The organism is Burkholderia sp. BCC1208 (assembly GCF_902833095.1).
GTDB lineage: Bacteria > Pseudomonadota > Gammaproteobacteria > Burkholderiales > Burkholderiaceae > Burkholderia.
The window spans coordinates 1-55260 of the sequence record NZ_CADFDY010000016.1; the positions used below are offsets into that span (position 1 = coordinate 1).

At 68.5% G+C, this 55260-nt stretch carries 54 protein-coding genes and 2 pseudogenes (1 of these 56 only partly in view); 34 read left to right on the plus strand and 22 right to left on the minus strand.

What is annotated here, in order from left to right:
- Positions 1 to 1548: 1548 nt before the first annotated feature.
- Positions 1549 to 2106 carry a DapH/DapD/GlmU-related protein gene (locus tag HWX09_RS31930; protein ID WP_027785591.1) on the minus strand — a complete coding sequence of 186 codons (558 nt, stop codon included), beginning with the start codon at positions 2104 to 2106 and terminating at the stop codon, positions 1549 to 1551.
- 332 nt (positions 2107 to 2438) lie between these two features.
- Between HWX09_RS31930 and HWX09_RS31935 the strand changes: the two genes are divergently transcribed.
- Complete coding sequence (locus HWX09_RS31935) at positions 2439 to 3053, plus strand: glutathione S-transferase (protein WP_027785592.1); 615 nt, start codon at positions 2439 to 2441, stop codon at positions 3051 to 3053.
- A 32-nt stretch (positions 3054 to 3085) separates the two neighbouring features.
- Here the strand turns inward: HWX09_RS31935 and HWX09_RS31940 are convergent, their stop codons facing one another.
- Positions 3086 to 4054 carry an ion channel gene (locus HWX09_RS31940; RefSeq protein WP_027785593.1) on the minus strand — a complete coding sequence of 323 codons (969 nt, stop codon included), beginning with the start codon at positions 4052 to 4054 and terminating at the stop codon, positions 3086 to 3088.
- Between the two features lie 165 nt (positions 4055 to 4219).
- The gene (locus HWX09_RS31945) at positions 4220 to 5239 is read right to left on the minus strand and encodes a sulfate ABC transporter substrate-binding protein (protein WP_027785594.1); all 1020 of its coding nucleotides are present in this window, start codon (positions 5237 to 5239) and stop codon (positions 4220 to 4222) included.
- A 451-nt stretch (positions 5240 to 5690) separates the two neighbouring features.
- Between HWX09_RS31945 and dapA the strand changes: the two genes are divergently transcribed.
- Positions 5691 to 6584, plus strand: a complete 894-nt coding sequence (gene dapA, locus HWX09_RS31955) for a 4-hydroxy-tetrahydrodipicolinate synthase (protein ID WP_027785595.1) — start codon at positions 5691 to 5693, stop codon at positions 6582 to 6584.
- 57 nt (positions 6585 to 6641) lie between these two features.
- On the opposite strand, the pseudogene HWX09_RS31960 reads toward dapA, so the two are convergent.
- The 3 genes and pseudogenes from HWX09_RS31960 to HWX09_RS31970 all read right to left on the minus strand — a co-directional run bounded on the left by HWX09_RS31960 (position 6642) and on the right by HWX09_RS31970 (position 8399).
- Positions 6642 to 7023: pseudogene (locus tag HWX09_RS31960) on the minus strand (type II toxin-antitoxin system VapC family toxin).
- Positions 7023 to 7250 carry a hypothetical protein gene (locus tag HWX09_RS31965; RefSeq protein WP_027785597.1) on the minus strand — a complete coding sequence of 76 codons (228 nt, stop codon included), beginning with the start codon at positions 7248 to 7250 and terminating at the stop codon, positions 7023 to 7025. Before HWX09_RS31965 ends, HWX09_RS31960 begins: the two are co-directional and overlap by 1 nt.
- Positions 7251 to 7346: 96 nt before the next feature.
- A complete protein-coding gene (locus HWX09_RS31970; protein WP_027785598.1) occupies positions 7347 to 8399 on the minus strand; it encodes a LysR substrate-binding domain-containing protein in 1053 nt (350 codons plus the stop codon).
- A 106-nt stretch (positions 8400 to 8505) separates the two neighbouring features.
- Between HWX09_RS31970 and HWX09_RS31975 the strand changes: the two genes are divergently transcribed.
- Complete coding sequence (locus tag HWX09_RS31975; protein WP_027785599.1) at positions 8506 to 9777, plus strand: MFS transporter; 1272 nt, start codon at positions 8506 to 8508, stop codon at positions 9775 to 9777.
- A gap of 82 nt (positions 9778 to 9859) precedes the next feature.
- Here the strand turns inward: HWX09_RS31975 and HWX09_RS31980 are convergent, their stop codons facing one another.
- Entirely contained in the window at positions 9860 to 10498 is a 639-nt protein-coding gene (locus tag HWX09_RS31980) for a glutathione S-transferase (RefSeq protein ID WP_027785600.1), read from the minus strand.
- A gap of 112 nt (positions 10499 to 10610) precedes the next feature.
- On the opposite strand from HWX09_RS31980, the gene HWX09_RS31985 reads away from it, so the two are divergent.
- Positions 10611 to 11531 (plus strand): LysR substrate-binding domain-containing protein, encoded by a 921-nt coding sequence (locus tag HWX09_RS31985; RefSeq protein WP_027785601.1) that lies wholly within the window; start codon positions 10611 to 10613, stop codon positions 11529 to 11531.
- A 15-nt stretch (positions 11532 to 11546) separates the two neighbouring features.
- Here HWX09_RS31985 and HWX09_RS31990 read toward each other — a convergent pair whose 3' ends face one another.
- Genes HWX09_RS31990 through HWX09_RS32000 form a run of 3 tightly spaced genes read right to left on the minus strand, consistent with a single transcriptional unit; the run spans position 11547 to position 15544 of the window.
- A complete protein-coding gene (locus HWX09_RS31990; RefSeq protein ID WP_027785602.1) occupies positions 11547 to 13772 on the minus strand; it encodes a xanthine dehydrogenase family protein molybdopterin-binding subunit in 2226 nt (741 codons plus the stop codon).
- On the minus strand, positions 13769 to 14770 hold the full coding sequence (locus HWX09_RS31995; protein ID WP_027785603.1) for a xanthine dehydrogenase family protein subunit M: 1002 nt from the start codon (positions 14768 to 14770) through the stop codon (positions 13769 to 13771). The genes HWX09_RS31990 and HWX09_RS31995 overlap by 4 nt, the downstream gene beginning before the upstream one ends.
- Positions 14771 to 14788: 18 nt before the next feature.
- A complete protein-coding gene (locus HWX09_RS32000) occupies positions 14789 to 15544 on the minus strand; it encodes a 2Fe-2S iron-sulfur cluster-binding protein (protein WP_027785604.1) in 756 nt (251 codons plus the stop codon).
- Positions 15545 to 16097: 553 nt separating this feature from the next.
- Between HWX09_RS32000 and HWX09_RS32005 the strand changes: the two genes are divergently transcribed.
- Positions 16098 to 16388 carry a hypothetical protein gene (locus tag HWX09_RS32005; RefSeq protein WP_027785605.1) on the plus strand — a complete coding sequence of 97 codons (291 nt, stop codon included), beginning with the start codon at positions 16098 to 16100 and terminating at the stop codon, positions 16386 to 16388.
- A 231-nt stretch (positions 16389 to 16619) separates the two neighbouring features.
- On the opposite strand, the gene HWX09_RS32010 is transcribed toward HWX09_RS32005, so the two are convergent.
- A complete protein-coding gene (locus HWX09_RS32010) occupies positions 16620 to 17243 on the minus strand; it encodes an alpha/beta hydrolase (protein ID WP_027785606.1) in 624 nt (207 codons plus the stop codon).
- Positions 17244 to 17557: 314 nt separating this feature from the next.
- Between HWX09_RS32010 and HWX09_RS32015 the strand changes: the two genes are divergently transcribed.
- From HWX09_RS32015 to HWX09_RS32030, 4 genes are read left to right on the plus strand one after another with little or no spacing between them, the layout of a single operon-like run.
- Positions 17558 to 18499, plus strand: coding sequence for a glyoxylate/hydroxypyruvate reductase A (locus HWX09_RS32015; protein WP_027785607.1), 942 nt, complete (start codon positions 17558 to 17560; stop codon positions 18497 to 18499).
- A 32-nt stretch (positions 18500 to 18531) separates the two neighbouring features.
- A complete protein-coding gene (locus HWX09_RS32020) occupies positions 18532 to 19464 on the plus strand; it encodes a hydroxymethylglutaryl-CoA lyase (protein WP_027785608.1) in 933 nt (310 codons plus the stop codon).
- A gap of 25 nt (positions 19465 to 19489) precedes the next feature.
- Entirely contained in the window at positions 19490 to 19996 is a 507-nt protein-coding gene (locus tag HWX09_RS32025) for a YbaK/EbsC family protein (RefSeq protein ID WP_027785609.1), read from the plus strand.
- Positions 19993 to 20199, plus strand: coding sequence for a DUF1289 domain-containing protein (locus HWX09_RS32030; RefSeq protein WP_006488644.1), 207 nt, complete (start codon positions 19993 to 19995; stop codon positions 20197 to 20199). The genes HWX09_RS32025 and HWX09_RS32030 overlap by 4 nt, the downstream gene beginning before the upstream one ends.
- Positions 20200 to 20453: 254 nt before the next feature.
- On the opposite strand, the gene HWX09_RS32035 is transcribed toward HWX09_RS32030, so the two are convergent.
- The gene (locus tag HWX09_RS32035; protein WP_027785610.1) at positions 20454 to 21356 is read right to left on the minus strand and encodes a DMT family transporter; all 903 of its coding nucleotides are present in this window, start codon (positions 21354 to 21356) and stop codon (positions 20454 to 20456) included.
- Between the two features lie 112 nt (positions 21357 to 21468).
- On the opposite strand from HWX09_RS32035, the gene HWX09_RS32040 reads away from it, so the two are divergent.
- Positions 21469 to 21960 (plus strand): Lrp/AsnC family transcriptional regulator, encoded by a 492-nt coding sequence (locus HWX09_RS32040; protein ID WP_027785611.1) that lies wholly within the window; start codon positions 21469 to 21471, stop codon positions 21958 to 21960.
- A gap of 81 nt (positions 21961 to 22041) precedes the next feature.
- Here the strand turns inward: HWX09_RS32040 and HWX09_RS32045 are convergent, their stop codons facing one another.
- Complete coding sequence (locus tag HWX09_RS32045) at positions 22042 to 22938, minus strand: alpha/beta hydrolase (RefSeq protein ID WP_027785612.1); 897 nt, start codon at positions 22936 to 22938, stop codon at positions 22042 to 22044.
- Between the two features lie 239 nt (positions 22939 to 23177).
- On the opposite strand from HWX09_RS32045, the gene HWX09_RS32050 reads away from it, so the two are divergent.
- Complete coding sequence (locus HWX09_RS32050) at positions 23178 to 24137, plus strand: nitronate monooxygenase family protein (RefSeq protein WP_027785613.1); 960 nt, start codon at positions 23178 to 23180, stop codon at positions 24135 to 24137.
- Positions 24138 to 24252: 115 nt separating this feature from the next.
- Here the strand turns inward: HWX09_RS32050 and HWX09_RS32055 are convergent, their stop codons facing one another.
- From HWX09_RS32055 to HWX09_RS32065, 3 genes are all read right to left on the minus strand, one after another.
- The gene (locus HWX09_RS32055; RefSeq protein ID WP_027785614.1) at positions 24253 to 25215 is read right to left on the minus strand and encodes a LysR family transcriptional regulator; all 963 of its coding nucleotides are present in this window, start codon (positions 25213 to 25215) and stop codon (positions 24253 to 24255) included.
- Positions 25216 to 25398: 183 nt separating this feature from the next.
- Entirely contained in the window at positions 25399 to 26475 is a 1077-nt protein-coding gene (locus HWX09_RS32060) for a porin (RefSeq protein WP_027785615.1), read from the minus strand.
- 345 nt (positions 26476 to 26820) lie between these two features.
- The gene (locus tag HWX09_RS32065) at positions 26821 to 27312 is read right to left on the minus strand and encodes a hypothetical protein (RefSeq protein ID WP_027785616.1); all 492 of its coding nucleotides are present in this window, start codon (positions 27310 to 27312) and stop codon (positions 26821 to 26823) included.
- A gap of 346 nt (positions 27313 to 27658) precedes the next feature.
- Between HWX09_RS32065 and HWX09_RS32070 the strand changes: the two genes are divergently transcribed.
- The 6 genes from HWX09_RS32070 to HWX09_RS32095 all read left to right on the plus strand — a co-directional run bounded on the left by HWX09_RS32070 (position 27659) and on the right by HWX09_RS32095 (position 34739).
- Positions 27659 to 28687 carry a bile acid:sodium symporter family protein gene (locus HWX09_RS32070; RefSeq protein WP_027785617.1) on the plus strand — a complete coding sequence of 343 codons (1029 nt, stop codon included), beginning with the start codon at positions 27659 to 27661 and terminating at the stop codon, positions 28685 to 28687.
- A gap of 275 nt (positions 28688 to 28962) precedes the next feature.
- Positions 28963 to 30813: a phosphodiesterase gene (locus tag HWX09_RS32075; RefSeq protein WP_027785618.1), complete on the plus strand. Its 1851-nt coding sequence runs from the start codon at positions 28963 to 28965 to the stop codon at positions 30811 to 30813.
- Positions 30814 to 31202: 389 nt separating this feature from the next.
- Positions 31203 to 32222, plus strand: a complete 1020-nt coding sequence (locus HWX09_RS32080; protein ID WP_027785619.1) for a LacI family DNA-binding transcriptional regulator — start codon at positions 31203 to 31205, stop codon at positions 32220 to 32222.
- On the plus strand, positions 32219 to 33499 hold the full coding sequence (locus HWX09_RS32085; protein WP_027785620.1) for an AGE family epimerase/isomerase: 1281 nt from the start codon (positions 32219 to 32221) through the stop codon (positions 33497 to 33499). Before HWX09_RS32080 ends, HWX09_RS32085 begins: the two co-directional genes overlap by 4 nt.
- Positions 33496 to 34404, plus strand: a complete 909-nt coding sequence (locus tag HWX09_RS32090; RefSeq protein WP_027785621.1) for a carbohydrate kinase — start codon at positions 33496 to 33498, stop codon at positions 34402 to 34404. Before HWX09_RS32085 ends, HWX09_RS32090 begins: the two co-directional genes overlap by 4 nt.
- 113 nt (positions 34405 to 34517) lie before the next feature.
- Positions 34518 to 34739, plus strand: a complete 222-nt coding sequence (locus HWX09_RS32095; protein WP_027785622.1) for a hypothetical protein — start codon at positions 34518 to 34520, stop codon at positions 34737 to 34739.
- Positions 34740 to 34764: 25 nt separating this feature from the next.
- On the opposite strand, the gene HWX09_RS32100 is transcribed toward HWX09_RS32095, so the two are convergent.
- Both HWX09_RS32100 and HWX09_RS32105 read right to left on the minus strand, forming a co-directional pair.
- Complete coding sequence (locus HWX09_RS32100) at positions 34765 to 34959, minus strand: DUF2905 domain-containing protein (protein ID WP_011546377.1); 195 nt, start codon at positions 34957 to 34959, stop codon at positions 34765 to 34767.
- Between the two features lie 296 nt (positions 34960 to 35255).
- On the minus strand, positions 35256 to 36446 hold the full coding sequence (locus HWX09_RS32105) for an SAM-dependent methyltransferase (RefSeq protein ID WP_027785623.1): 1191 nt from the start codon (positions 36444 to 36446) through the stop codon (positions 35256 to 35258).
- Between the two features lie 13 nt (positions 36447 to 36459).
- On the opposite strand from HWX09_RS32105, the gene HWX09_RS32110 reads away from it, so the two are divergent.
- From HWX09_RS32110 to HWX09_RS32150, 9 genes and pseudogenes are all read left to right on the plus strand, one after another.
- Positions 36460 to 37203, plus strand: a complete 744-nt coding sequence (locus tag HWX09_RS32110) for an SDR family oxidoreductase (RefSeq protein ID WP_027785624.1) — start codon at positions 36460 to 36462, stop codon at positions 37201 to 37203.
- A gap of 75 nt (positions 37204 to 37278) precedes the next feature.
- The gene (locus tag HWX09_RS32115; RefSeq protein ID WP_027785625.1) at positions 37279 to 37683 is read left to right on the plus strand and encodes a dihydroneopterin aldolase; all 405 of its coding nucleotides are present in this window, start codon (positions 37279 to 37281) and stop codon (positions 37681 to 37683) included.
- Positions 37680 to 38675, plus strand: a complete 996-nt coding sequence (gene ttcA / locus HWX09_RS32120; RefSeq protein ID WP_027785626.1) for a tRNA 2-thiocytidine(32) synthetase TtcA — start codon at positions 37680 to 37682, stop codon at positions 38673 to 38675. The genes HWX09_RS32115 and ttcA overlap by 4 nt, the downstream gene beginning before the upstream one ends.
- Positions 38676 to 38810: 135 nt before the next feature.
- On the plus strand, positions 38811 to 40172 hold the full coding sequence (gene glmU, locus HWX09_RS32125; protein ID WP_027785627.1) for a bifunctional UDP-N-acetylglucosamine diphosphorylase/glucosamine-1-phosphate N-acetyltransferase GlmU: 1362 nt from the start codon (positions 38811 to 38813) through the stop codon (positions 40170 to 40172).
- Positions 40173 to 40226: 54 nt separating this feature from the next.
- Entirely contained in the window at positions 40227 to 42044 is a 1818-nt protein-coding gene (gene glmS, locus HWX09_RS32130) for a glutamine--fructose-6-phosphate transaminase (isomerizing) (RefSeq protein ID WP_027785628.1), read from the plus strand.
- Positions 42045 to 42178: 134 nt separating this feature from the next.
- Positions 42179 to 42535, plus strand: a pseudogene (locus tag HWX09_RS32135) (type II toxin-antitoxin system RelE/ParE family toxin); the annotation flags it as partial.
- Complete coding sequence (locus HWX09_RS32140; protein ID WP_027785630.1) at positions 42531 to 42851, plus strand: DNA-binding transcriptional regulator; 321 nt, start codon at positions 42531 to 42533, stop codon at positions 42849 to 42851. The pseudogene HWX09_RS32135 and the gene HWX09_RS32140, both read left to right, overlap by 5 nt.
- Positions 42852 to 42918: 67 nt before the next feature.
- Positions 42919 to 43383, plus strand: coding sequence for a hypothetical protein (locus HWX09_RS32145; RefSeq protein ID WP_027785631.1), 465 nt, complete (start codon positions 42919 to 42921; stop codon positions 43381 to 43383).
- Complete coding sequence (locus HWX09_RS32150; RefSeq protein WP_027785632.1) at positions 43383 to 43601, plus strand: hypothetical protein; 219 nt, start codon at positions 43383 to 43385, stop codon at positions 43599 to 43601. The genes HWX09_RS32145 and HWX09_RS32150 overlap by 1 nt, the downstream gene beginning before the upstream one ends.
- 77 nt (positions 43602 to 43678) lie before the next feature.
- Here the strand turns inward: HWX09_RS32150 and HWX09_RS32155 are convergent, their stop codons facing one another.
- Together HWX09_RS32155 and HWX09_RS32160 are read right to left on the minus strand one after the other, a co-directional pair.
- Positions 43679 to 44515 carry an FTR1 family protein gene (locus tag HWX09_RS32155; RefSeq protein ID WP_027785633.1) on the minus strand — a complete coding sequence of 279 codons (837 nt, stop codon included), beginning with the start codon at positions 44513 to 44515 and terminating at the stop codon, positions 43679 to 43681.
- A gap of 12 nt (positions 44516 to 44527) precedes the next feature.
- The gene (locus tag HWX09_RS32160) at positions 44528 to 44860 is read right to left on the minus strand and encodes a cupredoxin domain-containing protein (RefSeq protein WP_027785634.1); all 333 of its coding nucleotides are present in this window, start codon (positions 44858 to 44860) and stop codon (positions 44528 to 44530) included.
- A gap of 330 nt (positions 44861 to 45190) precedes the next feature.
- Between HWX09_RS32160 and HWX09_RS32165 the strand changes: the two genes are divergently transcribed.
- Positions 45191 to 45391, plus strand: a complete 201-nt coding sequence (locus HWX09_RS32165) for a heavy-metal-associated domain-containing protein (RefSeq protein WP_006477591.1) — start codon at positions 45191 to 45193, stop codon at positions 45389 to 45391.
- Between the two features lie 66 nt (positions 45392 to 45457).
- On the opposite strand, the gene HWX09_RS32170 is transcribed toward HWX09_RS32165, so the two are convergent.
- A complete protein-coding gene (locus HWX09_RS32170) occupies positions 45458 to 46948 on the minus strand; it encodes an aldehyde dehydrogenase (RefSeq protein ID WP_027785635.1) in 1491 nt (496 codons plus the stop codon).
- An 86-nt stretch (positions 46949 to 47034) separates the two neighbouring features.
- Positions 47035 to 47586, minus strand: a complete 552-nt coding sequence (locus HWX09_RS32175) for a cupin domain-containing protein (protein WP_027785636.1) — start codon at positions 47584 to 47586, stop codon at positions 47035 to 47037.
- A 455-nt stretch (positions 47587 to 48041) separates the two neighbouring features.
- Here HWX09_RS32175 and HWX09_RS33750 point away from each other — a divergent pair, with 455 nt between their 5' ends.
- From HWX09_RS33750 to HWX09_RS32205, 7 genes are all read left to right on the plus strand, one after another.
- Positions 48042 to 48224 carry a hypothetical protein gene (locus tag HWX09_RS33750; RefSeq protein WP_006488040.1) on the plus strand — a complete coding sequence of 61 codons (183 nt, stop codon included), beginning with the start codon at positions 48042 to 48044 and terminating at the stop codon, positions 48222 to 48224.
- Positions 48225 to 48507: 283 nt separating this feature from the next.
- Positions 48508 to 49293: a gamma-glutamyl-gamma-aminobutyrate hydrolase family protein gene (locus tag HWX09_RS32180; protein WP_027785637.1), complete on the plus strand. Its 786-nt coding sequence runs from the start codon at positions 48508 to 48510 to the stop codon at positions 49291 to 49293.
- A 28-nt stretch (positions 49294 to 49321) separates the two neighbouring features.
- Positions 49322 to 50659, plus strand: a complete 1338-nt coding sequence (locus tag HWX09_RS32185; protein WP_027785638.1) for a glutamine synthetase family protein — start codon at positions 49322 to 49324, stop codon at positions 50657 to 50659.
- Positions 50660 to 50693: 34 nt separating this feature from the next.
- Positions 50694 to 52136: an aspartate aminotransferase family protein gene (locus HWX09_RS32190; RefSeq protein ID WP_027785639.1), complete on the plus strand. Its 1443-nt coding sequence runs from the start codon at positions 50694 to 50696 to the stop codon at positions 52134 to 52136.
- A 61-nt stretch (positions 52137 to 52197) separates the two neighbouring features.
- Positions 52198 to 53313 (plus strand): polyamine ABC transporter substrate-binding protein, encoded by a 1116-nt coding sequence (locus tag HWX09_RS32195; RefSeq protein ID WP_027785640.1) that lies wholly within the window; start codon positions 52198 to 52200, stop codon positions 53311 to 53313.
- Positions 53314 to 53499: 186 nt separating this feature from the next.
- On the plus strand, positions 53500 to 54654 hold the full coding sequence (gene potA, locus HWX09_RS32200) for a polyamine ABC transporter ATP-binding protein (protein ID WP_027785641.1): 1155 nt from the start codon (positions 53500 to 53502) through the stop codon (positions 54652 to 54654).
- A 10-nt stretch (positions 54655 to 54664) separates the two neighbouring features.
- Positions 54665 to 55260 carry the 5' portion of an ABC transporter permease subunit gene (locus tag HWX09_RS32205; protein ID WP_027785642.1) on the plus strand. It continues 400 nt past the right edge of the window, so only the first 596 of its 996 coding nucleotides appear in the window; the start codon lies at positions 54665 to 54667; its stop codon lies off the right edge, out of view.

Consider the following 55260-nt stretch of genomic DNA (forward strand, 5'->3'; position numbering starts at 1 on the left):
GGGCTTGGGGTTTGGGGTTTGGGGCTTGGGGCTTGGGGCTTGGGGCTTGGGGCTTGGGGCTTGGGGCTTGGGGCGGAAACGCCGGTGGAGGCCGCAAGGGCCACCGCCTGACCGGCGATTGGCGCTCGAACCCCGTCCGACAAGGGTTTCGGCGGCATCGGGCCGTCACCCTCACCGTTGAAATGCACAGCGTTCCGATTGGTCGGCGGCGACGGATGTCCACAATGCCGCGCCCTTCGGCCGATCGGGCTCGCGCGCTCACCGTTCGATTGCACAGCATTTCGAGTGGCGTCGGGACCGGGATGTCCACATCCGGAAATCGACATGCGGAGCGCTCGACCAGCGACGCTCACCGTTGAAATTCACAGCTTGGCGAGTGGATGCCGGCGGCAGATATCCACATCGGAAACCGCGCGTTTCGTCGGTCCGACTTTCACCCTCACCGTTCGAATACACAGGGTCGAGAGTGGGCTTGCCGACCGAATATCGTCGTGTGAACACGCAGGCCGTGCGATTGCCGGCCCGCACTCACCGTTGAAATGCACAGGGCTTCGACTGGCTGCGGCGGCAGTTGTCCACGCGCGGATCCGCGCCGTCTCCCGGCCATACGCCCACCCTCACCGTCGAATACCACAGCGCGTCGAGTGATCGGACGGGCCGGATATCCACATGGCCGAGCGCGCGCGATCGATGGCTGACGCATGTTTCGAAGGGTACCGACACGGGGCAATCCATACCGGGCGCCACGCGTCACCCGATCGCACGCCGATGCTCACCGTCGAAATACACAGTGCCGCGAGTCGTTTCGGCGGACGGATATCCACACCGGCAGGCACCTCGTCTTCGTTCGCAACCTTGCGTCTGCGCCTGACAGGAACACCGCTTCGCGCGGCATCGCGGTCGAACGGCCGCATCCCGACGGACTACGCCCCGAGCGCGGGCGCACGCTCACCATTGAATTGCACAGCGCGCCGAGTCGCTGGAGAAAGCGGATAAGTGCGTCGAAATCCGCACGTCGCGAAGCACGCACCGGCGCTCACCGTTAGAATGCACAGCCCTTCGATTGGGGCCGGATATCGACGTCGCCCGGTCCGCATGCCGGGATCACGCACGCGCGCCATTCGGCTAGAATGCGCGTCGCGCCGAACCGGCTCCGGCCCGAAACCCGCGCCGGAGCAGGCGCACCGCCGGATCGGGCGCGACACTCACCATTGAATTTCACAGCATTTCGCTTCGTCTTGCCGCGAGTTGTCCACAACCCGCTTCATGTATCGCGCAGCATCCGGTCATCCTCACCTGTGAAAACCACAGGGCGCCGAGTCGTTTCGAAGCGCGGATATCCACAACCGGTGCGCGGGCGAATCTTCATCTGCCGAGCGACGGACAACTCGGCGCGCGACAACCGGGGAAAGCCGGAAAGGCTTGTCCGGACGGCCTCGGCGGCACACTCACCGTTCAAATGCACAGCGTTTCGAGTGGTCGCGGCGGCGGGTTGTCCACATCCCTTCGACGCTGCGTCATCGCGCCGGCACGTGCGCCCGGGCGAAGTTATTCCGCGATCGACCGGATGATCCTTGCCGGATTGCCGCCGACCAGCGTATTCGGCGGAACGTCCCCGGTGACGACGGCCGCGGCCGCGACGACCGCGTTCTCGCCGATCGTCACGCCGCCGATGATCGTCGCACCCGCGCCGATCCACACGTTCCGCTCGATCACGATCGGCTTCGCGACCACGCAGTCGCGCCGCCGCGAAGGCTCGACCGGATGACCGGACGTGATGAGGCTGACGTTCGGGCCGATCATCACGTCGTCGCCGATCTCGAGTCCGCCCAGATCGTAGAACGTGCAGTTCTGGTTGACGAACACGTTGCGTCCGAGCTTCATGCCGGTGCCGCCCGTCGCATGGAATGGCGGGATCAGTACGAAACCGTCGTCCACCTGCGTGCCGATCAGTTCACCGAACAATGCGCGCACGTCCGCCGCATCGTCGAACGTCAGGCGGTTGAGCCGCGCGGTGATCGCCATCGCCCGTTTGATCTCGGCCACCATGGTCGCCGATTCGGATGTCCTGCGCGCAATGATCGTGGTGCGATCGTCGTTTGCCATGCGTGATGGGTCTCCAGTAAATGCGGGGTTGCGTGATGGGTTGTCGATTGCGGGCGAGCGGCCGATTGCGTTGCCGGTGCACGGGTACTGCAGGATGGGCCGGGCACATTGTAGTGATGCCGATTTTCCGCCGGGATTTTCGAGAGTTTTCATAACTAGTTTTTGTATAACTAGTTATTTATTGAATTCCCGTCACATAAAGGCTTCACCGCAACTGAATCGGGCGCCCCTGGTCGGGAGCCGCTAGCCGGGCGCCCCTGTCCCAACCTCCCGGGCTCGGGTACGCTTGAGCATCCACCGGATCGACACCTGCACCCAAACGCGGAGGCGCGATGAAGCTCTACTACTGGCCGAAGACCCGGGCATTCCGGGCGCTGTGGATGCTCGAGGAAACCGGCGTGGTGTACGAACTCGTGCCGATCGACCTGCGCTCGCACGAACAGGGCAGCGACGCGTTCGTGCAGGTCAACCCGATGGCCAAGCTGCCCGCGCTCGACGACGGCGGCGCCCCGTTCGCCGAATCGGGCGCCGTGCTGCTTTATCTCGCCGACCGCTGCCCGGCTGCCGGGCTCGGCGTCGCGCCCGACGATCCGCTGCGCGGCCGTTTCCTCCAGTGGATGTTCTTCACGCCGACCTGCCTCGAACCGGCGATGGCCGAGAAATTCACCGGCGCGTCGGGCAATCCGGTCGCGTTCGGCTGGGGCAACATCGCGCGCGTGCAGCGGGCCCTCGCACAAGCACTCGCCCACGGCCGCTGGCTCGTCGGCGAGCGCTTCACCGCGGCCGACCTGCTGCTCGCGAGCACGCTGAAGATCGCGTTCGACGCGCATCTGCTTCCGCACGAAGGCGTGCTCGGCGACTACGTCGCGCGTGCCGAGGACCGCGACGCGTTCCGCCGCGCGGCCGCGATCGAACAGCGCGAAGCGGCGCGTCTGCTGCACGCGTGACGCGCAACGGGGCGGCGCCCCACCGCCCTTGATCACGCCTGCGCGGCCGGCCCCGCCGCCGACGCGCCCGCGTCGATCACCACGCCAGGCGACCCGCGCTCGTCGGTATCGATCTCGATCGGCACGACGTCGTGAAAATGCGTGTAATCGATGTGCGTGATGCCGTCCTCGTCGTGCATCAGGTCCACATAGCGGTGGCGCCAGCGGATCTCGCCATGCGCCCACGAATGACGCGCCTGCATGACTTGCGCGGTGGTCTCGTCCGAACCCTCGATCGTGATCAGCAGCGACGCGTCGCGCGCGGCGAGCGATTCGGGCGTCTCGCCGAACAGCGCGCTCGACTCGTCGATCACGTGCATCAGGTTCCAGCCGAGCAGGAAGACCGGATGCTCGTTGCGCACGAGCGGCAGGTCATGAATCTTGCGCAGCGAGTAGCCCTCGTGCGTGCCCTCGACGCGCATCAGCCGAAGTTTCGCCTGCGCCTCGGCAATCACGTTCTGGCGAGCATTCGCGGCGCGCACCATCAGCGTCATCCGGCCGTTCAGCGGCCGCACGATCGCGTAGCGCGCGAACAGGATCTTCGCCTGCGGCCGCGAAAAACGCGCGAACACGAGCCCCGTGGCCAGCGCGATGCCCGACATCCCGACGAAGATCTCGAACGTCGCGACGAGGTGCGCATAAACCGTCTGCGGATGCATGTCGCCGTAGCCGACGGTCGCGAGCGTCTCGACGCTGAAGAAGAACGCGCCGCCGAAGCCCGCCGGCGACTGGTTCGCGATCGACGCATGGCCGAGCAGGTAGAGCGTCGCGAAGCCGCCGTTGAGCAGCAGGAACAGCACCGCGAGCGACAGGAAGAACACGGGCCAGCTCACCGTCAGCGCGCGGTGATAGAAATCGCGCCAGCCGAGGGGCGGCATCCCGTATGCGATCACCGGCCGGGTGCCCGACCAGATCTTGCGGCCACGGCCGCGGGAGGCAGGGGAGGACGAATCGACATTCATCGCGCGGGGCCGGTTACGGGGAGGCGATGAGCGTAGCACGCGCGGCAGCGGTCGGGAATGCGGGCCGGTTCGGAACGGAAATCCGCCGGCTAGACGCAAAAAAAGCCGGCCGCACGAGCGGCCGGCTGCGTCGTCATGCGGACGCGCGCGTGGCGCGCGCCGCGATTACTTCCGGTCGACGATCACCTGATCGAACGTGCCGCCGTCGGCGAAATGGGTCTTCTGCGCGTTCGCCCAGCTGCCGAAGACCTGCTCGACGCTGAAGGTCTTCAGCGCCTTGAACTCGGCCGCATGCTTCTTCAGCACGGTCGCGTCGCGCGGGCGCAGATGGTGCTGCGCAATGATCTCCTGCGCTTGCGGCGTATACAGGTAGTCGAGATACGCCTGCGCGACCTTGCGCGTGCCTTTCTTGTCGACCACCTTGTCGACGACGGCGACAGGCGGCTCCGCCAGGATGCTCGCCGACGGATACACGGCGTCGAACTGCGCGCCCGAGGCGCCCGTGTCCATCAGCGCAACCTCGTTCTCGAACGTGACGAGCACGTCGCCGATGCCGCGCTGCGTAAACGTCGTCGTGGCGCCGCGACCGCCCGAATCGAGCACCGGCACGTTGCGGAAGATCGCCTTCTCGAAGTCGAGCGCCTGCTGGTCGGTCGCGCCCTTCTGCTTCTGGAAGCCCCATGCGGCGAGATACGCATAGCGGCCGTTGCCCGACGTCTTCGGGTTCGCGATGATCACCTGGACGCCCGGCTTCGCGAGATCGCTCCAGTCCTTGATCGCCTTCGGGTTGCCCTTGCGCACGAGGAACACCATCGTCGTCGAGTACGGCGAGCTGTTGTCCGGGAAGCGCGCGCGCCAGTCCTTCGGCAGCAGCTGGCCGCGCTCGGCGAGCAGGTCGATGTCGTTCGGCTGGTTCATGGTCACGACGTCGGCCTGCAGCCCCTGCAGCACCGACAGCGCCTGCGCGCTCGACGCGCCGTGCGACTGCTTGATCGTGACCGTCTCGCCGGTCTTCTGCTTGTAGGCGGCGGCAAAGCTCGCGTTGATGTCCTTGTACAGCTCGCGCGTCACGTCGTACGACACGTTCAGGATCGACGTGTCCGCGTGCGCGGCCGCCGCCGCCACGACCAGCGCCGCCGCCGCGCCCGTGTGCAGCCAGCGGCCGATCCCCTTGATGCTTGCCATCGTGATGTGCCCCGTTTCCAGTGGTGGTGAATGTGCGTGACCGCACGCGTACGCGCCGTCATCGAAACGTAAGCGGGCATTCTAGCGGCCGGGCGCAGCGCGCCTTCCAATCAGTCGTGGAAAGCAAATCTCGAATCCTGCTAAACGGAGACCAGGGCTCGCGCGCCCCGTCGCCCCGGTGTTAAGATCGCCGCTCAGCCCACTCACGGTTCATCCATGTCCGCTATCCTGCGCTCGCCCTCGATCCTCGCCGCCGTCGCGGCAGGTGCGCGCGCGGCCGGGCTGAAACTGAAAAAACGACTCCTCGACTGACGGGGACGTCGCGTCCCGTCAGGCGAATGCCGGACGGGATGCCCGCAGGTCGTTTCTTTCTCCTTGCATGCACGCCTCGCTCCGGCACTGCGCCGGCGGAACGGTTCCTTCCCACTCCGTTTCCATCATGAGGCTTTGCATGAACACACGTTTCGAAGGTATCTGGCTGCCGATCGTCACGCCGTTCCACCACGGCGAGGTCGATCACGCGGCGCTCGCGCGGCTCGCGCGCCACTATGCGGCCGCCGGCATCGCGGGCTTCGTCGCGGGCGCGACGACCGGTGAAGGCGTGCTGCTCGACGCGCGCGAACAGGACGCGGTGTTCGCGACGCTGCGCGACGCGGCGCCCGGGCTGCCGATCGTCGTCGGGCTGACCGCGAGCGCGACGCACTTCGCGACCGCCCGCGCGCGGGAACTAGCGGCGCTGCGCCCCGACGGGCTGCTCGTCACGCCGCCCGTCTACGTACGGCCGACGCAGGACGGCATCCGCCGCCATGTCGAGACGATCGTCGACGCGGCCGACCTGCCCGTGCTCGTCTACAACATCCCGTACCGCACCGGCGTGAACGTCGAACTGGACACGCTGCAGGCGCTCGCACGCGATCCGCGCGTCGCGGGCATCAAGGAATGCGGCGGCACGCTCGACCGGATGAGCCGGCTCGTGCACGACACGCCGCTCGCGATCCTGTCCGGCGACGACAACCAGAATTTCGCGGCGATGTGCGCGGGGGCACACGGCGCGATCGCGAGCAGCGCGCACGTGCTGCCCGAATGGCACGTGCGGATTCATGCGTTGCTGCGCGACGGGCGGCTCGCCGACGCGCGGCGCCTTTCGGTCGCGCTGCAGCCGCTCGTCGCGGCGCTGTTCGCGGAACCCAACCCGGCGCCGGTGAAGGCCGTGCTCGCCGCGCAAGGATGGTGCGAGGACGGGTTGCGGCTGCCGTTCGTGCCGGCGAGCGACGGGTTGCGGGAGAGGCTGGGCAGGCTCTGTGCGGCGCTCGAGGAAATCGAACCGCACGCTGCGGCTGCATGAACGGCCCGTCATGCATTGGGGGCCGGCGACCGCCGGCTTCCCGCCTGGCAGATTGTTTCAGACTGTCAGGACCACAGACATGCCGTACCGGGCGAGATGCCCATCGGCAGTGACGAGCTGCAGGGGGTTCATGCTGGGCCTGCGCAACGAGCAGCCGATCGAACGGGTCGCGATGATGGCTCGGCAAGTTGCGCACGGCTGCCCCGTGTACGGCCCGGACCGGCAGTTCGCGGAACCCGCTCGCCCGAAGCGCGCGGACTAGCCGATCCACATCGACATCGAGCTTCCCCAAGCCGGCCTTGATGGCGGCTTCCCAGATACTCGCGCTGCTGACGAACCGCTCGTCGGCATCCGAGATCAGCCTGCGCGCTCGGGCGCTGAGCTTTGGGTCATCGGTCACGCTCCACAAGAAGATGTGCGTATCGAGCAGCAACCGCATCAGCGCCCTTCGAAAGCAGCCAGCAAGTCGTCGGGCAGCGGTGCGTCGAAGTCGTCCGCAATCCGGACCTGACCTTGCAGGAGGCCAAACCGAACGGGCCGTTTGACGGATACGGACCGATCCCCGGATGCTGTCGGGTTCGAGATCGCGATTTCCTCGCCGGAAACCGAAACGTCGACTTGTTGCGATGGATCGGCCGTGGTGCCGGGAATATTTGCGCGTTGCATGATGACCTCCGCGTTGGATGCCACCACTGTAGTCAAGTCCGCCAGGATGATCCATTCAGCCGAACGGGGGATGCCAAACCGGATCTCGGCGGCTCATCACGCCGCGAGCGCCGCCCCCGCCCCCTCCGTCGCCCCCCGCACCGCCTGCGTCACGATCCGCGCAAGCCGGTCGACCGTCGGGGTCGCCGACGACGTGCGCCGCAACAGGATCAGCGGCAGGCTCGGCAATGCAGGCAGCCCGAACGACGCCGCGTCGAGCACGCGCACCGATGCGGGCAGCCCGTAATGCGAGCGCACCGTCAGCCCGAGGCCCGCCGCCGCGGCCGCCCATAGCCCGGCCAGGCTCGGCGTCGTGAACGCGACGCGCCACGGCACGCCGGCGCGATCGAGCGCATCGGTCGCCGCGCCGAAGAACCGGCACGGCCGGTCGAACACGACGAGCGGCAACGGCTCGCCCGTCGCACGCACGGCACGGCCGCCGGTTTCACCGACACCGCCCTCCACGCCCGCGTCCGCACCGCCATCCGGCACACCGACACCACCGGCCGCCACCGCGCCGATCCATTGCATCGGCACCTGCGCGATCGCGTCGCCGTCGATCCCTGCCCGCGACACGAGCGCCGCCGACGCCGGATCGCCCCACACGAGCGCCAGGTCGAGCTGGTTCGCATCGAGCCGGTCGAGCAGATCGGCGTTGCGCGCCACGCGCGCCTCGATCCGCACCTTCGGATGCGCACGCGCGAACCGCCCGAGCACGTCCGGCAGGATCGCCTCGCCGAAATCCTCCTGCAGCCCGACCCGTACCCAGCCGTCGAGATTCACGCCGCGCACGGCCGCGGCCGCCTCGTCGTTCAGCTCGATCATCCGCCGCGCGTAGCGCAGCATCGCATCGCCGGCATCGGTCAGTGCGAGCCCGCGCCCGGCTTTCACGAACAGCGGCGTGCCGGCCTGCTCCTCGAGCTTGCGGATCTGCGCGCTCACCGCCGACGACGAGCGCGCGACGCGGTCCGCCGCCTTCGCGAAACTGCCGAGATCCACGCCCGCGACGAGACTGCGCAGCGCCGCGACGTCGAAGTTGGGGCGCGCCAGCGCGGCGTCGGCCACCGCGAGCGGCTCGCCGCCGTCGCGCGGAATGTCTTGTCCAGGCATCTCAATCATCCTGTTTCATCGAACGATTAATCAAAAACTTTCCGATTTTCAGGATGAATGTAGGCCGCCAGACTGTGTACGTCAACTTCGAACCGGGCCTGCCGTCATGGATACCTCGTGCATCGCTTCCCCCTCTTCGCCTGCCCGCGACGTGCGCGGGCCGGCCCATCGCTGGCGCGTGCTGGCCGCCGGCGTCGCCGCCAACATGAGCTTTTCGGCCGCCGCGGCCGGCATTCCGACCACGGCCGTGTGGATGCGCACCGCCTATCACCTCGACAACGGCGCGCTCGGCCTCGTGCTCGGCGCGCTCGGCTTCGGCGTCGCGTTGTCCGAGCTGCCGTGGGGAATCGCCGCCGACCGCTTCGGCGACCGCCGCGTGCTGCTGACCGGGCTCGTCGCGACGGCCGCGATGCTCGCGTTGATGATGGTCACGATCGCCCCGACCGCGCACGCGGTGCCGCCGCTCATGCGCGTCGTCACGGCAATGGGGGGCGTCGGCCTGCTCGGCGGCAGCGTGAACGGGTCGAGCGGGCGGGCGGTGATGCGCTGGTTCGGCGAGCGCGAACGCGGGCTCGCGATGAGCATCCGCCAGACGGCCGTGCCGCTCGGCGGCGGCCTCGGCGCGGCGCTGCTGCCGGCGCTTGCCTCGCATGCCGGCTTCGCCGCGGTGTTCGGCGCGCTGATGCTGCTGTGCGCGGGATCGGCCGCGCTCACCTGGCGCTGGCTGCACGAGCCGCCCGCCGAGCCGGCCGCGGCGCACCTCGACACGCGTCGCGCCGCCCGCCGGTCACCGGCCGCCGGCCCCGCGCGCAACCCGCTCGCGAGCGGCCCCGTGTGGCGCATCGTGCTCGGCATCGGCGTGCTGTGCACGCCGCAATTCGCGGTGCTCACGTTCGCGACGGTGTTCCTGCACGACTTCGGCCGGCTCGGCCTCGCCGGCATCAGCGCGGCGATGGTCGCGCTGCAGCTCGGCGCGATGGCGATGCGCGTCTGGAGCGGCCGCCATACCGACCGGCACGGCAACCGGCGCGCGTACCTGCGCGGTTCCGTGTTCGTCGCGGCCGGGTCGTTCGCGCTGCTCGCCGCGGCGACGGCCGGCAGCCCGCACGTGCCGCTCGCCGCGATCGTCGCGATTCTCGTGTTCGCCGGCATCTGCGTGTCGGCATGGCACGGCGTCGCGTATACGGAGCTCGCGACGCTCGCGGGCGCGAACCACGCGGGCACCGCGCTCGGGATGGCGAACACGATCGTCTATCTCGGGCTGTTCGCGACGCCGCTCGCGATTCCGCCGCTGCTCGCCGCGAGTTCGTGGAGCGTGGTATGGCTCGCGGCGGCGCTGATCGCGGGCGCGACCTATCCGCTGTTCGCGGCGAAATAGCCGCCGCCCGTTTCACGCGGGCGGTGCCGGCGGTGCGGGCGGCACGGGCAGCGCGGCGAAGCTCCCGACGCCCGCGCCCCCGTCAAACCGCCTCGCGCGCCAGCGCACGCCGTGCGGCCGGCCGTTCGGCCTCGCGCTGCGCATGAGCGGTCCATGCCGGATGCCGCGTCATGTCGAGCCCGATCGCGACGCCCCAGCGATACAGCACGAGCAGGAACGGATCGACGATCGAATGCGCGCCCGGTTCGGCCCACGTGCGGCCGTCGGCGAGCGCGGCTTCGATCGATGCGTTCGCGGCATCGATCGTGCCGCGCCCGTGCGCGCTGATCGCGCCGTGCAGGGCCGGATCGTCGATGAAGCGGCCCGGCCGCCACAGCGCGCCGTAGCCGACGCCATGCACCCAGCCGACCAGCCAGGCGAGCCATTCGTGGCACCGCGCCTCGCGCAGCGGATCGCCGAGCGGCAGCAATTGCGCGTCCGGGTAGCGCCGCGCGAGATACGTGAGGATCGCCGGCGTTTCGGTCAGCACGCGCGGCTCGCCCGGAATCGCGAGCACCGGCACGCGCGCCTTCGCGTTGATCGCGAGGTAGCGCGCTTCGAAGTTCTGCCGCTCCTTCACCGAGACGATCTCGATGTCGAACGGCGCGCCGGTTTCCTCCAGCGCGATGTGGGCGGCGAGCGAGCAGGCGCCCGGCGAAAGATAGAGACGGTATGCGTTCATGGCGATGTGGCCCGACGGGGCTGTGGAAGACGGAACCGAGTGTAGGAACGCCTGCCGATGCGCGGCAAACGATGAATTGTCGTGCTCGGACATTAGTGTTACTAATACCCGCATGCGACGCATCCACCTCCCTCCGCTGCAGACGCTGCGCGCGTTCGAGACCGCCGTGCGGCTGCAGAGCTTCACGCGCGCGGCCGACGAGCTCGCGCTCACGCAGGGCGCGGTCAGCCAGCACATCCGCGCGCTCGAGGCGCAGCTCGGCTATCCGCTTTTCACGCGCGAACGCAACGGCGCGACGCCGACGCACGCCGCGCACGCCCTCGCGCTGCAGGTACGCCAGGGCCTGAGCGTGCTCGAACGCGCGTTCGAGCCGACGCTGGCGGTGCGCCGCCGCCCGCGCACCTGCGACGTGACGCTGAACGTGAGCGTGCTGCCGAGCGTCGCCGAGCGCTGGCTCGCGCCGCGCCTGCCGCGCTTCGCGGCCGCGCATCCGCACATCTCGATCTCGCTGCATCCGGACGTGGCGCTCGCGCCGCTGCGCAAGCGCGACCGCATCGACGTCGCGCTGCGCTACGGGCCCGGCACGTGGCCCGGCGTCGTCGCCGAGAAGCTGATGAACGAGACGATCTTTCCGGTCGCGAGCCCCGCCTACCGCAATCGTGACGGCGTCGTGCCGCGCACGCCGGCCGACCTCGTGCGCGCGACGCTGCTGCGCCATCCCGCGCAGCCGTGGGAACCGTGGTTCCAGGCCGCGCGGCTCGACCTCACCGAATCCGCGCGCGCACCGCGCTTCACCGATGCGAACGCGCTGATCGATGCGGCGCGGCAAGGCCGCGGCGTCGCGCTCGCGCGCCGCTCGCTGATCGAGCCCGAACTCGCGGACGGCACGCTCGTGCGCGTGTCGACGGTACGCATCACCGACGTGTACGCGCACTACGTCGTGTGGCGCCCCGGCCATCCCCGCGAAGCGGCGATCCGCACCTGGCTCGACTGGCTGCGCAGCGAAGTGCGGCGCAGGACGCCGCGGCGCTGACGCCGACGCCGACGCTCATGCGCGCATCGGCATCGCCACCTTGTCGAGCGTGATCGGCAGATCGCGCACCCGCACGCCGGTCGCGTGATAGACCGCATTGGCGATCGCGGCCGGCACGCCGGTGATGCCGATCTCGCCGATGCCGCGAATACCGAGCGGATTGAAATGCGTGTCGCTTTCGTCGACGAAACTCACGTCGAGCTCGCCGATGTCCGCGTTCACGGGGACATGATATTCAGCGAGATTCGCGTTCGTGAAGCGGCCGTGCCGCACGTCCAGATGCGAGCCCTCCTCGAGCGCGGTGCCGAACCCCCACACCATCCCGCCGATCAACTGGCTGCGCGCCGTCTTCGCGTTGAGCAGCCTGCCGACGCTGTAGACACCGACGATACGCGGAACGCGAAGCGTGCCGAGCTCGGCATCGACGTGCACTTCGGCAAACACCGCGCCGAACGAATGGGACGCATAGCGCGACTTCTCGTCGCCCGGCTTCGTCGTCGCCTGCGCGTCGATCGGCCGGCCGCCCGCGCGCGCGATCACCGCCGCGGCCGGATCGCGCCGCGACGGGTCGCCGCGATGCACGACCCAGCCGTCGTCGACCGTCACGTCGTCGGCCGCGGCGCCGTGCAGCGGCGAGCCCGGATCGGCGATCGCCAGCGCAATCAGTTGGGCGCGCGCCTGTAACGCGGCCTCGCGCACGGCCGGCGCCACGCTCGCCGCCGACTGCGAGCCGCCCGATACCGGCGCGCGCGGCAGGCTGGAATCGCCGAGCGCGAAGCGCACGTTCTGCGGCGCGAAACCGAGCGCGTCGGCCGCGACCTGCGTCATCACCGTGTAGGTTCCGGTGCCGATGTCCTGCGTGCCCGACGCGACTTCGGCCGTGCCGTCCGGCAAGATGCGCGCACGCGCCGACGCTTCGCTGCGGTTCGCCGGATACGTGGCGGCCGCCATCCCGAGGCCGATCAGCGTGTCGCCGTCGCGCATCGTGCGCGGCGCGCCGGTGCGGCGCGACCAGCCGAAGCGCCGTGCGCCGGCCTCGTAGCACTCGCGCAGCTTGTTGCTCGACCACGGCTTGCCGTCCTGCGGATCGACCTCCGCGTAATTCGCGAGCCGCAGCGCGACCGGGTCCATTCCGAGCCGCCACGCGAGCTCGTCCATCGCCGATTCCAGCGCGAACGAGCCGGACGCCTCGCCGGGTGCGCGCATGAACGTCGGCGTGCCGACGTTCAGCGACACGATCCGGTGCGTGGTCGCGTGGTTCGGCACCGCGTACATGATCCGCGCGGGCATCCCGCACATTTCCGTCCAGTCCTCGAACGTCGACGTCGTGACGATCGAGTCGTGACGCATCGCCGTCAACGTCCCGTCCTGGCGTGCGGCCAGCACGACGCGCTGTTCGGTGAGCGGCCGGCCGCCGACCGGGCCGAACATCTGCGGCCGCGTCAGCGCAAGGCGAACCGGGCGCCCCACCTGCTTCGCGGCCATCGCGCACAACGACACGTGCGACCACGACGAACCCTTGCAGCCGAAGCCGCCGCCGAGGAACGGCGAAATCACGCGCACCTGTTCCGGCGCGAGGCCGAACACGGCGGCCACCGCGGTGCTCGCGCCCGACACGCCCTGCGTCGCATCGTGCAGCGTGAGCGTCGGGCCGTCCCAGTGCGCCATCGTCGCGTGCGGCTCGATCGGGTTGTGGTGCTGCATCGGCGTCGTATAGGTGGCGTCGATGCGCACCGCACCTTCGCGCAGGCCGGCCTCGACGTCGCCGCGCTGCGTGTCCATCGGGCGCCCCTGCTGCTTCGGCGGCACGCGCGCGCCGCGCTTCGCCTGCGCGAAATCGAGCGCGGCATCGGTCGCGCGATAGCGCACCCGCACGGCATTCGCGGCGTCGGTCGCCTGCTCGAGCGTTTCGGCGACGACGACCGCGACGGGCTCGTTGCTGTAGCGCACCGTGTCGTCCTGCAGCAACGTGAGCCGGCGCCCGGCGGGCGGCGACAGCGGCGGCCGGCCGCCGTTGGGCAGCCGCATCGCGTTCTCGTGCGTGATCACCATCAGCACGCCCGGCATCGCGCGCGCGCGTGCCGCATCGATCGATTCGATGCGTCCGGCCGCGATCGTGCTCGTCACGAGCACCGCGTGCGCGAGCCGCGCATCGGGAAACTCGGCCGCGTAGTGCGCGCCGCCCGTCACCTTGAGTACGCCGTCGACACGGTCGAGCGGCTGTCCCGTCAGCGTGTTCATGCGGCACCTCCCGTCGCCGAAGCCGCCATTTTCACTGCGCGCACGATCGAGCGCTGCGCGAGCGCGACCTTGAATCCATTGCCGTCGAGCGGCCGCGCATCGCGCAACGCAAGCGCGGCCGCCTCGCGCAGCGTCGCGTCGGTCGGTGCGCGGCCCGCGAGATGCGCTTCCGCCTCCATCGCACGCAACGGCTTGTGCGCGACGCCGCCGAGCGCGATCCGCGCGTCGGCGACGCGCGGGCCGTCCATCCGCAGGGCCGCCGCGACCGACACCAGCGCGAACGCATAGCTCGCGCGATCCCGCACTTTCAGATAGTGCGCATGGTCGGCGAAGCGCGGCGGCGGCAAGTCCACCGCGGTGATCAGTTCGCCCGGTTCGAGCGTCGTATCGAGATCGGGCCGATCGCCCGGCAACCGGTGAAACGAGGTGATCGGAATCTGCCGTGCGCCGCGCGGGCCGCTCACCTGCACGACGGCGTCGAGCGCGGCGAGCGCGACGCTCATGTCCGACGGGTTCACCGCCACGCACTGCGGACTCGCGCCGAGGATCGCGTGCATCCGGTTATGGCCGCCGATCGCCGCGCAGCCGCTGCCCGGCGCGCGCTTGTTGCACTGCGCGAACGCGGAATCGTAGAAATACGGACAGCGCGTGCGTTGCATCAGGTTGCCGCCGACGGTCGCCATGTTGCGCAATTGCGCGGACGCGCCGGCAAGCAGCGCCTGCGACAGCAGCGGATAGTCGGCGCGGATGCGCGGATGATCGGCCGCATCGCTGTTGCGCACGAGCGCACCGATGCGCACACCGCCGCCGGGTAGCGCATCGACCGTATCGAGGCCCGCGATGCGCGTGATGTCGATGAGCGTGACGGGCCGCGCGACGCCGCCCTTCATCAGGTCCAGCAGGTTCGTGCCGCCACCGATGAATGCCGCGCCGGGCCGTTGCGCCGCGCGCACGGCGCCGGCGACGTCGGTCGCGCGTTCGTAGGAAATCGCTTCCATTGCGCTGCCCTCCGTCGGCTAGCCGTGCGCCGCATGCGCGGCGCGCACGGCGGCGACGATGTTCGGGTACGCGCCGCAGCGGCACAGGTTGCCGCTCATGCGCTCGCGGATCTCGTCGTCCGACAGTTGCGCGGGACCGCGCCGCACGTCGTCGGTGGCGGCACTCCCGGCGCCCGCCGCGAACTCGTCGAGCAGCGCGGTCGCCGAGCAGAGCTGGCCGGACGTGCAGTAGCCGCACTGGAACGCATCGTATTCGACGAACGCGCGCTGCACCGGGCTCAGCACGCCGCCGCGCGCCAGCCCTTCGACGGTCGTGATCCGCTCGCCTTCGTGCATCACCGCGAGCGTCAGGCATGCGTTGATGCGCCGCCCGTCGACGAGCACCGTGCACGCGCCGCACTGCCCGCGATCGCAGCCTTTTTTCGTGCCCGTGAGCCTGGCGTATTCGCGCAGTGCGTCGAGCAGCGTGACGCGCGGCTCGAGCTGCAGCGTGTACGCCCGCCCGTTGATGTCGAGATGCACGGGCCGCGCCGGCACCGTATCGCGGCGGGGCGCGGCCGGTGCGGATGCCGCGTGCGGCGGCTGCGGATGAACGTGCGAGGCGGCGCCGACGGTCGCCGCCGCTGCCGCGGATTGCAGGAAGCGCCGCCGCGCGGCGCTGGACGGCGTATCGTGCGGCAACGGCGGCGCCGTCGAATGGCCGGGCCCGAGCGGCGACGGGGCGGCGTCGCGCGCCGGTTCGGCGGGCGGAAAATCGGGTCGATCGCTGGACATGGCTTCTGCTCGCTCCATGGTTGAGGGACGCAGATGTGCCGCCCGTGCCCGGATGGCAGCGCGGGCGGCATGCGCAGCGGCAAAGAGCAATTCCGGTGCCGCGAACCCGCGGAGAGCCGCGCCCATGCGCGGTGCCGGCGCCGGTCCGCGACGCACACGCGCGATAGTCAGGCCGTGGCGCGAGTGACCCCACCTCCCTGACGCCACGCTGGCGCGCGGCTGGCCATTCGCTGACGAAGCGGCAATAACGCCCGGTTTTTGGGCGTGATCGGCCACCCATCGGTCACAAGTTGCCAGGCGCATGTGCGGTACCGCGCACGGCGCCCGCGTCACCGTGGCCGGGTCGCGGCGACGCGCGCCGTGTAAATGCGCGCAGCATCCGCCGCTGCTGGAAAATTCCGCCACGCGTGCCGGCGGATCGCCGCGAAGGCATTCGGTCAGCCTGACGACACCATGTCGCGATCGCGCCCCGATCGCGAACGATTCACCGAAACGTCGCATCGCGGCGGCATACTCGAAAACGTTTCCCGATCAGCCTGCCAGGAGAGAAGTCATGCGTCGCGTTTCCGTCGCCGTCGTTCTGTGTGCCGCCGTTTTCGTCGCCGCGTGCAGCGACGACGCACCGCACGACGCCAACGCCAACGCGACCGACACCGCGCCGCAGGCCGGCGCATCGGGCAGCGCCGCCAGCGCGTTCAACAGCGACACGACCGCGAACGCCGCCGTATCCGATGCCGCGCCGCTCGCACCGCCCGTCGTGCACTACCCGCCCGATGACGACGACGACGCGAAGCCCGCCACGAACGCGGCCGCGTCGAGCGCCGCCGCGTCGTCGCCGGGCTGATCCCGCCGCCGCGTGATATGAGTCGGTACCGCTCGGGGAGAGCGGTGGGCGCGTGCGTCGCGCCACCACCGGCATGACGTGACGGTCGGCGGCGACGCGAACGGTACGGTGTCGCGCCGCTTCGCGAGCCACGTCGGGCACGGCCGGCCGAGCGATTCGGACCCGGCCGCCGTCAGGGCCGCCTGCGCATCGCAAGCGCAACGGCCCGGCATGCGCCGCGCAGCCCGCCCGTCAGACCGCGTGCGCGAGCGCGCGCTCGACGAGCGCGACCTCGAAGCCGTCGTCCGCGTCGCGAAAGCGCAGCGGCGCCGCGCAATGAACCAGCGTGTCGATGAAGTATTTCGCGCGCGGCCACGGCCCGAAGCCGGCCGCCGTGTTGATGTGCCCGGCATCGCCGAGGTTCACGAACGCGCTGCCCAGGCGCTGCGCGAGCGTGCGCGCATCGGCGAGCGGCATCCACGGATCGGTCTCGCTGCCGATCACGATCGACGGCACCGCGAGCCGGCGCGCGTCGAACGGCCCGGCAAACGTGAATTTCCTCGGGCTGGCCGGCGCGACGAACAACACGCCCGCGACATCGCCCACATGCGGCCACTGCGCGAGCGCATGCGCGGCCGCGAGGCAGCCGAAGCTGTGCGCGGCGAGCACGAACGGGCCGCGCTCGCGATCGAGCAGCGCGCGCACCGATTGCGCCCAGCGCGCGAGATCGGGCGCGTCCCAGTCGTCCTGCTCGACGCGCAGCGAGCGCGGAAACTGCCGTTCGAGCCAGGTCTGCCAGTGAGCGCCTTCACTGCCGTGCAGGCCCGGAACGGTGACGAGCCGCGGCGGCCACGCCGATTTGCTGCATGCGCGCATGATTGCCCTCGCTTGCTTGAAGACGAGGTTCGATTGTGGCGTCGGGTACGCGGCGGCCGAACCAATATTTTGTGCTTTGCTTTTGCGCGGGGCGGTGACCGGCGGCGGCCCGGCGACGGCCCGGCGGCGGCGCAACGTGCCGCGAAACCGTAGAATGTGGGCTTCCCGTCAGCTTCACACGGAACCGGCCCGGCGCGTGACGCGCCGGCCGCCGTCAGGAGACGCCCGATGTCCGCTACGTCCGCCGGCGCGCCGCGCCCGGCTTCGCTCGCCATTCCCGTGACGCGCCTTTCCGGCGCGCGCGCCCTCACGCAATGAAGATCCTGTTCCATTCGCCGCATCAGGATGCCGGCGCATGGCGCGACGAGATCGCGCGTGCGCTGCCGGAAGCCGAACTGCGCGCATGGCAGCCGGGCGATACGGCCGCCGCCGACTACGCGCTCGTGTGGCGCGCGCCGCGCGAGTTCTTCGCGCCGCGCGACGGCCTGCGCGCGATCTTCAACCTCGGCGCGGGCGTCGATGCGCTGCTCGCGCTCGAGCGCGCCCATCCGGGTACGCTGCCCGCGCACGTGCCGTTGGTGCGACTCGAAGATTCCGGCATGGCGCAGCAGATGGTCGAATACGTGACGCACGCGGTGCTGCGCTACCTGCGCCGTTTCGACGAATACGACATGCAACAGCGCGAACGCCGCTGGCAGCCGCTCGAACCGCATGCGCGCGCGAGCTTCACCGTCGCGGTCCTCGGCCTCGGCGTGCTCGGCGCCGAGGTCGCTCGCGCGCTCGCGGCGCTCGGCCTGCCGGTGCGCGGCTACAGCCGCAGTGCGAAGCAGCTCGACGGCATCGCGACCTTCGCCGGCGACGGCGCGTTCGATGCGTGCATCGACGGCGCGAAGGTGCTCGTCAACCTGTTGCCGAGCACGCAGGACACCGACGGCATCCTGTCGGCGCGCGCGTTCGCGCGGCTCGCGCCCGGCGCGTACGTCGTCAACGTCGCGCGCGGCGCGCATCTCGTCGAAGCCGACCTGCTCGACGCGCTCGCGAGCGGCCAGGTCGCCGCAGCCACGCTCGACGTGTTCCAGCACGAACCGCTGCCGGACGACCATCCGTTCTGGCACGCGCCGCGCATCACGATCACGCCGCACAGCTCGGCCGAGACGCTGCGCGCGGAAGCCGTCGAACAGATCGCCGGCAAGATCCGCGCGTTCGAGCGCGGCGCGCCCGTCAGCGGCATCGTCGACTACGCGCGCGGCTACTGAATTCCGCCCTACAAAGAAACCAGGAGACAACCATGACGTTCCCCACCGCCGTCAAGATCGTCGAAGTCGGCCCGCGCGACGGGCTGCAGAACGAGAAGACCTTCGTGCCGACCGACGTGAAGATCGCGCTCGTCGATCGGCTGTCGCGCGCCGGCTTCCGCAACGTCGAGGCCGCGTCGTTCGTGTCGCCGAAATGGGTGCCGCAGATGGCCGACGGCGCAGACGTGATGGCCGGCATCGAGCGCCGCGCGGGCACCGTGTACTCGGTGCTCACGCCGAATCTGAAGGGCTTCGAGCATGCGCTCGCCGCACGCGCGGACGAAGTCGTGATCTTCGGCGCGGCGAGCGAGGCGTTCTCGCAGCGGAACATCAACTGCAGCATCGCCGAGAGCATCGCGCGCTTCGAGCCCGTCGCGAAGGCCGCGAAGGACGCGGGCCTGCGCCTGCGCGGCAGCGTGTCGTGCACGCTCGGCTGCCCGTACCAGGGCGAGGTGCCGGTCGCGTCGGTCGTCGACGTCGTCGAGCGCTTCGCGGCGCTCGGCTGCGACGAGATCGACATCGCCGACACGATCGGCGTCGGCACGCCGAAGCGCACGCGCGAAGTGCTCGCGGCCGTCACGCGCGTGTTCCCGCGCGAGCGCCTGTCGGGCCACTTCCACGACACCTACGGCCAGGCGCTCGCGAACATCTACGCGGCGCTGTTCGAAGGGATCGAGATCTTTCACGCGTCGGTCGCGGGCCTCGGCGGCTGCCCGTACGCGAAGGGCGCGACCGGCAACGTCGCGACCGAGGACGTGCTGTACCTGATGCAGGGCCTCGGCATCGATACCGGCATCGATCTCGCGCAGGTCGTCGCCGCCGGCGATTTCATCTCGAACGCGATCGGCCGCGCAAACGTGTCGCGCGCCGGTCGCGCACTGCTGGCCAAGGCGCAGAGCGCGGCCGACGCCGCGAACTGCGTCTGATCGCGGTCTTCCACGGATCCTCAACATGACGACACCCGCTTCATTCGATTCTCTCCCCGATTCCGCGCGACGCGTCGCGCTGCTGCTGCGCGAGCGCGGCCACGAGAAAGGCATCGTGATGCTGGCCGAAACCGGCAAGACGTCGGCCGAGGCCGCGGCCGGGCTCGGCTGCTCGGTCGCGCAGATCGCGAAGTCGATCCTGTTTCGCCGGCAGGCCGACGGCGCGCCCGTGCTGGTCGTCGCGAGCGGCGTCAATCGCGTGGACGAAAAGAAGGTCGCCGCGCAGGTGGGGCCGGTCGGCCGGGCGGACGCGAAGTTCGTGCGCGACCACACCGGCTATGCGATCGGCGGCGTCTGCCCGATCGGCCATCTGGTCGAACCCGTCACGCTGATCGACGCCGACCTACTCGCGCTCGACAGCCTGTGGGCCGCCGCCGGCCATCCGCATGCGGTGTTCAACCTGTCGCCGCACGAACTCGTGTCGCTGACGGGCGCGCCGATCGCGGACGTCGCGTTGCGGGAGCCCGCATGAGCGACGTGACGATGCCGGTCGCCACGGTCGCGTCGCCGTGCACCGACGTCTGCCGGATCGATCCGCGCACCGACTGGTGCGCGGGCTGCCTGCGCACGCGCGGCGAGATCAAGGGATGGCGTACGTCGGACGACGATGCGAGGCGCGCGCTGCTCGCGCGGCTGGACGCGCGTCGGCGCCTGATCGCGGGAAGCGAAACATAAAAAAAAAGCCGTTCAGCCTCAGGGGCGAACGGCATCGAGATCGGAATCCTGTGAACGTGATCAACGTCACAGCCCGCATCATACGAGCGACGCGGCCGCATCGCATCGGGTGTTTCCCTACAACTTCTTACAGCGCTTTCACGGCTGCGCGCGACGCCCGCGTGATGCCGTTTCGCGCGCAATCCGCGTTCCCGACACGCGCGTTCGACCGGGTGAGGCGCGAGCGCGCCGCCGCGCCGAATCGTACGACCGTTTCAGTTGCCGATCGCCGCGCGACGCGCGGGCACGATGCGCCAGCCGAGGTTCACGCCGGCCGCCGCGAGCAGGATCAGCAACGCGCCGAACACCTGCGTCCATGCGAGCGTCTGCCCGAACGCGACGCGATCGACGACGATCGCGACGACCGGATAGACGAACGACAGCGCGCCCGTCATCGCGGTCGGCAGCTTCTGGATCGCGCCGTACAGCAGCACGTACATCAGCCCCGTGTTGACGACGCCGAGCACGATCAGGTCGAGCCATTGTCCGGCCGTCGCCGGCAGCGTGCCAAAGTGCGCGAACGGCGCGAGCAGCAGGATGCCGAGGCCGGCCTGCAGCAACGCGAGCAGATGCGGCGGCGTGCCTTTCAGGTGCTTCGTGACGATCGACGAGATCGCATACAGGAACGCCGCACCGAGCGACAGCGCGACGCCTTCCAGATATTCGCCGGGCACCGCGAGCACCGCCGGCTCGACGCGCACCACGAACACGAGCCCGGCGAACGCGAGCGCGAGCCATGCAACCGTCGACGCGGTGATCCGCTCGCGGAACACGATCGCGCCGAGCGCGACGAGCATGAACGGATGGGTGTTGTAGACGGCGGTTGCCATCGAGATCGACGCGCGCGAATAGGCGGCGAACAACAGCAGCCAGTTCGCGACGATCGCGACGCTGCCGAGCGTCGCGAGCGCGAGCATCCGCGGCGAGAACAGCGAGCGGCGCAGGAAGCCGAACGCCGCGCAGACGATCGCGAGCGTCGCCGCGCCGAACAGGCAGCGGAAGAACACGACATTGGTCAGCGGCTGCCGCGACGACATCACGAGCCAGCCGATCGTGCCGGACATCAGCATCGCGACGATCATCTCGGCGGCGCCGCGGCGCATTTCATTCGAGGCCATCATGAACTCCGTTGAAGAGAGTGGATGACTTCGATTCTAGAAACTTGCTTTCGCCGGAACCACGGCTAAACTGAAGTGAATCAGCCGATTCACCTTCGAAAGCAAAGCGATCATGCCGAAACGCCTTTCCCCACCCGCCGTCGCGTCGCTCGACGCGACCGACCGCGCGATCCTCGCCGCGCTGGCCGACGACGCACGCCTCGCGACCAGCGAACTCGCGCGGCAGATCGGGCTGTCGGCGCCCGCGACCGCCGACCGCGTGCGGCGGCTCGAGGCGCAAGGCGTGATTGCCGCGTTCACCGTCGAGCTCGACCCGCGCGCGCTCGGCTATACGCTGCAGGCGATCGTCCGCGTGAAGCCGCTGCCGGGCCAGTTGCACCTGGTCGAGGAGTTGCTGCGGCGGATTCCCGAATTCGTCGAATGCGACAAGGTCACCGGCGACGACTGCTTCATCTGCCGGCTCTACCTGCGGACGATCGAGCACCTCGACGACATCCTGTCGAAGGTGACGGAGCGCGCGGAGACGAGCACCGCGATCGTGAAATCGACGCCCGTGCCGCGGCGCCTGCCGCCGCTCGTCGAAGACGACCACGCGCACCGCTGAGCCGCGGGCGGCCCACGTCGCCTGGCCGCACACGGCGCGCATCACCGAACCGCGGGCGGCACGCGCCGCCCGCACCCGCGGTCACACGGCCGGCTCGCGCGCGTCGAAGAACGCGAGCAGTTCGTCGATCAGCGCGACGGGCGCCTCTTCCGGAATGTAGTGCCCGCAGTCGAGCGCGCGGCCGCTGACGTCGCGCGCGACGCGCCGCCACTCGTCGAGCGGATCGAAGCAGCGGCCGACGACGCCGTGCTCGCCCCACAGCACGCGCAGTGGGCACGCGACCTTGTTGCCGCGTTCGAGATCCGCACGGTCGCGCTCGAGATCGATCGTCGCCGACGCGCGGTAGTCCTCGCACATCGCGTGCACGGCGCCGGGCTGCGCGAGCGCCGCCCGGTACGCGTCGAGCGCCTCAGGCGCGAACGGCGCGAGCCCGGCCGACCGGTTGCCCATCACGCGCTCGATGTACGCATCGGTATGCGCGCCGACCAGCGTCTCGGGCAGCGGCTCGGGTTGGATCAGGAAGAACCAGTGGAAATACGCGGTCGCGAACGCGCGATCGGTTTTCTCGTACATCGCGAGCGTCGGCGCGATGTCGAGCAGCATCATCCGCTCGACGGCATCCGCGTGATCGAGCGCGAGCCGGTGCGCGACCCGCGCGCCGCGATCGTGCGCGCACACGTGGAAATGCTCGAAACCGAAATGCCGCATCACGGCGACCTGGTCGGCCGCCATCGCCCGTTTCGAATACGGCGTGTGCTGCGCGTCGCTCGGCGGCCGGCCCGATGCGCCGTAGCCGCGCAGGTCGGTGGCGATCACCGTGAAGTGATTCGCGAGCGTCGCGGCAACGCGATGCCAGATCATGTGAGTCTGCGGATGTCCGTGCAGCAACAGCAGCGGCGGACCCGCGCCTCCTTTGACACCGAAAATGTCGGTGTCCTGCACCGTCACGCGAAACGGTGCAAACGCCTCAAACGACATGGTTTGTTTCTCGTTGGTTTGTTATGGCGGCTATTTTAGAAGCGCCGGTGCGTCTTCAGAGCGGCGTAACCGCCCGAAACCGTAGAAAGAGAACACTCACTCGATTGCCGGCACACCGCGGAATTTGTTAAGCTCGCGTAGAATCGCACGACCGTTCGTATTAATATGAACAACCGATCGCGGCGCTACACTCGAATCGATCGTTCGACCGCAACGCCCCCGGAGACTGGAGACATCACATGGCATTGCCCACCGTCCTGCAGAACCTGACGCTGCCCGTCATCGCGTCGCCGATGTTCATCGTCAGCTACCCCGAACTCGTGCTCGCGCAATGCAAGGCGGGCATCGTCGGTTCGTTCCCCGCGCTCAACGCGCGCCCGGCCGAACTGCTCGACGAGTGGCTCACGCAGATCCAGTCGGAACTCGCCGACCATCGGGCAAAAAATCCCGATGCGGTGATCGGCCCGATCGCGGTCAACCAGATCGTCCACCAGTCGAACGCGCGGCTCGAGCACGACGTGCGCGTGTGCGTCGAGCACAAGGTGCCGATCTTCATCACGAGCCTGCGCGCGCCGGCGCGCGAAATCGTCGACGCGGTGCACGGCTACGGCGGCATCGTGCTGCACGACGTGATCAACCTGCGCCACGCGCAGAAGGCGCTCGAAGCCGGCGTCGACGGGCTGATCCTCGTCGCGGCCGGCGCGGGCGGCCACGCGGGCACGACGTCGCCGTTCGCGCTGGTCGGCGAAGTCCGCAAGATCTTCGACGGCCCGATCGTGCTGTCCGGCTCGATCGCGAACGGCGGCTCGATTCTCGCCGCGCAGGCGATGGGCGCCGACTTCGCGTACATGGGCACGCGTTTCATTGCGACGCAGGAAGCGCATGCGATCGACGACTACAAGCACGCGATCCTGAACGCGAAATCGTCGGACATCATCTACACGAACCTCTTCACGGGCGTGCACGGCAACTACATCCGCGAGAGCATCGCGAAGGCCGGCCTCGATCCGGACGCGCTGCCGGAATCCGACAAGACCAAGATGAATTTCGGCAGCGACAAGACGAAGGCGTGGAAGGACATCTGGGGCGCCGGCCAGGGCGTCGGCCTGATGGACGACCTGCCGAGCGTGGGCGCGCTCGTGGAGCGGCTCAAGCGCGAGTACGACGACGCGAAGGCGCGGCTCGGCATCCCGCGCTGACGGAGGCGGCGGCCGTCGCGGCCGCCAGCGGCGCGAGCGCGTCGAACCCCAAAAAAAAGCGCGAACCGCAACGGTTCGCGCTCTTTTATTGCCCCGCCGCGGCGGACGGCACGGCTCAGACCGCGCGCTTCATCCGAGTGATCGGCAGCACGCGCAGGTGCGATTCGATCGACGGGCACAGCGACTGCCCTTCGAAACGCGCGGCCAGGAAATCGACGAACGAGCGCACCTTCGCGGATACGTGACGACGGCTCGCGTACACCGCATAGATCGGCGCCTCGTGCGGCGACACCGAATCGAGCAGCAACGGCACGAGCCGGCCCGATTCGATGTCGTCGCCGACCACTTCGGTGCCGAGCAGCGCGATGCCCGCACCGGCGAGCACGGCTGCGCGCAGCCCTTCGAGATGGTTCACGATCAGGTTGCCGTTCAGGCTCACGCGCGACGCGGCGGCCGCGTCGATCACCAGCGAATCGAGCATCGTCGAATTCGAATCGCGCCGCAGGTAATTGTGGTGCGCGAGATCGGCGATCGTCTGGGGCGTGCCGCGCTTGTCGAGATACTCGGGCGACGCGACCAGCAGGATGTGCGCGGTCGCGATCTGCCGCGCGACCAGCGACGACGATTTCAATCCGTTCGGCGCCGCGCGCACCGCGACGTCGTAGCCTTCCTCGATCAGGTCGACCACGCGATCGGACAGCGTCATGTCGACGGTCACGTCCGGGAAGCGGCCCGCGTAATCGGTGACGGCCTGCATCACGTGCCGCAGCCCGAACGCGGACAACGACGTCACGCGCAGCCTGCCCTGCGGCACCACGCTCGCGGCGCCGACGGCCTGGCCGGCTTCGTCGAGTTCGGACAGCGCCTGCACGAGGCGCTCGTAGTATTCGCGTCCCGCCTCGGTCGGCGCGACGCGTCGTGTCGTGCGATGCAGCAGCCGCGCGCCGAGCTGCTGCTCGAGGTGCATCACGTGCTTGCTCGCCATCGCCGCCGACATCTGCATGCGCTCCGCCGCGCCGACGAAGCTGCCCACTTCGACGACGTAGCGAAACACATTCATGCTGACGAGGGTATCCATCGAACTAGCTCGCAATCCCGGGGGAATCAACCAATTACGGGATAGGGTAACAAAGGCGAGGAAACAGAAAGGTCAAGAAAGGCAAAACGGCGCCGCGGGTGGCGGCGCCGTTTCGGGCGGGAAACCATGCAGCGGGCACGCGCGATCGACGCGCGCGGCCGCCGCACCGATCGCGCGGGCGCGTCAGAACTTCGCGCGGATGCCTGCGCCGAACGTGTTGCCGGTCGACAGGCCGCTGATGTGGTCGTTCATGTAGGCCGCGTAGACGTCGGTGCGCTTGGACAGCGGATAGTCGTAGCCGACGGCCCAGGTCTGGCGCGTCTGGTCGAGGCCGCCCGCGTCGCGCGAGTACGCATACGACGCCATCGCGTTGCCCACGCCGATCGGCACCGACACGCCGCCCTGCGCGGTGTTCACGTGCCAGCTGCCCGCAACCTGGTCGTTCTTCGTATACATGTACTGGCCGAACAGCTTCACGAGCTTCAGGTCGTAGGTCGCGCCGACCAGCGCGATACCCTGGCTCTTCATGCCGGTCACGAGCGCGCTCAGATCCTGCGGGCCGTTGTTGAAGTTCACGTACTGATACACGGCGGTCGCCGCGAACGGGCCGTTCGCGTAGTTGAACTGCGCGCTCCACTTCTTCGAACGGTTGTCGCCGGCCTGGTTGCCGAGTGCGTACATCGCGCCGAAATTCAGGCCACCGAACGAAGGCGACGTGTACGACAGCGCGTTGTTCCAGCCCGAATCGCCGACCGCGCCCTGGTCGCTCGGATAGGTCGGGAACGTGCCGAGGCCGAGGAACACGTGGTACACCATCGGCGAGAAGGTGTACGAGTCGTAGAACGGGTTGAACAGGATCGTCGACAGGAACAGGTGCGTCGTCAGGCGGCCTGCCGTCACCGTGCCGTACGGCGAGCTGATGCCGACGTACGCGTTGCGCGCGAAGAACGTGTCGCCCTGGAAGCGGCCGTACTGGCCGTTCTGCGCACGGAAGAAGCTCTCCAGCGTGAAGATCGCCTTGTAGCCGCTGCCCAGATCCTCGGCGCCGTGCAGGCCCCAGTACGACGTCGACATCCCGCCCCCCGACACGTTCCATGCGCGATCGCCGCCCGGGAACTTGGTGGCGCCGACCCATTCGTCGACCTGACCGTAGAGCGAGACGCTCGACTGCGCGTGGACGGGTGCGGCGGCCGCCACGCAGGCGGCTGCGGCGATCAGCTTGACGGACGTGCGCGACGCACGGCGGGCGAATGCTTTCATGGGATCTCCAGGTTTTGTCGAATAGTCGATAAGTGGCGCGAGCGTTGTTGTTTGGAGCCGAGTGCTTGCGTCGTATGGGGCGCAGCCATCTTTACGGATCATTCGTCCGGCCAAAATTGCGCACACTTATTGCTGGTATAGCGCCAGCATTAACTTCGCGGAATGTATCCATGGCCGGATGCACGGCGGCGGCCCGGCGCGAACGCGGTCGCACGGGCGAGCGGCGGCGTGGCATGCGCGTGCCGGGCGCGAAAGATAGCGCAATGCGGCGGGAAAATCAGCGGAAATCTGCGCGCGACTGTGGCGAATTCGCATCAGCCGGCAAGGGGACGAGCGCCGGGGCGCTCAGTTTCGGTAGAACGGGGAGAAAGAAGGCGAGTGCGCGGACTCTTCCTGCGAGCGGGGCGGCGGCATCGGGCGGCCGCCGCGCTCCTCGTTGTAGCGGGCGACGTCGGCGCGGATCGAGCCGGCCCGCAGCGGGACGTTGCCGCCGCCCGGCGGGCGCGGCATCTGGCGGACTTCGGCGCTGATCGGCCGATATGGGCTTTGCGCGGCGTAATGGCCGTACGACGGCGTCGGGCGCAGCCCCCAGCGGGAGCCGGAGCCGTTCACGCCGCCGGGATGCACGCCGGCAGGCGGAGGAACGCGGCGCCAGACCGGGCCGCCGACGGAGCCGCCTGCCGGCTGACCGTACGCGCGCATGTCGCCGCCGCCGAAGCCTTGGCCGCCGAACCCGTGACCGCCGTGGGGCGGCTGGGCCAGCGCGAGCGGCATCAGCAGCGCGCCGAGCACGCCTGCCGCCCATCGTCCGATCTTCCGTTTCAGCCGTTCCGTCATCGTTCCGTGCCCATCCACGCCCGCCGTCGGCTCCTTTCGGCCGACCCAAGGCTTTCAGCAGTAATTTATGAGCGGGGCGAAAGTGTGTCGAGCCAAAAAGTGTTATGTCGCCGGCATCGGTGTAACACCATGTTACTGCTAGGTTTTTTCGCTTCGGCGCGCGATCGCGACAGAACATTCTTCTGCGGTTTCCGGCCTGGCCGGGCAGGCGCGCCGGCCGCCGCTTCATGCGATCGATTCATCAATCGATTCACACAATGAATTTGTGTAGTGAATCGCCAACCGGGACAATGGCGTCATTCGCGCGCGCGACGCGCGCTTTCGCCGCTTCCGATTCGAGTTCCCGATGGCCCGTCCCCGTTTTCTTCCCGACAACTTCACGCTCGTGCTCGTGGGCACCGTCGTGCTCGCGAGCCTGCTGCCCTGCCGCGGCCCGGCCGCCCATGCGTTCAACTGGGCGACCAACGTCGCCGTCGGCCTGCTGTTTTTCCTGCACGGCGCGAAACTGTCGCGCGAAGCCGTCGTCGCGGGCGCGACGCACTGGCGGCTGCACGCGGTCGTGCTGCTCAGCACGTTCGCGCTGTTCCCGCTGCTCGGCCTCGCGCTGAAACCCGTGCTGCAACCGCTCGTCACGCCGACGCTGTATGCGGGCGTGCTGTTCCTGTGCACGCTGCCGTCGACGGTCCAGTCGTCGATCGCGTTCACGTCGATCGCGAAGGGCAACGTGCCGGCCGCCGTGTGCGCGGCATCGGCGTCGAGCCTGCTCGGGATCTTCGTCACGCCGGCACTCGTCGGGCTGATGATCACGTCGCAGTCGGCCGCGGCCGCGTCGCCGTGGAGCACCGTCGGCAGCATCGTGATGCAGCTGCTCGTGCCGTTCATCGCCGGGCAGTTGCTGCGGCCCGTGATCGGCGGCTGGATCGACCGCAATCGCGGCGTGCTGCGCTTCGTCGATCAGGGCTCGATCCTGCTGGTCGTCTACGTCGCGTTCAGCGAGGCCGTCAACGAGGGGCTGTGGCGCCAGATTCCGCCGCGCGCGCTCGGCGGGCTGCTCGTCGTCAACCTCGTGCTGCTCGCGATCGCGCTGCTGCTGACCGCGTTCGTCAGCAAGCGGCTCGGCTTCAACCGGGCCGACCAGATCACGATCATTTTCTGCGGATCGAAGAAGAGCCTCGCGGCCGGCGTGCCGATGGCGAAGGTGATCTTCTCGGCGAACGCGGTCGGCGCGATCGTGCTGCCGCTGATGCTGTTCCACCAGATCCAGTTGATGGCGTGCGCGGCGCTCGCGCAGCGCTGGGGCGCACGCGACACGAGCGGCGAGCACGAGGGCGGCACGACGGCCGCGTCCGGCGCGCTGAGCACGAGCAAGCGCTGATGCGTCCGGGGGGCGCGATGGCCGCTGCCGGCGGCTTTCCGCCTCTCGCCTCTCGCCTCTCGCCTCTCGCCTCTCGCCTCTCGCCTCTCGCCTCTCGCCTCTCGCCTGCCGCCTGGCGCCTGCCGCTTCCCGCTTCCCATCCACCGCCCCTTCCACCCCCAGCCCCGTCCAGCGCGATGCACCAGCAACGCCCATCGCGTCACGAAATCTTCATTCAATTCTCCGCGAGCGGTGCCGTTAAGCTGGGCGTCCCGTCGATTCGGCTACCCTCGCCCATGCCCGCGCTCCACTCCGATCCCGCTGTCGCCCGCACCACGCGTCTGATCGCGGATCGCGCGCTCGCCGCCGTTTTCCAGCCGATCGTCGATCTCGGCTCGGGGACGGTCGTCGGTTACGAAGGGCTGATCCGCGGGCCAAGCGGCACCGACCTCGAGCCGCCCGCCGCACTGTTCGCGCAGGCCGCGCGCGAAGGCGAAACCATCGCGCTCGAACGGGCCGCCGCGCTCACCTGCCTCGACGCGTTCGCGGCGCTCGACTGCGACGGCAAGCTGTTCCTCAATTTCAGCGCGGGCACGATCCTCACGCTCGCCAGCGAACGCGAGCGCGCACGCCAGTTCCTCGGCCGCGCGCGGATCGGCGCCGAGCGCATCGTGATCGAGCTCACCGAGCAGAACGCGACCACCGACGTCGCGCACATCGGGCCGGCGGTCGCGTCGCTGCGCGACGCCGGCGTCCAGTTCGCGCTCGACGACTACGGCACCGCGAACGCGAGCATGAACCTGTGGCTGCGCCTGCACCCGGACGTCGTGAAGATCGACCGCTTCTTCATCCACGACATCTCGCGCGATCCGCTCAAGTTCGAGGCCGTGAAGGCGATGCAGCACTTCGCGCACGCGAGCGGCGCTAAGCTGATCGCGGAAGGCATCGAGAACGAATGCGACCTGATCGTCGTGCGCGACATGGGCATCTGCTGCGTGCAGGGCTTCCTGCTCGGCCGGCCGAACGCGCAGCCGTCGCGAGTAGTCGCGCCGGCCGCGCGCGACGCGATCCGCGCGCCGCACATCGCGGTGTTTCCCGGCGTGACGCGCGCGGTGCGGCCGGCCGGCACGATCGCCGGGAAGATGCTCGTGCCCGCCCCGGCGCTGCCGCGCGACGCGACCAGCAACGACGTGCTCGAGCTGTTCAACCGGATGCCCGACCTGCACGCGGTGGCGCTCGTCGAGCGCGGGCGGCCCGTCGCGCTCGTGAACCGCCGCGGCTTCATCGACCGTTTCGCGCTGCCCTATCACCGCGAGGTGTTCGGGAAGAAGCCGTGCCTGCAGTTCGCCAACGATGCGCCGCTGATGATCGACAACGCGACCACGTTCGAGCAACTCGCGATGCTGCTCGCGAGCCACGACCAGCGCTATCTCGCGGACGGCTTCGTGATCACCGAACACGGCCGCTACGTCGGGCTCGGCACCGGCGAGAGCCTCGTGCGCGCGGTGACCGAGATGCGCATCGAGGCCGCGCGCTACGCGAATCCGCTGACGTTCCTGCCCGGCAATATCCCGATCAGCGCGCACATCGACCGCCTGCTCAAGCGCGACGCCGGCTTTCATGCGTGCTACGTCGATCTGAACCAGTTCAAGCCGTTCAACGACCAGTACGGCTACTGGCAGGGCGACGAAGTGCTGAAGTTCGCCGCGACGGTGCTGGCCGGCGTGTGCGATCCGCAGCGCGACTTTCTCGGCCACGTCGGCGGCGACGATTTCCTCGTGCTGTTCCAGCGCGACGACTGGCGCGAGCGCGCCGCCGACGCGATCGCGCGCTTCAACGACGGCGCGCAACTCTTCTACACGCAGGCCGACCGGCAGGCGGGCGGGCTGCACGGCGAGGATCGCCACGGCAACCCGGCGTTCTTCGGCTTCGTGACGATGGCGATCGGCGCGGTCGGCGTGCCGGCCGGCGCGCACGGCGCGAAACGTTACGGCAGCGACGAAATCGCGTCGGTCGCGGCGCTCGCGAAGCGGCGGGCGAAGCAGCAGCCGGACGGGCTCGCGGTCGTCGACCTCGATGCCGGCCGCGCCGCACTGCGCCATCGCGGCGAACCGCCGGCCGTGGCAACGGCGATGGCGACGGGCTGAACGAAGGATGGCCATTGGGTGCGCACGCAAAACGCCCGCGCACCAGGCGACCGGCCCGATGCCCGTCCCCGTCCGGTGCAAGCTCGGGCCGTGGCGCAACGGCTTGCCGCCGTCGCACGCGCAGGCCGCGGCGCGCCGAGCCCTCATGCTGGCCTGCGGCGCACGCACCGGCTGCCGCCGCTTTCTCCCACGCTCCGCGGCCATCGCCGGACATCCGCACGCCCACCTTGCCTTTTTCTCGTTTTGTTTAGTATTTTTAGTAACGGCGTTTTCGCAGATTAGCGCCTAAAAAGCCGTTACTTTCGGGTATTCCCCGGTTATCCGGCCCGAATTCCGCGATACGTTTTACTATACAATCGCTTCCACCCTAAACAAACGGACCCCGAACGATGGGTACGACCATTCGCGATGTGGCGCGGGCGGCAGAGGTTTCGATCGGCACCGTCTCCCGCGCGCTGAAAAACCAGCCCGGCCTGTCCGAGGCCACGCGTGCGCGCATCGTCGAGATCGCGCGGCAGCTCGGCTACGATTCCGCGCAGTTGCGGCCGCGCATCCGCCGGCTCACGTTCCTGCTGCACCGCCAGCACAACCGCTTTCCCGCGAGCCCGTTCTTCTCGCACGTGCTGCACGGCGTCGAGGACGCGTGCCGCGAGCGCGGCATCGTGCCGACGCTGCTCACGGTCGGCCCGAACGACGACGTGCTGCGCCAGATGCGCCCGCACGCGCCCGACGCGATCGCGGTCGCCGGCTTCATCGAGCCCGAGACGATCGAGGCGCTCGCCGCCACCGGCCGGCCGCTCGTGCTGATCGACCTGTGGGCGCCCGGCTTGCGCTCGGTCAACATCGACAACGCGACGGGCGCGGCGCTCGCGATGAGCCATCTGCTCGCCACCGGCCGCTCGCGGATCGCCTTCATCGGCGGTTCGGCCGCGCACTACAGCATCGCGCAGCGCGCGATCGGCTATCGGCGCGCGTTCTTCGAAGCCGGGCGGCTGTTCGATCCGGCCTACGAAGTGACGATCGACGCGGGGCTCGACCCCGACACCGGCGCCGCACGGGCGATGGAGCAACTGCTCGACGCGCCCGGCCCGCGCCCGGAAGCCGTGTTCGCGTACAACGACGCGGCGGCGCTGGCCGCGCAGCGCGTGTGCATCGCGCGCGGCCTGCGGATTCCGGACGACATCGCGATCGTCGGCTTCGACGACATCCCGGCCGCCGCGCACGCGAGCCCGCCGCTCACGACGCTCGCGGTCGACAAGGAAGCGCTCGGCCGCCGCGGCGTCGAGCTGCTGCTCGCGGAATCGCCCGAGCGCACCGAGATTTCCCTGCCCGTCGAGCTGATCGTGCGGGCCAGCAGCCAGCCCGCCAGCTCCCCGGCACTCGATATCGCCACGGTCCAAGAATCATGAACATGCCCCCGGTCCAATCCCGCGCCGCCGCGCCGCTCGGCCAAGCACAAGCCGCCCCGTTCGTCGCGAGCTTCCGCGACCCGTCGTTCCTGCTGTCGCACATCGAAGACACGCTGCGCTTCTACGCGACCCACGCATTCGACCCGACGGGGGGCTTCTACCATTACTTCCGCGACGACGGCACCATCTACAACCGCACGTCGCGCCACCTCGTCAGCACCTGCCGGTTCGTCTTCAACTACGCGATGGCGTACCGCCATTTCGGCGATCCGCGCCATCTCGACTACGCGCGCCACGGGCTGCGCTTCCTGCGCGACGCGCACTGGGACGACGCGCTGCAAGGCTACGACTGGGAACTCGACTGGCGCGACGGCGCGAAGCGCGCGACGCTCGACGGCACGCGCCACTGCTACGGGCTCGCGTTCGTGCTGCTCGCGGCCGCGCACGCGACGATGGCCGGCATCGACGAAGCGCGCCCGCTGATCGCCGCAACCTACGAGCTCGCCGAGCACCGCTTCTGGGATGCGGCCGCGGGCCTGTATGCAGACGACGCGACGCCCAACTGGAACGTGTCGTCGTATCGCGGCCAGAACGCGAACATGCACATGACGGAAGCGCTGCTCGCCGCCTACGAGGCGACCGGCCATCTCACGTACCTCGATCGCGCGGAAAAGCTCGCCAGCAACATCACGCAGCGCCAGGCCGCGCTGTCGGGCGGGCTCGTATGGGAGCACTACCATGCGGACTGGTCGATCGACTGGGACTACAACAAGGAAGACAGCTCGAACATCTTCCGTCCGTGGGGCTTCCAGCCCGGGCATCAGACCGAATGGGCGAAGCTGCTGCTGATCCTCGAGCGGCACCGCCCGCTCGACTGGCTCGCGCCGCGCGCGGCCGAACTGTTCGACGCGGCGCTCACCCACGCGTGGGACGCCGATCACGGCGGCCTCTGCTACGGCTTCGGCCCCGACTTCACGATCTGCGACCACAACAAGTATTTCTGGGTGCAGGCGGAAACCTTCGCGGCGGCCGCGATGCTCGGCGCGCGCACCGGCAGCGAGCGCTTCTGGGACTGGTACGACGAGATCTGGCGCTACAGCTGGGCGCATTTCGTCGATCACCGCTACGGCGCGTGGTACCGGATCCTCACCTGCGACAACCGCAAGTACAGCGACGAGAAGAGCCCGGCCGGCAAGACCGACTATCACACGATGGGCGCATGCTACGACGTGCTCGCGACCCTCGCGCGCACGCAACGCAGCGAGCCGACGCAATGAGCGGCGGCACGTTTCCGGCTTTCGTGTCGGCGGGCGACATCCTGACCGACATGGTGCGCGCGGGCGACGCGCAGTGGACGTCGGTGCCGGGCGGCGCCGGCTGGAACGTCGCGCGCGCGGTCGCGCGGCTCGGCGTGCCGAGCGCGCTCGCCGGCTCGATCGGCGAAGACTGCTTCTCCGACGTGCTGTGGCATGCGAGCGAAGCGGCCGGGCTCGACCTGCGCTTCCTGCAGCGCGTCGCGCGGCCGCCGTTGCTCGCGATCGTCCACGAGACGCGCCCGCCCGCGTACTTCTTCATCGGCGAAGCGAGCGCCGACCTCGCGTTCGATCCCGCGCGGCTGCCGGCCGGCTGGACCGATCACGTGAAGTGGGCGCATTTCGGCTGCATCAGCCTCGTGCGCGAGCCGCTCGCGGGCACGCTGATCGCGCTTGCGGCCGACCTGCACGCGCGCGGCGTGAAGATCAGCTTCGATCCGAACGTGCGCAACCTGATGACGGCCGCGTACCGGCCGACGCTGGAGAAGATGGCCGCCCTCGCCGACCTGATCAAGGTGTCCGATGAAGACCTGCGGCACCTGTTCGACGGCGACGGCCCCGACGCGATCGCGGCGGTACGCGCGCTGAACCCGCGGGCGGCCGTGCTCGTCACGCGCGGCGCGCAGGCCGCGACGCTCCATGCGGACGGCGACGTGCACGAGGCCAGCCCGCCGCCCGTCGAGGTGGCCGACACCGTCGGCGCGGGCGACGCGTCGATCGGCGGCCTGCTGTTCAGCCTGATGGCCGCGCCGCAGCGCGGCTGGCGCGAGCATCTGGCGTTCGCGCTGGCGGCCGGCGCCGCCGCGTGCCGGCACACGGGCGCGCACGCGCCGACGCTCGACGAGGTCGTCGCGCTGCTCGAAGGTTGAAGGAACGGAACGAGGAAGGAGCGGTGGCCGGCGCTGATCGGTCACCGATAAACCGCGCTCACCATGCTGCGCCGCAGTGCTACGATGAAGTGTCCTTTTTGCGGGAGACCTCGATGGACACCAACACGTTCACGAAAGGCATCTACACGGCCAAGGCGCATACCCAGCATGCGGGCAACGGGCAGTTCCAGGGTTACGTGATCCTCGCGCGCGACGACGGGGACGACACCGAGAACATGCGCTACGACGTCCACTCGACGAGCCCCAGCGAGGAAGAAGCGTTCGACGAGGCGAAGGCGCTCGCGCACCGGATCCTCGGCGAAATCGAGCTGTGACGCGCGCCCCTCTGTTCGGCGCGGCTCAGAGCAGCCGCGCCACCATCGATACCAGCATCGTCAGCACCAGCGTCGACATGAACGGGAACGGGTAGCGCCGCCCGCCGAGCGTCAGCGTGACGTCGCCCGGCATCCGCCCGATGCCGAGCTTGCCGAGCCACGGCCAGCAGCGCGTCAGGATCATCACCGCGATGAACGTCGTCAATAGCCAGCGCAGCATGCTAGGGCCTGTTTCCATATGGAACGCGCATGCGTTGCCACGAGAACGGCCGCTCGCGAGGCGCGCGACGCCGCGAATACTTGACGTATTCGCAAGGAGCGCAACGCGGCGAGCGGCCGTTCTCGTGGCAACCCCAAATTAAAAAAATCATGTCACGGGAATGCCCGAAATCGCCCGTATGGCGGCGTCGCTCGTCGCTTGTTTGGCGCGGCCAAACGGCGCTCCTCACTCCTTGCCCTACGAGCGATTTCGGGCATTCGCATGCGCGTTCCATATGGAAACAGGCCCCAGCCCCGTCAGAGCACGTGCGAGCGGTCGCCGCGCGCGAACGCGTCGAGCGTGCCGTCGATCCCGCGCGAAAACGCGATCACCTTGAACAGCTCGCCCATCTCGGCCTCCGAAATCAGCTTCTGCACCGCGTTCGCGGCCGGCAGGAAGGCGCGGACGTCGGACGGGTCGATCGCGGCCAGCGCGTCGGTGATGCCCGCGTTCAACAGGAAGCGCGCCTGCGACGTGTAGCCGAGCAGATCGGCGCCGGTCGCGACGCCCGCGTCGTAGATGCCGGTGAATTCGACGTGCGCGGTGATGTCCTGCAGGCCCGGGTATATGAACGGATCGTCGTGCGCGTGGTGACGGTAGTGGCACATCAGCGTGCCGCGGTCGCGCTGCGGGTGGTAATACTCGTGCGCCGGAAAACCGTAGTCGACCAGCAGCACCGCGCCGCGCGCGAGCATCGTGCACACGGTGCGCGTGAACGCGAGCGCCGCCTCGTGCGTCTCGGTCACGTAGCCGTCGCCGACGTCGAGCGCCGCGAGCACCGCCGGCAGGCCGGCTGCGCCGACCGGCCGGTCGTCGAACACGAACGCCTGTCGCGCGTCGAGCGCGACGCCGCGCTCGCGCCACGCGCCGTCCGCCTTCGCGAACAGCCGCACCGGCATCGCGTCGAGCACTTCGTTGCCGACCACGACGCCGTCGAACCGCTCGGGCAGCGCGTCGAGCCAGCGCACCTTCGCGGCCAGCGCCGGCACTGCGGCCTCGATCGTGTCGCGCTGCCGTTCGCGCAATTCGCCGGACAGGTCGACGATCAGGTATTCGTCGAGTTCGACGCCCAGTGCGTCGAGCGCCGCGAGCAGCCCGGCCGCGAGCTTGCCGGTGCCCGCGCCGAACTCCATCACGCGGCGCGTGCCGCTCGCCGCGAGCGCCTCGGCCACCGGTTGCGCGAGCGTGCGCGCGAACAGCGGCGACAGCTCGGGGGCGGTGACGAAGTCGCTGCCGTCGTCGGCGCGGCGCCCGAACTTGCGCGCGCCGCCGCTGTAGTAGCCGAGGCCCGGCGCATACAGCGCCCGCTCCATGAAGCGGTCGAACGGCAGCCAGCCGCCGGCCGCCACGATCTCGTCGCGCAATTGAGCGGCAAGGGTTTCGGACTGCGCGAGCGCGTCAGGGCCGGGAGCAGGTAAACTAGCGGGTTCGTGAGCTTTCGGGTTCATCCCGGCATTGTAAATGACCGTTTCAGCCGATACGTCGCCCCAACGCGTGGTGCTCGTCACGGGCGCCCTGGGCAGCGCGGCCGACGCCGCGTCGATCGGCCGTGCGCTCGCGACGGGTTTCGCACGCCGCGGCTGGGACGTCGCGCTGCAGCGCAGCCACGGCGCGCCGCGCGCGGCCGCCGACGCGCTCGTCGCCGAAGTCGCGGCGCTGGGCCGCCGCGCGGCCGTGCTGGACGCCGATCTGGCCCTGCAAGCCGATGCCGCGGCCCTCGTCACAGCATGCGGCGAAGCGCTCGGCCGGCCCACGTGCGGGGTGTTCGTCAGCGCCAGCGCAGGCGCCGACGACGCGCACACGGTGGACGGCGCGTCGCTCGCCGCCGCGCTCGCGCGCAACGTGACGGCGCCGCTCGCGCTGGCTCGCGCGCTCGCCGATGCGACGCCCGACGCCGCGTGCGAGCACGAAGCGCTGCGCGCGTGCGCGATCCACGTGCTGGATCAGGCCCTGTTTCACCCGGCACCGGCGCAGCTGTCGCACGCGCTGATGCAGGCCGCCTTGAACCGCGCGACGTCGGCGCTCGCGCTGGCGCTCGCGCCGAAGGTGCGGGTCGCGGCGCTCGTGCGCGGCCACGCGCCGCACGCGGACGACATCGCGGCGGCCGCCTGCTATCTCGCGAGCGCGCCCGGCGTGACGGGCGCGACGCTGACCGTCGACGGTGGCGAGCACCTGGTGCCGCCCGCCGCCGGCCCGAATGAATGAACCGCGCGGGCGCGGCGTGATCGCCGCCGCCCGCGCCGCTTTGCGTGCGCGCACGCCAATTTGACTGGGACGACCATGTTTTCCGCTCTCCTGCACCCCCGCCTCGCGGATTGCCGCAGGCTCTACCTGCGCGACTACGAGGTGCACATCAACATCGGGGCCTTCGAACACGAGAAGCGCGGCGAGCAGCGCGTCGTCATCAACGTCGACCTGTTCGTGCCGCTCGCCCAGTCGACGCCCGTCGACGACCGGCTGCACGAAGTCGTCGACTACGACCTGATGAAGCAGAGCGTCGCGCAGTGCCTCGCGCGCGGCCACATCCACCTGCAGGAAACGCTGTGCGATTCGATCGCCGCGCACCTGCTGGCGCACGATGCCGTGCGCGCGGTACGCGTCCGTACCGAGAAACCGGACGCCTATCCGGACTGCGACGCCGTCGGCGTCGAAGTCTTTCGCATCAAGGACGAGGAGCGCGCATGAACGCCCCCCACATGAACGACACGGCGGCCGATGCCGCCACGCAGGACGACGCCGCCGCGCCGGCCGGCCGCCAGGCGCTGACGCGTCGCGAGCAGAAGGAAGCGTACGAGAACAACAAGCTGTTCAAGCGGATCGCACGCCAGGTCGGCCAGGCGATCGGCGACTACAACATGATCGAGCAGGGCGACAAGGTGATGGTGTGCCTGTCGGGCGGCAAGGACAGTTACGCGATGCTCGACGTGCTGCTGCGCCTGCGCGAGCGCGCGCCGATCGACTTCGACATCGTCGCGGTGAACCTCGACCAGAAGCAGCCGGGCTTCCCCGAGCACGTGCTGCCCGAATACCTGAAACAGGTCGGCATCCCGTTCCATATCGAGAACCAGGACACCTACAGCATCGTCAAGCGGCTCGTGCCCGAAGGCAAGACGACCTGCTCGCTGTGCTCGCGGCTGCGCCGCGGCATCCTGTACCGCGTGGCCGGCGAGCTCGGCGCGACCAAGATCGCGCTCGGCCATCACCGCGACGACATCGTGCAGACGCTGCTGCTCAACATGTTCTACGGCGGCAAGCTGAAAGGGATGCCGCCGAAGCTGCAGTCGGACGACGGCAAGAACATCGTGATCCGCCCGCTTGCGTACGTGAAGGAAACCGATCTCGAGAAATACGCGGAGTTGCGCGAATTCCCGATCATCCCGTGCAACCTGTGCGGCAGCCAGCCGAACCTGAAGCGCGCGGAAATGAAGGCGCTGATCCGCGAATGGGACAAACGCTTCCCGGGCCGCGTCGAGAACATGTTCAACGCGCTCGCGAAGGTCGTGCCGTCGCACCTGATGGACACGACGCTGTACCCGTTCCAGTCGCTGCGCGCGACGGGCGAAGCCGATCCGCAAGGCGACATCGCGTTCGACGAGGAACCGTGCGCGTCGGGCGACGACCCGGCGGCGCCGGGCGCCGCCCGACCGATCTCGATCGTCCAGTTCGACGACCTGTAAGCAGGGCTGGAACACCCGCCGGAACCGGGCGCCGAGCGCCCTTTCCGGCGTGGCGCGGCCGCCGCGGCAGGCCCGGAACGGCGGGGGCCGCGTGCTAAAATGGACGGCTTCGAACTCCCTGACCAAGCGCGCGCCATGAATATCGTGATTTTGGCGGCAGGCACCGGCAAGCGCATGCGTTCCGCGCTGCCGAAAGTGCTTCACCCCCTGGCCGGCAGGCCGCTCCTCTCCCACGTCATCGACACCGCGCGCACGCTGCAGCCGTCCCGGCTCGTCGTCGTCGTCGGCCACGGCGCCGAGCAGGTCCAGGCCGCCGTCGCCGCACCCGACGTCCAGTTCGCGGTGCAGGCCGAGCAGCTCGGTACCGGCCATGCGGTCCGCCAGGCGCTGCCGCTTCTCGATCCCGCCCAGCCGACGCTCGTGCTGTACGGCGACGTGCCGCTCACGCGTGCGTCGACGCTGCAGCGTCTCGTCGATGCCGCGCGCGAGGGCCGCTACGGGATCCTGACCGTCACGCTCGACGACCCGACCGGCTACGGCCGCATCGTGCGCGACGCGTCCGGCTTCGTCACGCGCATCGTCGAGCAGAAGGACGCGGCGCCGGAAGAATTGAAGATCGCCGAGATCAACACCGGCATCATCGTCACGCCGACGGCCCAGCTGTCGATGTGGCTCGGTGCGCTGAAGAACGAAAACGCGCAGGGCGAGTACTACCTGACCGACGTCGTCGAACTCGCGATCGAGGCCGGCTTCGAGGTCGTCACGTCGCAGCCCGACGACGAATGGGAAACGCTCGGCGTGAACAGCAAGGCGCAGCTCGCGGAGCTCGAACGCATTCACCAGCGTAACGTCGCCGATGCGCTGCTCGTCGACGGCGTCACGCTCGCCGATCCGGCCCGCGTCGACGTGCGCGGCACGCTGCGCTGCGGCCGCGACGTATCGATCGACGTGAACTGCGTGTTCGAAGGCAACGTGACGCTCGCCGACAACGTGACGATCGGCGCGAACTGCGTGATCCGCAACGCGTCGGTCGGCGCGGGCACGCGCATCGACGCGTTCTCGCACATCGACGGCGCCGAACTCGGCGCGCACACCGTGATCGGCCCGTACGCGCGGCTGCGCCCCGGCGCGCGGCTCGCGGACGAAGCGCACGTCGGCAACTTCGTCGAGGTGAAGAACGCGGTGATCGGCCACGGCTCGAAGGCGAACCACCTCACGTACATCGGCGACGCCGACATCGGCGCGCGCGTGAACATCGGCGCGGGCACGATCACCTGCAACTACGACGGCGCGAACAAGTTCCGCACCGTGATCGAGGACGACGTGTTCGTCGGCTCCGACACGCAGCTCGTCGCGCCCGTGCGCGTCGGCCGCGGCGTGACGATCGCCGCCGGCACGACGATCTGGAAGGACGTCGCCGAAGGCGTCCTCGCATTGAACGAGAAGACGCAGACCGCGAAGAGCGGCTACGTCCGCCCGGTCAAGAAGAAGAGCTGAACCTTTTGCGGGCGCCCGCACGGCGCCCGCTTCGACTGACAGGATTGACCATACATGTGCGGCATTGTCGGCGCAGTTGCGCAACGTAATATCGTCCCGGTGCTGATCGAAGGATTGCGGCGCCTCGAATACCGCGGCTACGACTCGTGCGGCGTCGCCGTGCTCGAACCCGGCGCACCGAAGCGCGCGCGCAGCGTCGCACGCGTCGCCGACCTCGACGCGCAGGTGCGCGACACGCACCTCGAAGGCACGACCGGCGTCGCACACACGCGCTGGGCCACGCACGGCGCGCCCGTCACGCACAACGCGCACCCGATCTTCTCGTCGGGCGCGCTCGCGCTCGTGCACAACGGCATCATCGAGAACTTCGAGCCGCTGCGCGACGCGCTGCGCGCGAAGGGCTACGAATTCGTGTCGCAGACCGACACCGAAGTGATCGCGCACCTCGTGCACAGCGTGTACCGCGGCAACCTGTTCGACGCCGTGCGCGAAGCCATTCGGCAGCTGCACGGCGCGTATGCGATCGCGGTGATCCACAAGGACCAGCCGCACACCGTCGTCGGCGCGCGCCAGGGTTCGCCGCTCGTCGTCGGCCACGGCGACGGCGAGAACTTCCTCGCGTCCGACGCGCTCGCGCTCGCCGGCAGCACCGACCGCTTCACGTTCCTCGAGGAAGGGGACGTGTGCGAGCTGTCGCTCGACGGCGTGACGATCGTCGATCGCCACGGCGCCACCGTGCAGCGCGAGATCCGCGTCGTCAGCGCATACGGCGGCGCGGTCGAGCTCGGGCCCTATCGCCACTTCATGCAGAAGGAAATCTTCGAGCAGCCGCGCGCGATCGGCGACACCGTGCCGCAGACGGAAGCGTTCGACGCGACGCTGTTCGGCGACGCCGCGCCCGCCGCGTTCGCGCAGATCGACAGCCTGCTGATCCTCGCGTGCGGCACGAGCTACTACTCGGGCCTCACCGCGAAGTACTGGCTCGAATCGATCGCGAAGATCCCGACCCAGGTCGAGATCGCCAGCGAATACCGCTACCGCGAGTCGGTACCGAACCCGCGCCAGCTCGTGCTCGTGATCTCGCAATCGGGCGAGACGGCCGACACGCTCGCGGCGCTCAAGCATGCGCAATCGCTCGGCCATACGCATACGCTCGCGGTCTGCAACGTCGCGACGAGCGCGATGGTGCGCCTGACCGAAATGCAGTTCCTGACGCACGCGGGCACCGAAATCGGCGTCGCGTCGACGAAGGCGTTCACCACGCAGCTCGTCGCGCTGTTCGTGCTGGCCGCGACGCTCGGCAAGCTGCGCGGGCACGTCGATGCCGCTCAGGAGACGCAATTCCTGAAGGAGCTGCGCCACCTGCCGGCCGCGCTGAACAGCGTGCTCGCGCTCGAGCCGCAGATCATCGCGTGGTCGGAGGAATTCGCGCGCAAGGAAAACGCGCTGTTCCTCGGCCGCGGGCTGCACTACCCGATCGCGCTCGAAGGCGCGCTGAAGCTGAAGGAAATCTCGTACATCCACGCGGAGGCCTATCCGGCCGGCGAACTGAAGCACGGGCCGCTCGCGCTCGTCACGGAAGCGATGCCGGTCGTCACGGTCGCGCCGAACGACACGCTGCTCGAGAAGCTGAAATCGAACATGCAGGAAGTGCGCGCGCGCGGCGGCGAGCTGTACGTGTTCGCCGATGCCGACACGCAGATCGTCAACGACGACGGCCTGCACGTGATCCGGATGCCGGAGCACTACGGGCAACTGTCGCCGATCCTGCACGTCGTGCCGCTGCAACTGCTCGCGTATCACACCGCGTGCGCGCGCGGCACCGACGTCGACAAGCCGCGGAACCTCGCGAAATCGGTGACGGTGGAGTAAGGCTGTCTGTCTGGCCGGCCGGGCCGTCGCCGGCCCGTCCGGACGTCGTATCGGCGTGCGGGAGGCCATTCGGCCAGGTCGAATTATGTACCACGTAGTGGTATATAATCCCGTGCTGACTCGACCGGCTCGACATGTCTGCTTCCGTACGACGCGTCTTCAGGACGAGATGGTTTCACAAGGCAGCCGGGAAAGCGGGAATCGCCGATGGCGAGCTCTGCCGCGCGGTGCGGGAGCTAGCCCGCGGGCAGGGCGTCGATCTGGGCGGGAACGTCTGGAAGAAGCGCCTCGACGGGAATCGGCAACGCGGGATCGTGCTGGGCAAGGTCGGGCACACGTGGGTGTTCCTGTTCGCGAAATGCGGTCGCGACGACATCGACGCACGCGAACTGCGCGCCTTCAGAAAGCTGGCGCCGGACGTCGGTCGACACGCCGACGGCGACATCGCGACGCTGGTCGCACTGAAAGAGCTTGTGGAGAGTTGCAATGGCCAAGAGTCGATTCAAGAGCGACGCGACGGAGGCGATCCACGGCGCCGCGTCGGGGCTTTATCGCGCCAACCTGATCGACAAGAAGACGATGCGGGAATACGACGATCTCTGCATCGAAGCCGCGCCGCAATTCGACCCGGAAGCGATCGCCCGCATCCGCAAGTCGGTCAACGTCAGCCAGAGCGTGTTCGCGCTCTACCTGAACACGACGACATCGACGATCCGCCAATGGGAACAGGGCGACAAGCGGCCCAGCGGCATCGCCGCGCGCATGCTCCAGATCGTCGAGAAACACGGGCTCGAGGTGTTCTCCTGAGCCGGCTTCCGCGAATGCACATGGCCGGCCCGGCCGGACGCGCCGCAACGAATATGACGGAGAGACAATGGTAAGACTGTTTGGATGCGGAGTGCTGGCGCTGACGTTCGCGTCGACGGGCTGGGCCGCCGAGCACTATGTCGAGGTCTGGAACCCGCCCGAGGCGCGGCAACCCGCGGCTCGCATGCCGGATGCCCGCACACCGGCCGCCCGCCCGGGCGCCGACGCGCGCGTCGGCAAGAGCGCGGAGAAGCACGCGAGCGCCACCCCGAAAGCCGCCGCGAAACCGCACAAGCGCCGCGTCGCGCAGGCCATGAAAGCCGGCTCGCACCGCGCGCCCGCCGCGACCGACACCCCGGCCGCCCCGCGCCCCGTCGCGCAACCCGCGCCCGGGCGTCTCACGGTGATGCAGCCCGCCGCACCGGACACGACGCGCGCGCTCGCCTTCTCCGACATCCCGCGTCAATACACGCCGGACGGCAACGTGCTGCAGGTCGGCACGCACGGCCGCTCCGCGGAGGTGACTCGATAATGGAAGCGCAGACCTACCGCGGCTACCAGATCTGGGGCCACGCGATCCTGCAGCAGGAGGAGATCATGCAGCCCGAGCGTTTCGCGGCGAGCGGCACGATCACGCAGAACAACCGGCTCGTCGAGGCGTCGGGCGTGCTCGGCGTGTTCGACACCGAAGACGACGCGCGCGACGCGGGGCTCGAATGGGCGCGCGCGTGGATCGACAACCACTGCTGACCGACACCGACTGCATGCATCTGGAATGAAAGAAGGGGCGTCATGGACGCCCCTTCTTTCATTCGAATCCGGCACGCTCACACCGCGGCGTGCGGTGGCCTCACCGTTTCCCGCGGCCGGCCGACGAGCCGTGCCAGCACGACGATCGCCGCGAGCGTCGCGACGTACGCGGCGATCTGGATGCCCGCCGGACGCGCGGTATAGCCGATCAGCGTATGCAGCGCCTTGCCGACGATGCTCGACTCCTTGAGCAGCCACGACGTGTCCCAGACCGCATCGCCCCACGACGGCACGAGGCCGGCGGCCAGCAGGAAGCCGACGCACTGGCTCGCCATGCCCGCGGCGAGCAGCACGATCAGCCCGTTGGTGACGGAGAACAGGCGCTTCAACGGAATCTGCAGCAGGCCCGCATACATCGCGTAGCCGAGCCCCGCGCCGCCGAGCACGCCGAGCAGCCCGCCGGCGATCATCTGCGGCGTCTGCCCCGGATCGCCCGCCGCGATCCCGTACAGGAACAGCACGGCCTCGGAACCCTCGCGCAGCACCGCGACGCCGACCACGATCGCGAGCCCGGTCAGCGGCCGGCTGCCGGCCGCGACCGCCCGGCCGACCTCGCCCATGTGCAGCGCCATTTCGCGACCGTGCCGGCTCATCCAGATGCAATGCCACGCAAGCATCAGCGTCGCGACGAACATCACGCCCGCGTTGAAGACTTCCTGGCCCATGCCGGACGCCCATTGCGAGATCACGTCGGCGAACGCCGCGATCAGGCCGGCGCCGATCACGCCGCCGACCAGCCCGCCGCCCACCCACCAGCCGCGCCGCGGCACGCCCTTCGTGGCGGCCATCACGATCGAGACCACCAGCGCGGCCTCGAGCACTTCACGAAAGACGATCAGGGCAGTAGACAGCATGTCGGTATCGGCTTACTTGACGGTCAGGTGCGTCTTCGACTGCGCTTCGTGATACTCGTCGTGGAACTCGTAGGTCCCGGCCTTCAGCGGCCCGACGAGAATCTCGACCGACTTGCCGGCCGGCACGACCTTCTCCGCCTTGAAGTCGTCGCTTTCGAATTCCGCGGGCGTCGCATCGAGGTTCTTCACGACGAACTTCACCTTCTTGCCGGCGGGGATCGTCACGCCATCGGGCGAAAACTTGTGGTCCTTCAGCGTCAGGTTGACGACGTCGTCGGCAGCGAATGCGGAGGCGGCGGAGGCGCCCAGCAGGGCCAGAGCGAAACCGATAGCGAAACGGGTCATGTGCGTAATGAGCGGAAATATTGAAGGGAATCGATACTAAGATCGATTCGCATTTTCAACTCGGAGTACCCTTACTCCGATCAAGGGAATCGGGCGCCGTCGATCCCGTGCGCGCCTTGCCGCGCAAGGCTCCGCCAGATTTCGCCGACGATGTGCAGCCGTCAATCGGGAAAAGTTCGGACTGACGCGCGCACGCAAATGGCGATTCGTCAGACTTCAGCATTACAAATGGCTGATGCAATGCCATCACTGCGTGCGAGCGCTTGACCTTCCAACCGTGGCAAGCTTCATGCTGAACGTATTCGTCAACCATTTACCCGGGAGAACACGATGGAATTCGAAGTCCAGGACATGACCTGCGGCGGCTGCGCCAACGCAATCACGCGTGCGGTGACGGCCGCCGACCCCGCCGCGAAGCTCGACATCGACGTCGCGGCGAAGATCGTCAAGGTCGACTCGGCGCAAGGCGCCGAGCGCGTCCAGTCGATCATCGAAGCCGCCGGCTTCCATCCCGCGCTGCGCACCGCGTAACGCGCGACGAAAGCTGCGGGCGCAGCTGCGGGCGCAGCGCCGGACGGCGACGCGCCCGCCGGCATGTCAGCGCAGCCGGATCAGCGTCGACTTCAGTTCGGTATACTTCTCGAGCGCATGCAGCGACTTGTCGCGGCCGTTGCCCGACTGCTTGTAGCCGCCGAACGGGAAGTTCATGTCGCCGCCCTCGTCATAGCAGTTCACCCACACGGTGCCCGCACGCAACCGGCGCGACACGTCGTGCGCGGTCGTCAGGTTCGACGTCCACACGGCCGCGGCCAGCCCGTATTCGGTGTCGTTCGCGATCCGCACGGCCTCGTCGACGTCGTCGAACACGATCACCGACAGCACCGGCCCGAAGATTTCCTCGCGCGCGATCCTCGCATCGGGCTTCACCTCGAACACCGTCGGCTCCACATAGAAGCCGCCCGTTTCCGCGTTCACGCGCGCGCCGCCCGTGACGAGCCGGCCTTCGCCCCGCCCCGCTTCGATATAACCGAGCACGCGTTCGAGCTGGATGCCGTCGACGATCGCGCCCATCGATACCGACGGATCGAGCGGATTGCCCGGCACGTACGCGCGGGCGGCCGCGACGAGCTTCTCGATGAACGCGTCCTTGATGTCGCGATGCACGAGCAGCCGCGAGCCGGCCGTGCACATCTCGCCCATGTTGTAGAAGATCGCGCCGGCCGCCGTTTGTGCCGCACGGTCGAGATCGGGGCAGTCGGGCAACACGATGTTCGGCGACTTGCCGCCGAGCTCGAGCCACGCGCGCTTCAGGTTCGACTGCGCCGCGTACTGCATGATCAGCTTGCCGACCGCCGTCGAGCCCGTGAACGCGATGCAGTCGACGTCGCGATGCAGCGCGAGCAGCTTGCCCGGTTCGCCCGCGCCCGGCACGACGTTGAACACGCCGGCCGGCATGCCGGCTTCGAATGCGAGCTGCGCGACGCGGATCGCGGTCAGCGGCGATTTCTCTGATGGCTTCAGCACGACGCTGTTGCCGGCCGCGAGCGCGGGGCCGAATTTCCATGCGGCCATCAGGATCGGGAAGTTCCACGGCACGACGGCGGCCACCACGCCGACCGGCTCGCGCGTGACGAGGCCGACAAGATGATGATCGGCCGGCGCGACCTCGCCGCCGACCTTGTCGATCGCTTCCGCAAACCATTCGACGCAGTATGCGGCGCCCGGCACGTCGACCGTCGTCGTGTCGCCGATCGGCTTGCCCGCGTCGAGCGTCTCGAGCAGCGACAGTTCGTCGAGGTGCTCGCGCATCAGTGCGGCCCAGCGCAGCAGCACGGCCTTGCGTGCACGCGGGTTCAGGCCGGCCCACACCCCTGCGTCGAACGCGCGGCGCGCGGCCGCGACCGCGGCGTTCACGTCCGCTTCGCCGCAGTCGGCGACCTTCGCCAGCACGCGGCCGTCGATCGGGCTCACGCAGTCGAACGTCCTGCCGCCGTGCGCGTCGCGCGACGCGCCATCGATGAATGCGCGCCCTTCGATCTCGAGCGACGCCGCCTTGTTTTGCCAGTCAGCCAAAGTCAACTTGTTCATCAGGATGCCTCAATGGTTTGGCATTCGCGACGCGGCACGCCGCGCCTGGCGCGCAGCCGGCCGGCGGCGAATGCGGTGACGCGCGGTCAGAAGGTCGCCGGCGAATTGGCCGAGACGATCTCGCAGAGCAGTTCCGCGCTGGGATTGCGAAAACGATGCGGCAAACGGCTTTCGAAGTAGTAGCCGTCTCCGGGGTCGAGCAGCCACGTCGCGCCGTCGACGGTCAGCTCGAGCCGGCCCGACACGACGACGCCGCCCTCGTGCCCCGCGTGCACCAGCATCTCGGGCCCCGTGTCGGCCAGCGGCTGGTAGATCTCGCGCAGGATGCACATGTTGCGATCCTTCACGTTCGCGCCGACCAGGTGAAACGCGAGCGACTCGTTGCCGAGGTTCGGCATCTCGTCGCGACGCGACACGACCGCGCGCGATTCGACGAGCTCGAACGTAAAGAACTCCGCGAGACTCATCGGGATGCATTCGAGCAGCTTCTTCAGCGAGCCGACCGACGGGCTCACGCGGCCCTGTTCGATCAGCGAGATCGTGCCGTTGGTGACGCCGGCGCGTTTCGCGAGTTCGCGCTGCGACAGGCCATGCTTGTTGCGCACGAAACGCAGGCGCTCGGCAACTTCGGTGGACATCGATTCGGTTTCGGACACGATAAGTGCGATGACAAAGTGAAACGGCGCATGGGACAGCCGTTGAATATTCTAATCACTTTATGCCGCACATCAGCGGGGAAAACCCTGAAAGGCGTTCGAAATAATGAACGGCGCGTCGATGATTCCTTTTGCGAATATTTTGTTCGCACTGCTCGGGAAAGCCCTGATACAGGACCATTAAAAAACATTTGACGCCGTTATTGGCTCGTATATGCTGGCTCTCAGGTCAGCGTCATCAGGCTTTCACAGACATCGAAAAGCGTTATCGCAACGCAGCAATCGATGCCCGTCAACGTAAATGATGCAGGGCCGGCGCCTTGATTATTTTAAACGCCCCGCGCGTCGAAACGATCAGGTGTTCAATACTTTCAACAAACCAGTCGAGTGTAATCGTGAGAGTCCGTGGCCCTCTGGTGAGGTGGGATCGAGGCGATGTGCGAAGTTTGCGCAGCGCCGTTCCCGCTTCCGACGGCAGTTGCGGCTGGCATAGTCCTCGCCTGCTTCACCTGTCGATCTACACCATCCTGTCCCGTCGTTCCGTTCGGCGCCACAACGCCGTTTCCGCACGCGCCTTCGTCGCCGTCGATACCGACGAAGTGGCGTCGCTGCTGCCGTAGCGCCTCTCCTTTCTTCACGTCGTTCGTTTCGTTCGTCGATTCGCCAACCGCATCGTCCCTGCGGTGACGGAACGCGTTCGCGCATTCGTTGCGGCGTCGCGTATCGCGACGAAACGAACGACGGCCTGATCGTCGCGCGCAGCGCGGATCGCCACGCCATCCCGTTGCGCCCATTCACCAGCGTCCGTGCGCCCAGCGCCCGGCTGCGGGGTCGTGTCGCGTCTGCGTTTTGCCGCATCCGGCTCGACGCGCGTCACGTCCATATGGATTACTGATTGACGTCATGGAAAGGAAACCTCTCGTCGGTATCACTGCCGACCTCACCCAGATAGGCGCCCACGCGTCGCATACGGTCGGCGACAAATACGTCGCCGCGATCGTCGACGGCGCGCATGCGCTCGCGATGGTGCTGCCGGCCCTCGGCGAACGCCAGTCGAGCGCCGACGTACTCGACGCGGTCGACGGGCTGCTGTTTACCGGCAGCTACTCGAACGTCGAGCCGCACCGGTATGGCGGCGAACCGAGCGCACCGGGCACGAAGCACGACCCCGCACGCGACGCGACGACGCTGCCGCTGCTGCGCGCGGCGATCGTCGCGGGCGTGCCCGTGCTCGCCGTGTGCCGCGGCTTCCAGGAGCTGAACGTCGTTTGCGGCGGCACGCTGCACCAGCGCGTGCACGAAGTCGACGGCTTCGGCGATCACCGCGAGGACGACGACGCGCCGATGGACACGCAATACGGCCCCGCGCACGTCGTGCGCCTGACGCCCGGCGGCAAGCTGCATGCGCTCGCCGGCGGTCGCGACGAAGTGCACGTGAACTCGCTGCACAAGCAAGGCGTCGCGCGGCTCGGCTCCGGCCTCGCCGTCGAGGCCGTCGCGCCGGATGGGCTGATCGAGGCCGTGAGCGTCGTCGATGCACCGGCCTTCGCATTGGCCGTGCAGTGGCATCCGGAATGGCGACACGCGCAGGACCCGCTGTCGAGCGCGATCTTCCGCGCCTTCGGCGATGCCTGCCGCGCTCGCCGCGCCGCCCGCATCCGCGCGATGGCCGCCGCCGCGCTCGCTTGAGCGCGCCAACCAGACAACGAGAACAGACATGCAAGACATCGAAGACTTTCTGAAACAACACCGGATCACCGAAGTCGAAGCGATCATTCCCGACATGGCCGGCATCGCGCGCGGCAAGATCACGCCGCGCAACAAGTTCACGTCCGGCGAATCGATGCGGCTGCCGCAGGCCGTGATGGTGCAGACCGTCACCGGCGAATATCCGGAAGACGGCTCGCTGACCGGCGTGACCGATCCCGACATGGTGTGCGTGCCCGACGAGTCGACGATCCGCCTGATTCCGTGGGCCGTCGACCCGACCGCGCAGGTGATCCACGACTGCGTGCACTTCGACGGCTCGCCGGTCGAGATCTCGCCGCGCTACGTGCTGCGCCGCGTGCTCGCGCTGTACAAGGCGAAGGGCTGGAAGCCGGTCGTGGCGCCCGAGCTCGAGTTCTATCTGGTCGACATGAACAAGGACCCCGATCTGCCGCTGCGTCCGCCGGTCGGCCGCACGGGCCGCCCCGAAACGGGCCGCCAGTCGTATTCGATCGAGGCCGTCAACGAATTCGATCCGCTGTTCGAGGACATCTACGAGTACTGCGACGCGCAGAACCTCGACATCGATACGCTGATCCACGAAGTCGGCGCCGCGCAGATGGAGATCAACTTCATGCACGGCGACGCGCTGTCGCTGGCCGACCAGGTGTTCCTGTTCAAGCGCACGGTGCGCGAGGCCGCGCTGCGTCACAACATGTACGCGACGTTCATGGCCAAGCCGATGGAAGACGAACCAGGCTCGGCGATGCACGTGCACCAGAGCATCGTCGACGAGGAAACGGGCCGGAACCTGTTCACGTCGCAGGAGACCGGCGGCGCGACGTCGATGTTCTACAACTATCTGGCGGGGCTGCAGAAGTACACGCCGGCGCTGATGCCGATCTTCGCGCCGTACATCAATTCGTATCGCCGCCTGTCGCGCTTCATGGCCGCGCCGATCAACGTGCAATGGGGTTACGACAACCGCACGGTGGGGTTCCGCATCCCGCATTCGGGCCCGGCCGCACGCCGCATCGAAAACCGCATCCCGGGCGTCGACTGCAATCCGTATCTCGCGCTCGCGGCGACGCTCGCGGCCGGCTATCTCGGCATGACGCAGCGCCTGGAGCCGACCGAGCCGCTCGTCAGCGACGGCTACAGCCTGCCGTACCAGTTGCCGCGCAACCTCGAGGAAGGACTGACGCTGATGGCCGCATGCGAGCCGCTCGGCGAGATCCTCGGGCACAAGTTCCTGAAGGCGTATTTCGCGCTGAAAGAAACCGAATACGAAGCGTTCTTCCGCGTGATCAGCTCGTGGGAACGCCGCCATCTGCTGCTGCACGTGTAAGCGTGCCAACCGCATACGGAATCACGGAGAAAACATGACTTACCGCAATGAAACGGCCTGGGTCCAGCCGGCCGCACCGACCGCCACGGCCGCCGCGCCGCGCGCGACGCAGGCACGCTCGACCGCCGAATACCGCGCGCTCGACGCCGCACACCACATCCATCCGTTCTCGGACATGGGCGCGCTCAATCGCGCGGGCAGCCGCGTGATCGTCAAGGCCGACGGCGTCTACCTGTGGGACTCGGACGGCAACAAGGTGATCGACGGAATGGCCGGCCTCTGGTGCGTGAACGTCGGCTACGGCCGCAAGGAACTGGCCGACGCCGCGTATCGCCAGTTGCAGGAGCTGCCGTTCTACAACACGTTCTTCAAGACCACGCATCCGCCGGTGATCGAACTCTCCGCGATGCTCGCGGAAGTGACGCCCGCCGGCTTCAACCACTTCTTCTATTGCAACAGCGGCTCGGAAGGCAACGACACGGTGCTGCGTCTCGTGCACCAGTACTGGCGCGTGCAGGGCAAGCCGCAGAAGAAGTACGTGATCTCGCGCAGGAACGGCTACCACGGCTCCACCATCGCCGGCGGCACGCTCGGCGGGATGGGCTACATGCACGAGCAGATGCCGTCGAAGGTCGAGCACATCGTGCACATCGACCAGCCGTATTTCTTCGGCGAGGCGCAGCCGGGCGAGACGCCGGAAGCATTCGGTCTCGCGCGTGCGCGGCAGCTCGAAGCGAAGATCCTCGAGCTCGGCGCGGAGAACGTCGCGGCGTTCATCGGCGAGCCGTTCCAGGGCGCGGGCGGCGTGATCTTCCCGCCGTCGACGTACTGGCCGGAAATCCAGCGGATCTGCCGCCAGTACGACATTCTGCTCGTCGCCGACGAAGTGATCGGCGGCTTCGGGCGCACTGGCGAATGGTTCGCGCACCAGCACTTCGGCTTCGAGCCGGACCTGATCACGATGGCGAAGGGCCTCACGTCGGGCTACGTGCCGATGGGCGCGGTGGGCATCCACGAGCGCATCGCGCGCCCGATCATCGACAACGGCGAATTCAATCACGGCCTCACGTACTCGGGCCACCCGGTGGCGGCGGCCGTCGCGGTCGCGAACCTGAAGCTGCTGCGCGACGAAGGCATCGTCGAGCGCGTGAAGAGCGACACCGGCCCGTACTTCCAGGCGCTGATGCGCGAAACCTTCGCACGTCATCCGATCGTCGGCGAAGTGCACGGCCACGGGATGGTCGCGAGCCTGCAGCTGGCCGAAGCGCCGGCCGAACGCCGCCGCTTCGCGAACGGCGGCGACGTCGGCACGATCTGCCGCGACTTCTGCTTCAACGGCAACCTGATCATGCGTGCGACCGGCGACCGGATGCTGCTGTCGCCGCCGCTCGTGATCTCGCGCCAGGAAATCGATGAACTCGTGTCGAAGGCGAAGAAGGCCGTCGATGCTACCGCCCAGCAACTGGGTATTTCGTAACGGCCTTGCCTACAGGCGTGCGGCGGGCGCCGCACGCCGCCATAACCAGGGGAACTCCACCATGCGTGCCTGCTTTCTTCGCCAAGCCTGCTCCGTCGCCGCCCTCGCCGCCGCGGCGGCATTCACGTCGGTCGCCAGCCCGTCGGCGCATGCCGACGAGCTGAACGTCTACAACTGGTCCGACTACATCGCGCCGGACACGATCCCGAACTTCCAGAAGCAGACGGGCATTCACGTCAAGTACGACAACTACGACAGCGACGACACGCTTCAGGCGAAGCTGCTGGCCGGCAGCTCCGGCTACGACATCGTCGTGCCGACGTCGAACTACATGGCCAAGCAGATCCAGGCCGGCGTGTACCAGAAGCTCGACAAGTCGAAGATTCCGAACCTCGCGAACCTCGACCCGCTGCTGATGAAGATGATCGCCGACGCCGATCCGGGCAACCAGTACGGCGTGCCCTGGGCGTACGGCACGGACGGCATCGGCTACAACGCGCAGGCGGTGAAGAAGGCGCTCGGCGACAAGGCGCCCGTCGACAGCTGGGCGCTGGTGTTCGATCCGGCCAACATGGAGAAGCTGAAGAGCTGCGGCGTGTCGTTCCTCGACCAGGCCGTCGACGTGTTCGCCGCCACGCTGCAGTACATGGGCAAGGATCCGAACAGCAAGAACCCCGGCGATTACCAGGCTGCATTCGAAGTCCTGAAGAAAGTCCGCCCGTACATCACCCAGTTCAACTCGTCCGGCTACATCAACGACCTCGCGAACAACGACGTGTGCGTCGTGCTCGGCTGGTCGGGCGACGTCGGCATCGCACACCGTCGTTCGGCCGAAGCGAAGCGCTCGTACGACATCAAGTTCGCGAACCCGAAGGAAGGCGGCCTGCTGTGGTTCGACGTGATGGTGATCCCGAAGGATGCGCCGCACCCGGAAGCCGCGATGAAGTGGATCAACTACGTGTCCGATCCGAAGGTCAATGCGGCGATCACCAACACCGTGTTCTACCCGACCGCGAACAAGGCCGCGCACCCGTTCGTCACGCCGGCCGTCGCGCAGGACCCGACCGTCTACCCGCCCGAAGACGTGCTGAAGAAGATGGTGCTGATGAAGCCGATGCCGGCCGACATCCTGCGCCTCGAGAACCGTCTGTGGGCCCAGTTGAAGACGGGGCACTGATCGCCATGCATCGCGGCGGCGCAGGCATCGCGGTACGCCTGCCCGCCTGACATTCGCGGACCTCCGTCCGCCCGCGCGCCCCGCGCGCTGTTCCATCCGGCACGAGCCGTCGTCCGCGAGTCGCGTTGCGCGCCTCGCGCGGGGACGCTCACGCCTGCAATCCGTGAAGAACGAATGGTGACTCCCATGCAATCGATACCCTCTTCCGCTGCTGCACGACAGACCCAACCGGCCATCGCGCCCCGTACGCAAAACGACGCGTTCGTGCGCATCGAAAACGTCGTGAAGAAATTCGGCGACAGCACGGCCGTCGACAACGTGAACCTGACGATCGCGAAGAACGAGCTGTTCGCGCTGCTCGGCAGCTCGGGCTGCGGCAAGTCAACGCTGCTGCGCATGCTCGCCGGGCTGGAAACGGCCACCTCCGGCAAGATCTTCGTCGACGGCGAGGACCTCGCGTCGCTGCCGCCGTACCGCCGCCCCGTCAACATGATGTTCCAGTCGTACGCGCTGTTCCCCCACATGACGGTCGAAACGAACGTCGCATTCGGCCTGAAGCAGGAAGGCACGCCGAAGAACGAGATCAAGGAGCGCGTGGCCGACGCGCTCGCGCTCGTGCAGATGAGCAAGTACGCGAAGCGCAAGCCGCACCAGCTCTCGGGCGGCCAGCAGCAGCGCGTCGCGCTGGCCCGCTCGCTGGTGAAGCGCCCGAAGCTGCTGCTGCTCGACGAGCCGATGTCCGCGCTCGACAAGAAGATTCGTCAGAAAACCCAGCTCGAACTCGTGAACATCATCGAGAAGGTCGACGTGACCTGCGTGATGGTTACGCACGACCAGGAAGAAGCGATGACGATGGCGAGCCGCCTCGCGGTGATGAGCGAAGGCAAGATCGTGCAGATCGGCGCACCCGGCGAAGTGTACGAATTCCCGAACAGCCGCTTCTCGGCCGAATTCATCGGCTCGACCAACCTGTTCGAAGGCCGCGTCGTCGAGGACGAACCCGATCACATCTTCGTCGAAAGCGACGACCTCGAAACCCGCATGTACGTGAGCCACGGCGTGACCGGCCCGCTCGGGATGCCGGTCGGCATCTCGGTGCGCCCGGAGCGCGTGCACGTGTCGCGCGAGAAGCCGGGCTCGAAGCACAACTGGGCGCGCGGCGTCGTCACCGATATCGCGTACATGGGCAGCTATTCGCTGTACCACGTACGTCTGCCGAGCGGCAAGACGGTGGTGTCGAACCTGTCGAGCTCGCACCTGATGAACGACGGCGCGCCGGCCTGGAACGACGACGTGTTCGTGTCGTGGTCGCCGGCCAGCGGCGTCGTGCTGACGCAATGAGGACGCCACGATGAGAACCTCCGCTTCCACGCCTTCCACGCCTTCCGCGCCGGTGTCGGCCGGCGCTGCCGCCGCCACACGGGCCGCCGCGCGCGGCCGCCGCTTCGCCGCGCTGTCGCGCTTCCTGCCGTCGGGCCGCAACGTCGCGATCGGCGTGCCGTTCCTGTGGCTGGCCGTGTTCTTCGCGCTGCCGTTCGTGCTGGTGCTGAAGATCAGCTTCGCCGACCAGGTGATGGGCATCCCGCCGTACACGTCGCTCGTCGAGATCAAGGACGGCGTCGTGCACTTCGCGTTGCAACTGTCGCACTACGCGTTCCTGCTGCAGGACGACCTGTACATCGCGACCTATCTCAGCTCGCTGAAGATGGCCGCCGTGTCGACGGTGCTGTGCCTGCTGATCGGGTATCCGATGGCGTACTACATCGCGCGCTCGGAGCCGAACCGCCGCAACGTGCTGATGATGGCCGTGATGCTGCCGTTCTGGACGTCGTTCCTGATCCGCGTGTACGCATGGATCGGCATCCTGAAGGATGACGGCCTGCTGAACCACACGCTGATCGCGCTCGGCATCATCCACACGCCGCTGCGGCTCTATCACAGCGATGC

Excerpts from the sequence above, each read along its gene's own strand:
- HWX09_RS32140 (WP_027785630.1), top strand. The coding sequence starts at position 42,531 with ATGGCCAAGAGTCGATTCAAGAGCGACGCGACGGAGGCGATCCACGGC.
- HWX09_RS32155 (WP_027785633.1), bottom strand. The coding sequence starts at position 44,515 with ATGCTGTCTACTGCCCTGATCGTCTTTCGTGAAGTGCTCGAGGCCGCG.
- HWX09_RS31945 (WP_027785594.1), bottom strand. The coding sequence starts at position 5,239 with ATGGCAAGCATCAAGGGGATCGGCCGCTGGCTGCACACGGGCGCGGCG.
- glmS (WP_027785628.1), top strand. The coding sequence starts at position 40,227 with ATGTGCGGCATTGTCGGCGCAGTTGCGCAACGTAATATCGTCCCGGTG.
- HWX09_RS32085 (WP_027785620.1), top strand. The coding sequence starts at position 32,219 with ATGAACATGCCCCCGGTCCAATCCCGCGCCGCCGCGCCGCTCGGCCAA.
- HWX09_RS31935 (WP_027785592.1), top strand. The coding sequence starts at position 2,439 with ATGAAGCTCTACTACTGGCCGAAGACCCGGGCATTCCGGGCGCTGTGG.
- HWX09_RS32190 (WP_027785639.1), top strand. The coding sequence starts at position 50,694 with ATGACTTACCGCAATGAAACGGCCTGGGTCCAGCCGGCCGCACCGACC.
- HWX09_RS32015 (WP_027785607.1), top strand. The coding sequence starts at position 17,558 with ATGAAGATCCTGTTCCATTCGCCGCATCAGGATGCCGGCGCATGGCGC.
- HWX09_RS32025 (WP_027785609.1), top strand. The coding sequence starts at position 19,490 with ATGACGACACCCGCTTCATTCGATTCTCTCCCCGATTCCGCGCGACGC.
- potA (WP_027785641.1), top strand. The coding sequence starts at position 53,500 with ATGCAATCGATACCCTCTTCCGCTGCTGCACGACAGACCCAACCGGCC.
- HWX09_RS32095 (WP_027785622.1), top strand. The coding sequence starts at position 34,518 with ATGGACACCAACACGTTCACGAAAGGCATCTACACGGCCAAGGCGCAT.
- HWX09_RS32020 (WP_027785608.1), top strand. The coding sequence starts at position 18,532 with ATGACGTTCCCCACCGCCGTCAAGATCGTCGAAGTCGGCCCGCGCGAC.
- HWX09_RS32185 (WP_027785638.1), top strand. The coding sequence starts at position 49,322 with ATGCAAGACATCGAAGACTTTCTGAAACAACACCGGATCACCGAAGTC.
- HWX09_RS32070 (WP_027785617.1), top strand. The coding sequence starts at position 27,659 with ATGGCCCGTCCCCGTTTTCTTCCCGACAACTTCACGCTCGTGCTCGTG.
- HWX09_RS32030 (WP_006488644.1), top strand. The coding sequence starts at position 19,993 with ATGAGCGACGTGACGATGCCGGTCGCCACGGTCGCGTCGCCGTGCACC.
- HWX09_RS32195 (WP_027785640.1), top strand. The coding sequence starts at position 52,198 with ATGCGTGCCTGCTTTCTTCGCCAAGCCTGCTCCGTCGCCGCCCTCGCC.
- HWX09_RS32105 (WP_027785623.1), bottom strand. The coding sequence starts at position 36,446 with ATGAACCCGAAAGCTCACGAACCCGCTAGTTTACCTGCTCCCGGCCCT.
- HWX09_RS32150 (WP_027785632.1), top strand. The coding sequence starts at position 43,383 with ATGGAAGCGCAGACCTACCGCGGCTACCAGATCTGGGGCCACGCGATC.
- HWX09_RS32160 (WP_027785634.1), bottom strand. The coding sequence starts at position 44,860 with ATGACCCGTTTCGCTATCGGTTTCGCTCTGGCCCTGCTGGGCGCCTCC.
- HWX09_RS32055 (WP_027785614.1), bottom strand. The coding sequence starts at position 25,215 with ATGGATACCCTCGTCAGCATGAATGTGTTTCGCTACGTCGTCGAAGTG.
- HWX09_RS31990 (WP_027785602.1), bottom strand. The coding sequence starts at position 13,772 with ATGAACACGCTGACGGGACAGCCGCTCGACCGTGTCGACGGCGTACTC.
- HWX09_RS31940 (WP_027785593.1), bottom strand. The coding sequence starts at position 4,054 with ATGAATGTCGATTCGTCCTCCCCTGCCTCCCGCGGCCGTGGCCGCAAG.
- HWX09_RS32050 (WP_027785613.1), top strand. The coding sequence starts at position 23,178 with ATGGCATTGCCCACCGTCCTGCAGAACCTGACGCTGCCCGTCATCGCG.
- HWX09_RS31985 (WP_027785601.1), top strand. The coding sequence starts at position 10,611 with ATGCGACGCATCCACCTCCCTCCGCTGCAGACGCTGCGCGCGTTCGAG.
- dapA (WP_027785595.1), top strand. The coding sequence starts at position 5,691 with ATGAACACACGTTTCGAAGGTATCTGGCTGCCGATCGTCACGCCGTTC.
- HWX09_RS32000 (WP_027785604.1), bottom strand. The coding sequence starts at position 15,544 with ATGTCCAGCGATCGACCCGATTTTCCGCCCGCCGAACCGGCGCGCGAC.
- HWX09_RS32075 (WP_027785618.1), top strand. The coding sequence starts at position 28,963 with ATGCCCGCGCTCCACTCCGATCCCGCTGTCGCCCGCACCACGCGTCTG.
- HWX09_RS32040 (WP_027785611.1), top strand. The coding sequence starts at position 21,469 with ATGCCGAAACGCCTTTCCCCACCCGCCGTCGCGTCGCTCGACGCGACC.
- HWX09_RS32090 (WP_027785621.1), top strand. The coding sequence starts at position 33,496 with ATGAGCGGCGGCACGTTTCCGGCTTTCGTGTCGGCGGGCGACATCCTG.
- HWX09_RS32035 (WP_027785610.1), bottom strand. The coding sequence starts at position 21,356 with ATGGCCTCGAATGAAATGCGCCGCGGCGCCGCCGAGATGATCGTCGCG.
- HWX09_RS32110 (WP_027785624.1), top strand. The coding sequence starts at position 36,460 with ATGACCGTTTCAGCCGATACGTCGCCCCAACGCGTGGTGCTCGTCACG.
- HWX09_RS32175 (WP_027785636.1), bottom strand. The coding sequence starts at position 47,586 with ATGTCCACCGAAGTTGCCGAGCGCCTGCGTTTCGTGCGCAACAAGCAT.
- HWX09_RS32080 (WP_027785619.1), top strand. The coding sequence starts at position 31,203 with ATGGGTACGACCATTCGCGATGTGGCGCGGGCGGCAGAGGTTTCGATC.
- HWX09_RS31995 (WP_027785603.1), bottom strand. The coding sequence starts at position 14,770 with ATGGAAGCGATTTCCTACGAACGCGCGACCGACGTCGCCGGCGCCGTG.
- HWX09_RS32060 (WP_027785615.1), bottom strand. The coding sequence starts at position 26,475 with ATGAAAGCATTCGCCCGCCGTGCGTCGCGCACGTCCGTCAAGCTGATC.
- HWX09_RS32045 (WP_027785612.1), bottom strand. The coding sequence starts at position 22,938 with ATGTCGTTTGAGGCGTTTGCACCGTTTCGCGTGACGGTGCAGGACACC.
- HWX09_RS32115 (WP_027785625.1), top strand. The coding sequence starts at position 37,279 with ATGTTTTCCGCTCTCCTGCACCCCCGCCTCGCGGATTGCCGCAGGCTC.
- HWX09_RS31965 (WP_027785597.1), bottom strand. The coding sequence starts at position 7,250 with ATGCAACGCGCAAATATTCCCGGCACCACGGCCGATCCATCGCAACAA.
- HWX09_RS32005 (WP_027785605.1), top strand. The coding sequence starts at position 16,098 with ATGCGTCGCGTTTCCGTCGCCGTCGTTCTGTGTGCCGCCGTTTTCGTC.
- HWX09_RS32065 (WP_027785616.1), bottom strand. The coding sequence starts at position 27,312 with ATGACGGAACGGCTGAAACGGAAGATCGGACGATGGGCGGCAGGCGTG.
- glmU (WP_027785627.1), top strand. The coding sequence starts at position 38,811 with ATGAATATCGTGATTTTGGCGGCAGGCACCGGCAAGCGCATGCGTTCC.
- HWX09_RS32010 (WP_027785606.1), bottom strand. The coding sequence starts at position 17,243 with ATGCGCGCATGCAGCAAATCGGCGTGGCCGCCGCGGCTCGTCACCGTT.
- HWX09_RS32145 (WP_027785631.1), top strand. The coding sequence starts at position 42,919 with ATGGTAAGACTGTTTGGATGCGGAGTGCTGGCGCTGACGTTCGCGTCG.
- HWX09_RS31980 (WP_027785600.1), bottom strand. The coding sequence starts at position 10,498 with ATGAACGCATACCGTCTCTATCTTTCGCCGGGCGCCTGCTCGCTCGCC.
- HWX09_RS32165 (WP_006477591.1), top strand. The coding sequence starts at position 45,191 with ATGGAATTCGAAGTCCAGGACATGACCTGCGGCGGCTGCGCCAACGCA.
- HWX09_RS32180 (WP_027785637.1), top strand. The coding sequence starts at position 48,508 with ATGGAAAGGAAACCTCTCGTCGGTATCACTGCCGACCTCACCCAGATA.
- HWX09_RS32170 (WP_027785635.1), bottom strand. The coding sequence starts at position 46,948 with ATGAACAAGTTGACTTTGGCTGACTGGCAAAACAAGGCGGCGTCGCTC.
- HWX09_RS31975 (WP_027785599.1), top strand. The coding sequence starts at position 8,506 with ATGGATACCTCGTGCATCGCTTCCCCCTCTTCGCCTGCCCGCGACGTG.
- HWX09_RS32100 (WP_011546377.1), bottom strand. The coding sequence starts at position 34,959 with ATGCTGCGCTGGCTATTGACGACGTTCATCGCGGTGATGATCCTGACG.
- HWX09_RS31970 (WP_027785598.1), bottom strand. The coding sequence starts at position 8,399 with ATGCCTGGACAAGACATTCCGCGCGACGGCGGCGAGCCGCTCGCGGTG.
- HWX09_RS31930 (WP_027785591.1), bottom strand. The coding sequence starts at position 2,106 with ATGGCAAACGACGATCGCACCACGATCATTGCGCGCAGGACATCCGAA.
- ttcA (WP_027785626.1), top strand. The coding sequence starts at position 37,680 with ATGAACGCCCCCCACATGAACGACACGGCGGCCGATGCCGCCACGCAG.